53 protein-coding genes (2 of these 53 only partly in view) are annotated in these 57,671 nt (G+C 67.9%); 16 read left to right on the top strand and 37 right to left on the bottom strand.

Annotation, left to right across the window (positions count from 1 at the left end):
* Positions 1-464, top strand: the 3' portion of a protein-coding gene (locus WH85_RS04395) for a TetR/AcrR family transcriptional regulator (protein ID WP_045740339.1). The gene continues 157 nt to the left of window position 1, outside the view; 464 of the gene's 621 nt are visible here — the last part of the coding sequence; its start codon lies off the left edge, out of view; its stop codon occupies positions 462-464.
* 65 nt (positions 465-529) lie between these two features.
* On the opposite strand, the gene WH85_RS04390 is transcribed toward WH85_RS04395, so the two are convergent.
* The 8 genes from WH85_RS04390 to WH85_RS04355 form a co-directional block, all read right to left on the bottom strand.
* Positions 530-1,834, bottom strand: a complete 1,305-nt coding sequence (locus WH85_RS04390) for a YibE/F family protein (protein ID WP_063775458.1) — start codon at positions 1,832-1,834, stop codon at positions 530-532.
* A gap of 155 nt (positions 1,835-1,989) precedes the next feature.
* Positions 1,990-2,985: a C40 family peptidase gene (locus WH85_RS04385; RefSeq protein WP_245673813.1), complete on the bottom strand. Its 996-nt coding sequence runs from the start codon at positions 2,983-2,985 to the stop codon at positions 1,990-1,992.
* A 271-nt stretch (positions 2,986-3,256) separates the two neighbouring features.
* On the bottom strand, positions 3,257-3,697 hold the full coding sequence (locus WH85_RS04380) for a hypothetical protein (protein ID WP_045740338.1): 441 nt from the start codon (positions 3,695-3,697) through the stop codon (positions 3,257-3,259).
* A gap of 255 nt (positions 3,698-3,952) precedes the next feature.
* Positions 3,953-4,606, bottom strand: a complete 654-nt coding sequence (locus tag WH85_RS04375; RefSeq protein ID WP_045740337.1) for a DUF305 domain-containing protein — start codon at positions 4,604-4,606, stop codon at positions 3,953-3,955.
* Between the two features lie 92 nt (positions 4,607-4,698).
* Entirely contained in the window at positions 4,699-5,145 is a 447-nt protein-coding gene (locus WH85_RS04370; RefSeq protein WP_157410762.1) for a DUF6153 family protein, read from the bottom strand.
* A gap of 179 nt (positions 5,146-5,324) precedes the next feature.
* The gene (locus WH85_RS04365) at positions 5,325-7,367 is read right to left on the bottom strand and encodes a heavy metal translocating P-type ATPase (protein ID WP_045740425.1); all 2,043 of its coding nucleotides are present in this window, start codon (positions 7,365-7,367) and stop codon (positions 5,325-5,327) included.
* Between the two features lie 681 nt (positions 7,368-8,048).
* Positions 8,049-8,396, bottom strand: a complete 348-nt coding sequence (locus WH85_RS04360; protein ID WP_245673812.1) for a (2Fe-2S) ferredoxin domain-containing protein — start codon at positions 8,394-8,396, stop codon at positions 8,049-8,051.
* A 50-nt stretch (positions 8,397-8,446) separates the two neighbouring features.
* Positions 8,447-10,423, bottom strand: a complete 1,977-nt coding sequence (locus tag WH85_RS04355) for a heavy metal translocating P-type ATPase (protein WP_157410775.1) — start codon at positions 10,421-10,423, stop codon at positions 8,447-8,449.
* An 89-nt stretch (positions 10,424-10,512) separates the two neighbouring features.
* Between WH85_RS04355 and WH85_RS04350 the strand changes: the two genes are divergently transcribed.
* Positions 10,513-10,902, top strand: coding sequence for an ArsR/SmtB family transcription factor (locus WH85_RS04350; RefSeq protein WP_045740333.1), 390 nt, complete (start codon positions 10,513-10,515; stop codon positions 10,900-10,902).
* A gap of 162 nt (positions 10,903-11,064) precedes the next feature.
* Here WH85_RS04350 and WH85_RS04345 read toward each other — a convergent pair whose 3' ends face one another.
* The gene (locus WH85_RS04345; RefSeq protein WP_052720144.1) at positions 11,065-11,454 is read right to left on the bottom strand and encodes an ArsR/SmtB family transcription factor; all 390 of its coding nucleotides are present in this window, start codon (positions 11,452-11,454) and stop codon (positions 11,065-11,067) included.
* 56 nt (positions 11,455-11,510) lie between these two features.
* On the opposite strand from WH85_RS04345, the gene WH85_RS04340 reads away from it, so the two are divergent.
* The 4 genes from WH85_RS04340 to WH85_RS04325 all read left to right on the top strand — a co-directional run bounded on the left by WH85_RS04340 (position 11,511) and on the right by WH85_RS04325 (position 15,838).
* Positions 11,511-12,608: a cation diffusion facilitator family transporter gene (locus WH85_RS04340; RefSeq protein WP_045740332.1), complete on the top strand. Its 1,098-nt coding sequence runs from the start codon at positions 11,511-11,513 to the stop codon at positions 12,606-12,608.
* A gap of 36 nt (positions 12,609-12,644) precedes the next feature.
* A complete protein-coding gene (locus WH85_RS04335; RefSeq protein ID WP_157410761.1) occupies positions 12,645-13,061 on the top strand; it encodes a hypothetical protein in 417 nt (138 codons plus the stop codon).
* Positions 13,062-13,175: 114 nt separating this feature from the next.
* Positions 13,176-13,838, top strand: a complete 663-nt coding sequence (locus WH85_RS46665; RefSeq protein WP_052720143.1) for an alpha/beta fold hydrolase — start codon at positions 13,176-13,178, stop codon at positions 13,836-13,838.
* Positions 13,835-15,838, top strand: a complete 2,004-nt coding sequence (locus tag WH85_RS04325) for a glycoside hydrolase family 9 protein (RefSeq protein ID WP_281179038.1) — start codon at positions 13,835-13,837, stop codon at positions 15,836-15,838. The genes WH85_RS46665 and WH85_RS04325 overlap by 4 nt, the downstream gene beginning before the upstream one ends.
* A 340-nt stretch (positions 15,839-16,178) precedes the next feature.
* Here WH85_RS04325 and WH85_RS46660 read toward each other — a convergent pair whose 3' ends face one another.
* The 14 genes from WH85_RS46660 to WH85_RS04260 form a co-directional block, all read right to left on the bottom strand.
* Entirely contained in the window at positions 16,179-16,820 is a 642-nt protein-coding gene (locus tag WH85_RS46660) for a YdcF family protein (protein WP_169792412.1), read from the bottom strand.
* 76 nt (positions 16,821-16,896) lie between these two features.
* A complete protein-coding gene (locus tag WH85_RS04315) occupies positions 16,897-17,955 on the bottom strand; it encodes a protein-L-isoaspartate O-methyltransferase family protein (protein WP_045740330.1) in 1,059 nt (352 codons plus the stop codon).
* A gap of 112 nt (positions 17,956-18,067) precedes the next feature.
* Entirely contained in the window at positions 18,068-18,730 is a 663-nt protein-coding gene (locus WH85_RS04310) for a 3'-5' exonuclease (RefSeq protein ID WP_045740329.1), read from the bottom strand.
* Positions 18,730-19,245, bottom strand: coding sequence for a P-loop NTPase family protein (locus WH85_RS04305; protein ID WP_045740328.1), 516 nt, complete (start codon positions 19,243-19,245; stop codon positions 18,730-18,732). The genes WH85_RS04310 and WH85_RS04305 overlap by 1 nt, the downstream gene beginning before the upstream one ends.
* 82 nt (positions 19,246-19,327) lie before the next feature.
* Positions 19,328-19,792, bottom strand: coding sequence for an NUDIX domain-containing protein (locus WH85_RS04300; RefSeq protein ID WP_342669770.1), 465 nt, complete (start codon positions 19,790-19,792; stop codon positions 19,328-19,330).
* A gap of 54 nt (positions 19,793-19,846) precedes the next feature.
* A complete protein-coding gene (locus tag WH85_RS46655; RefSeq protein WP_052720140.1) occupies positions 19,847-20,359 on the bottom strand; it encodes a GNAT family N-acetyltransferase in 513 nt (170 codons plus the stop codon).
* Complete coding sequence (locus WH85_RS04290) at positions 20,356-21,729, bottom strand: MFS transporter (RefSeq protein WP_083448783.1); 1,374 nt, start codon at positions 21,727-21,729, stop codon at positions 20,356-20,358. The genes WH85_RS46655 and WH85_RS04290 overlap by 4 nt, the downstream gene beginning before the upstream one ends.
* Positions 21,726-22,730: an AAA family ATPase gene (locus tag WH85_RS52740; RefSeq protein ID WP_245673811.1), complete on the bottom strand. Its 1,005-nt coding sequence runs from the start codon at positions 22,728-22,730 to the stop codon at positions 21,726-21,728. Before WH85_RS52740 ends, WH85_RS04290 begins: the two co-directional genes overlap by 4 nt.
* A 26-nt stretch (positions 22,731-22,756) precedes the next feature.
* Positions 22,757-24,754, bottom strand: a complete 1,998-nt coding sequence (fxlM, locus tag WH85_RS04280; protein ID WP_157410760.1) for a methyltransferase, FxLD system — start codon at positions 24,752-24,754, stop codon at positions 22,757-22,759.
* Positions 24,751-26,739 (bottom strand): ABC transporter ATP-binding protein, encoded by a 1,989-nt coding sequence (locus tag WH85_RS04275; protein ID WP_052720139.1) that lies wholly within the window; start codon positions 26,737-26,739, stop codon positions 24,751-24,753. Before WH85_RS04275 ends, fxlM begins: the two co-directional genes overlap by 4 nt.
* Complete coding sequence (locus WH85_RS51495; RefSeq protein WP_169792411.1) at positions 26,740-27,030, bottom strand: hypothetical protein; 291 nt, start codon at positions 27,028-27,030, stop codon at positions 26,740-26,742.
* Positions 27,031-27,682: 652 nt separating this feature from the next.
* Positions 27,683-28,219, bottom strand: a complete 537-nt coding sequence (locus WH85_RS48435) for an HIT family protein (RefSeq protein WP_157410758.1) — start codon at positions 28,217-28,219, stop codon at positions 27,683-27,685.
* A 222-nt stretch (positions 28,220-28,441) separates the two neighbouring features.
* Entirely contained in the window at positions 28,442-29,341 is a 900-nt protein-coding gene (locus tag WH85_RS04265) for a phosphoribosyltransferase family protein (protein WP_045740325.1), read from the bottom strand.
* A 50-nt stretch (positions 29,342-29,391) separates the two neighbouring features.
* Positions 29,392-30,774, bottom strand: a complete 1,383-nt coding sequence (locus tag WH85_RS04260) for a B12-binding domain-containing radical SAM protein (RefSeq protein WP_045740324.1) — start codon at positions 30,772-30,774, stop codon at positions 29,392-29,394.
* Between the two features lie 367 nt (positions 30,775-31,141).
* Between WH85_RS04260 and WH85_RS04255 the strand changes: the two genes are divergently transcribed.
* Positions 31,142-31,627: a TSCPD domain-containing protein gene (locus WH85_RS04255; RefSeq protein ID WP_157410757.1), complete on the top strand. Its 486-nt coding sequence runs from the start codon at positions 31,142-31,144 to the stop codon at positions 31,625-31,627.
* A 26-nt stretch (positions 31,628-31,653) separates the two neighbouring features.
* Here the strand turns inward: WH85_RS04255 and WH85_RS46650 are convergent, their stop codons facing one another.
* The 11 genes from WH85_RS46650 to WH85_RS49975 all read right to left on the bottom strand — a co-directional run bounded on the left by WH85_RS46650 (position 31,654) and on the right by WH85_RS49975 (position 43,307).
* Positions 31,654-32,784 carry a DUF6624 domain-containing protein gene (locus WH85_RS46650; protein WP_052720138.1) on the bottom strand — a complete coding sequence of 377 codons (1,131 nt, stop codon included), beginning with the start codon at positions 32,782-32,784 and terminating at the stop codon, positions 31,654-31,656.
* A complete protein-coding gene (locus WH85_RS04245) occupies positions 32,781-34,349 on the bottom strand; it encodes an AMP-binding protein (RefSeq protein WP_045740322.1) in 1,569 nt (522 codons plus the stop codon). The genes WH85_RS46650 and WH85_RS04245 overlap by 4 nt, the downstream gene beginning before the upstream one ends.
* The gene (locus WH85_RS04240) at positions 34,346-35,026 is read right to left on the bottom strand and encodes an HIT domain-containing protein (protein ID WP_045740321.1); all 681 of its coding nucleotides are present in this window, start codon (positions 35,024-35,026) and stop codon (positions 34,346-34,348) included. Before WH85_RS04240 ends, WH85_RS04245 begins: the two co-directional genes overlap by 4 nt.
* The gene (locus WH85_RS04235) at positions 35,010-36,359 is read right to left on the bottom strand and encodes an AMP-binding protein (protein ID WP_157410756.1); all 1,350 of its coding nucleotides are present in this window, start codon (positions 36,357-36,359) and stop codon (positions 35,010-35,012) included. Before WH85_RS04235 ends, WH85_RS04240 begins: the two co-directional genes overlap by 17 nt.
* Positions 36,360-36,364: 5 nt before the next feature.
* Positions 36,365-37,357, bottom strand: a complete 993-nt coding sequence (locus tag WH85_RS04230) for a TauD/TfdA family dioxygenase (protein ID WP_211275275.1) — start codon at positions 37,355-37,357, stop codon at positions 36,365-36,367.
* A gap of 121 nt (positions 37,358-37,478) precedes the next feature.
* Positions 37,479-38,909 (bottom strand): NAD(P)/FAD-dependent oxidoreductase, encoded by a 1,431-nt coding sequence (locus WH85_RS04225; protein ID WP_211275274.1) that lies wholly within the window; start codon positions 38,907-38,909, stop codon positions 37,479-37,481.
* Between the two features lie 292 nt (positions 38,910-39,201).
* Entirely contained in the window at positions 39,202-39,867 is a 666-nt protein-coding gene (locus WH85_RS04220) for a hypothetical protein (RefSeq protein WP_045740317.1), read from the bottom strand.
* An 11-nt stretch (positions 39,868-39,878) separates the two neighbouring features.
* Entirely contained in the window at positions 39,879-40,775 is an 897-nt protein-coding gene (locus tag WH85_RS04215; protein ID WP_083448780.1) for a carbohydrate kinase family protein, read from the bottom strand.
* Positions 40,776-40,778: 3 nt separating this feature from the next.
* The gene (locus tag WH85_RS04210) at positions 40,779-41,222 is read right to left on the bottom strand and encodes an NUDIX hydrolase (protein WP_045740315.1); all 444 of its coding nucleotides are present in this window, start codon (positions 41,220-41,222) and stop codon (positions 40,779-40,781) included.
* 74 nt (positions 41,223-41,296) lie between these two features.
* Positions 41,297-42,499: a radical SAM protein gene (locus WH85_RS04205; RefSeq protein WP_083448779.1), complete on the bottom strand. Its 1,203-nt coding sequence runs from the start codon at positions 42,497-42,499 to the stop codon at positions 41,297-41,299.
* Between the two features lie 49 nt (positions 42,500-42,548).
* Entirely contained in the window at positions 42,549-43,307 is a 759-nt protein-coding gene (locus WH85_RS49975; RefSeq protein ID WP_157410755.1) for an adenylate kinase family protein, read from the bottom strand.
* 486 nt (positions 43,308-43,793) lie between these two features.
* Between WH85_RS49975 and WH85_RS49970 the strand changes: the two genes are divergently transcribed.
* The 3 genes from WH85_RS49970 to WH85_RS04200 all read left to right on the top strand — a co-directional run bounded on the left by WH85_RS49970 (position 43,794) and on the right by WH85_RS04200 (position 46,773).
* Positions 43,794-45,308, top strand: a complete 1,515-nt coding sequence (locus WH85_RS49970) for an NsdA family TPR-like regulatory protein (protein WP_157410754.1) — start codon at positions 43,794-43,796, stop codon at positions 45,306-45,308.
* Between the two features lie 11 nt (positions 45,309-45,319).
* Positions 45,320-45,829, top strand: coding sequence for a riboflavin biosynthesis intermediates N-glycosidase (locus WH85_RS48430; protein WP_083448778.1), 510 nt, complete (start codon positions 45,320-45,322; stop codon positions 45,827-45,829).
* 215 nt (positions 45,830-46,044) lie between these two features.
* A complete protein-coding gene (locus WH85_RS04200; protein WP_045740413.1) occupies positions 46,045-46,773 on the top strand; it encodes an HAD family hydrolase in 729 nt (242 codons plus the stop codon).
* A 7-nt stretch (positions 46,774-46,780) separates the two neighbouring features.
* On the opposite strand, the gene WH85_RS04195 is transcribed toward WH85_RS04200, so the two are convergent.
* From WH85_RS04195 to WH85_RS04185, 3 genes are read right to left on the bottom strand one after another with little or no spacing between them, the layout of a single operon-like run.
* Entirely contained in the window at positions 46,781-48,292 is a 1,512-nt protein-coding gene (locus WH85_RS04195) for an NsdA family TPR-like regulatory protein (RefSeq protein ID WP_157410753.1), read from the bottom strand.
* A gap of 48 nt (positions 48,293-48,340) precedes the next feature.
* Entirely contained in the window at positions 48,341-48,598 is a 258-nt protein-coding gene (locus WH85_RS04190; protein WP_083448777.1) for a DUF397 domain-containing protein, read from the bottom strand.
* A gap of 3 nt (positions 48,599-48,601) precedes the next feature.
* Complete coding sequence (locus WH85_RS04185) at positions 48,602-49,489, bottom strand: helix-turn-helix domain-containing protein (RefSeq protein WP_045740314.1); 888 nt, start codon at positions 49,487-49,489, stop codon at positions 48,602-48,604.
* 973 nt (positions 49,490-50,462) lie between these two features.
* Between WH85_RS04185 and WH85_RS04180 the strand changes: the two genes are divergently transcribed.
* The 6 genes from WH85_RS04180 to WH85_RS53655 form a co-directional block, all read left to right on the top strand.
* Positions 50,463-53,003, top strand: coding sequence for a sensor histidine kinase (locus tag WH85_RS04180; RefSeq protein WP_083448776.1), 2,541 nt, complete (start codon positions 50,463-50,465; stop codon positions 53,001-53,003).
* 45 nt (positions 53,004-53,048) lie between these two features.
* Entirely contained in the window at positions 53,049-53,510 is a 462-nt protein-coding gene (locus tag WH85_RS46645; RefSeq protein ID WP_052720136.1) for a roadblock/LC7 domain-containing protein, read from the top strand.
* A gap of 81 nt (positions 53,511-53,591) precedes the next feature.
* Complete coding sequence (locus WH85_RS04170; protein WP_045740312.1) at positions 53,592-54,812, top strand: ABC transporter substrate-binding protein; 1,221 nt, start codon at positions 53,592-53,594, stop codon at positions 54,810-54,812.
* An 11-nt stretch (positions 54,813-54,823) separates the two neighbouring features.
* Positions 54,824-55,642 (top strand): class I SAM-dependent methyltransferase, encoded by an 819-nt coding sequence (locus WH85_RS04165; RefSeq protein ID WP_045740311.1) that lies wholly within the window; start codon positions 54,824-54,826, stop codon positions 55,640-55,642.
* A gap of 34 nt (positions 55,643-55,676) precedes the next feature.
* Entirely contained in the window at positions 55,677-57,548 is a 1,872-nt protein-coding gene (locus WH85_RS04160) for an ABC transporter permease (RefSeq protein ID WP_045740310.1), read from the top strand.
* Positions 57,545-57,671: the 5' portion of an ATP-binding cassette domain-containing protein gene (locus tag WH85_RS53655; protein ID WP_045740309.1), read on the top strand. 1,352 nt of this gene lie beyond the right edge of the window; only the first 127 of its 1,479 coding nucleotides appear in the window; its start codon is at positions 57,545-57,547; the stop codon falls past the right edge of the window. The genes WH85_RS04160 and WH85_RS53655 overlap by 4 nt, the downstream gene beginning before the upstream one ends.

Here is a 57,671-nt window from a genome sequence, read left to right as displayed (position 1 = left end):
AGTACTTCCCGGATGTGGAAGCCATCATGGTCGCCTGGCACGAACGCCAGGTCGGCGAGCACCTGCGGCAGCTCACCGACACCGCTGCCCTCAGCGCTGAGCCCGGTGAGCGACTACGAACGGTCCTGGCGACTTACGCCGAACTGTCCAGCGGCGGCCGAGACGGCCACCAACCGTCCCCGCCGGCCGGGCACGGCATGGAGCTCGCGGCGCCGCTGCACCGCGCCGAACACATGCACCACGCCCGACAACGGCTGCACGAGCTCGTCACTGGAGTCATTGCCGCAGCTGTCAGTGCCGGTGTGGCCCGCACCGACGTACCGGCCGGTGAACTGGCCACCTTCTGCCTGCACGCGTTGACTGCGGCGGCTGCGCTGCCGAATCCGGCGGCCCGCCGGCGGCTGGTTACCGTCACCCTCGACGGCGTGCTGTCCCCCCGCATTGACGAGGTCAAGGGCACGTAGAGCGGGAGCACCGGGGACTGACTCCCGCAGGCCGACGCTAGCGTCCTTCATCGGCTCCGGCTGGTTTACCGCGTTCCACCGTCCGGGCCGTCCACGAACGCCATCCATGGATCTGCTGGCGCGCCCTGCTTTCCAGGCGACCTGTCGGCTTTGACCTTCTCCCGTGTCCCCCGGGGCCGGCCGGCGGTGGCTGCGGCCAGAGCGGTGGTGATGGATACGGCGGCGATGAGGCCGAGGGTGCCGACGATGCTGCGGACGAGTTCCTGCGCGATCAGCGGGGTGGTGAGGGTGGCTCCGATCGGCTCGTTGCCGGCGGCGAACAGCAGCATCAGCGGTAGTGACGCGCCTGCGTAGGCCAGCACGATGGTGTTGATGACCGAGGCGATGTGCGCGCGGCCGATGCGTTCGGCGGCGCGGTACAGCTGCCGGAAGCCGTAGGCCGGGTTGGCGCGGGCCAGTTCGCTGACGGCGGCGGACTGGGTGACGGTGACGTCGTCGAGCACGCCGAGCGAGCCGATGACGATTCCCGCGAGCAGCAGGCCCTGCATGTTGACGTCGGCGTGGGTGATGTTGAGGTAGTTCGAGGTTTCGTCGGAAATGCCGGTCAGGTGGGTGAATCCAGTGGACAGCGCCGACAGCACACCGGTGATGGTCAGAGCGGCCAGCGTGCCGGCGACCGCGACCGTGGTGCCCATGTGTAAACCGTGGGTCAGATACAGCACGGTGAGCATGATCGCGGCGGAGCCGACGATCGCGATCAACAGCGGCGATCGGCCTTCAAGGATGGCCGGGACGATGAACCACAGCAGTACAGCGAAGGTGACCGCGAGGCCGGCCAGGGCGCTCAGGCCGCGCCAGCGGCCGAAGGCGATGACCGCGGCGGCGAAGGCGGCGGCCAGGATCCACAGCTGGGTCGAGCGCTGGTGGTCGTAGATCGAGTACGCCTGCCCGGTCGGCGAGTCCGGCAGGTAGAGCAGTTCGATGTCGTCGCCGGCTTCGACGGTGACCGCGCCGGGTCCGGCGGGGATGTCGGTGGTGACAGTGCTGCCGGAACTCGCGCCGCTGGTCACCTTGACGGTGACACTGCCGCACACGCTGTCTTGGGTGTACGAGCCCTCTTCACCTGCCGGGCCTGGGATCTCGGGCTCGGTGGCGCAGTCGACCGGCTGGACCGCGGTGACGGTGCCGTTGACCCGGTCGTCGGGTGCGGCGGGGTCGCGTTCGATGCCGGCCGGCCACAGCAGGATCATTGCCACGGCGATGATGATGGCTGCCGGCACCAGCAACACGATGGTTAGCCGCCCGGCGTGTGGTCGCCCTAAATCGTTGTCGTCGGCGTCAGCGGTGGTGTGGGTGTGACCGGCACTCATGTGACCTCCTGGTCGGCCAGTGCGATCAAGCGCGGCGGGCGGCGGGCGGCGGGCGGCGAACACTGCCGTGACCGTGGTGCGTGGGGCTCGCCGCGGGTGCGGTTGGGCGGCGAGCCGCTTCCCGGGCTCGCCGCTATCGCGCCTGCTGTCAGTTGTCAGCTCGGTCGGCGGAAACCGGCGATCGGTCCGATGTCGTCCAGGCCGGCCATGCGGACGTAGTCGCCGGTGTGCGGGGCGTGCACGACGGTGTCGTTGCCGACGTAGATGCCCATGTGGTGCAGGTCGCTGAACCAGAACACCAGGTCGCCGGGTTTGATGTCGGCGCGACTCACCGGGGTGGTGTCGGACCACTGCCATTTGGTGTAGTGCCGCAGCGATACCCCGTTGACCGCCCACGCGGTCAGGGTCAGCCCGGAGCAGTCATATCCGCGTGGTCCGGCGGCCGCCCAGATGTAGGGCTTACCGATCAGACTGCACGCCTTGGCGGCGGCTTTACCGCCCGGGTCGTTGCTGTACTCGGCCGGGCAGGCCCCGGTCCGCAACGCGCCTCGGGCTCCCCCGGCGCTGCCGTAGGCCTTGATCCGCAGCTTCTGCAGGTCGTTGATCTTCTTCTCGATGTCCTTCTTCTTGCCGGCCAGATCGGCGTCGCGGGCGGCCAAGCCTGCGGTGACGGTATCGAGGGTCTTCTTGCTCGTGGCGTACTTGTCGCGCAAAGTGATGACATCGTTGACCTGCGCACGCTCGGATCGGGCCATCAGGTCGAGGTAGGTGAGCTTGTCGGTCAGGTCCGACGGCGAGCCGCTGACCAGCATGCTGGTCAGTCCGGACTGGCCGCCCTGCATGTAGGCCCGGGCTGCTAGGTCACCGACGTTCGACAGGGCGGCGTCGACCTTGCTCTGCAACGGTTTGAGTTGCTTGACCAGCTTTTTCTGCTGGTTGCGGTTGACCTGCAACTGGCTGTGGATGTGGTTGTACTGCTCGATGACCGGCTCGAGCTGGTTCCAGGCCTTGTCGATCTGCGCCTCGATCGCCGTGGGTGACGGGGCGGCGTACGCGGGGGTCGCGACACCGGCAGCGACCGCGAGCGCACTCGCGATGGCGCACACCAGAACGCGCAGCGATGATCGGCGGGGGGAGGTATTTGGCAACACGAAGACAGGGTCCTTTCTTCATGCGTCGAGGCAAGCAACGCACCGGACGGGCCGCAGCGGGTGGCAGCCTCTGGCGAAGCCAGCAGGCAGTTCGTCGTTGCGTCCTACGTGCCGGGCATGCCCAGCGGTTCAGCCCGCTCACGGCACGTGGCGCCACGCGGCGATCGGGTGATCGCAAGCCTCAAGGCATCAGGGGAATGTGTACGCCGTGCGGGGCGCGGTACGACACAGGTCGAACGGATCAGGCGATGGACGCCCAGCACCGGTCGACTCAGGTACGCATGACCGCGACGGCCGTCACCGCAAGACCCCAGGCCGGCCGCCGACTGGACCGGGATGTTCGCACCAACTGTCGGCCGTCGGCCGCAGATGCCCGGTCAGCCAGGCCCATCAGCAGCCGGGCTCCCAGCAGCACACCGATCGCTATGACACTGAGAATGGCGACGCAGACGTCTGACCGCGACGAGCCGCCGTACGCGTCGGCTGGCATCGCCACTGTATGAGTGCAGCCGTCACCGCCGCAGTCATCGTCGTCGACCGGTGAGGCAGCGGAGACGAAAGCCGGGCCGGACGCCGTCGTGGTGAAGGTGACGGTGTGGTGCTCGCTGACGGCGGCATGACCGACAGTGTGCAACGCAGCGAACCCGAACAGTGTGCAGAGCAGCAGGACGAGGCGAGCGAGGCGCTCCGTCGTCGCTGCAGCCGGTTTCACGCGGCATACGGTAGCCGCTACCACCGAGATCCGCGAGCCACTCTCGGTGAGTTCGGTAGCACTCAAGCCCACTCCGTGGGCGCTCACCTGCGCCGAGGAATCACAGTTACCGAGCTCCACACGCCCGACAACTTCGACCCCCTTTCGCGTTGAGGGCGCGGTCCGGCGACGTTTCTGTGTGCTGATGGTGTCGAGCTGTCAGGCGAGGCACGGCCGGGCACCTGTTGCCAGGCGCCCGGCGCGTGTCAACTGGGCCTAGAGGCGCCCGAGGATCGCCTTCATCGTGGTGATCTCTGCCTGCTGATCGGTGACGATCTTCTCGGCCAAAGCTTTGGCGTCGGCGTTGGAGCCCTGCGCCGTCTCCTGCTTGGCCATCTCGATGGCACCTTCGTGGTGGCTGATCATCATGGTGAGGAACTGCTTGTCGAACGCCGCGCCTTTGGCGCCCATCAACTTCTTCATGTCGGCGTCGCTCATCATGCCCGGCATCGACCCGTGGTCCATGCCGGACATGTCAGAGCCCATACTCGCCATCGGCGAGGGCTGGCCCCAGGCGGTCAGCCAGCCGTTCATCGCGTCGATCTCCGGCTGCTGCGCCGTCTTGATCTTGGCGGCCAGCTCCTTCACCTCAGCGTTCGACGCCCGCGTCTCGGCCATCGCCGCCATCTGCACGGCCTGCTGGTGATGCGGGATCATCGACTCGGCGAAGGTGACATCAGCGTCGGTGAACGCGGCCGCCGCGCTAGCCGGAGCGCTGGTAGCGGCCATGCCACCGTGGTCCATGCCGGAGCCCGACGACGAGTCGTCACCGCCGCCACAGGCGGACAGAACAAGCGTCGTCGTGACGGCAGCGCCAGCCAGAAGGCCGCGACGCAGTAGGGCAGCGGGCAGCGTGGAATTACGCATCATGGGAAACAGTGAACCTTTCACATCGACAACGGGAACGTGCGCACGAACGCCCCAGGCAGCGGACATGAGACCGCCTACCTGGATCCGTTGTTCTAAATGCGCAGCACCGCTGTCGATGCAATGGTCAGCCCAAACCACTTGTCCGGGGGCGCCCGGGAGGCGACCGCCGGAGACATTGCCTGACCAGCCGCTGAAGTCCCGGTGCGCCGACCGCCGATCAATACCGCCAACAGGAACGCGAAAACCGCCAAGCCGCCGAGCACTGCCAGGCAGACGCTCCACTGACTCATCGCACCGTCATCGCCCGGGCAGTGATCCCCGGTACACGACGGCGCTTCGCGCATCTGCGCCGTCGGCTCGAGATACGTCTGCACCGCACCCATGATCGACGTCATGACCGGTGTTTCGTGGTGGGCGGGCTGATCCATCTGCATGCCGGTATGGCCGAGCGTGTGCATCGCCGCCAGGCCGAACAGGGTGCCCATCAGCAACAGCCATCGGGCGCTACGCCTGATGTCTGTTGTCGGCCGATGGGTCATGACCTCCACGCTAGCGCGCCGATCCGCAAAGGCATCTTCGGCCCCCAGCGACATCGCCGACGTCCTCCACCCCTCATCAGCGACCGGCGACTTATGGTCTGGCCGGGCGGTGGATTGACCACCTGGCCGCTCGCACGTCGCAGGCCGGCGTTGGCCCCGAATCGAGGCCCCACTGGTCGTCACTGCTGGTGGGGGGCCAGGCGTACCCGGCGCAGCAGTTGGGCGTTGAGCGCGACCACGATGGTCGAGGCACTCATCAGCACCGCCCCGATCGCCGGGCTCAGCGTGATCCCCGCCCAGGCCAGCACCCCGGCGGCCAACGGGATCGCGATGACGTTGTAGCCGGCCGCCCACGCCAGGTTCTGGATCATCTTGCGGTAAGAGGCCTTTGACAGGCGGATCACGCTGCTGACCCCGCGCGGGTCCGAAGAGGCCAGCACCACCCCGGCGGACTCGATCGCGACGTCCGTTCCTGCCCCGATCGCCAGGCCAACGTCCGCGCGGGCCAGGGCCGGCGCGTCGTTGACGCCGTCGCCGACCATCGCCACGATCAGGCCACGCGCCTGCAGCTCAGCGACCGCCCGATCCTTGTCCGCGGGCAGCACCTCGGCGAACACCTCGTCCACCCCCGGCCTGAACCCCAGGTCGGCGGCGACCGCTTCGGCAACCGCCCGGGCGTCACCGGTGATCATGACGATCTTTTTGACGCCTTGGCGGCGGAGCTGCTCGATGGCTTGACGCGCCTCGGGCCGGATCTCGTCCTCCAGGGCGAACGCGCCGATGACCTGCGGACTGCCGGATTCCTCGAGCAGTAGCAGGTGCAGGACCGCAGCTCCCCGCTCGGACCAGCGCTGCGCGGCCTCGACAAGGTCGTCGGGCACCGTGGCGCTAAGTTCGCGCAGCAGTGCCGGCCCGCCTACCGCGTACGTCCGGTCGTCGACCACCGCCTGCACCCCGCGACCGGTCAGCGACCGGAAGCCAGTGGCAGAGGCGTGCAGGTTGCGGTCGTGGGCGACCGCGGTCAGGGCCCTGGCGAGCGGGTGCTCACTGTCGGCTTCGACGGCCCCGGCGATACGCAGCGCCTCGTCGTCGGTGAACCCGACAGCGGCGGCGATCCCGGCGACGGTGTGGGCGCCCTTGGTCAGGGTGCCGGTTTTATCGAACAACACCGCGTCGACGGTCCGCATCCGCTCCAGCGCGAGGCGGTCCTTCACCAGGATGCCGGCCTTGGCCGCCATCGCCGTCGACAACGCGATCACCAACGGGATCGCCAGACCCAGCGCGTGCGGGCAGGCGATGACCAGCACCGTCACGGTGCGCACCACCGACTGGTTCACATCACCGAGCGCCGACCAGGCAATAAACGTCAGCAGCGCCGCACCCGTAGCGACATAGAACAGCATGGCCGCGAACCGGTCCGCCAGCACCTGCGCGCGGCCGCTGGACGCCTGGGCCTGCGCCACGAGGCGCCCGATCCCGGCCAGTGCGGTGTCGTCGCCGACTGCGTCGATGCGGACCCGGATCGTCGAGTCGGTGGCGACCGTGCCGGCCACGACCCGCCCACCCACCGTCCGCGCCACCGGCCGTGACTCCCCGGTGATCATCGACTCGTCCAGCTCCGCGGTGCCGTCGATGATCCGACCGTCAGCCGGCACCCGGGCGCCGGAGCGCACCAGCACCGTGTCGCCCACCACCAGCTGAGCGACCGGCACCCGCTCTGTCGCGCCTTCGCCGGTCAGCCTCTCGGCGTCGTCGGGCAGCAACGCGGCAAGGGCGGCGAGAGCCCCCTGCGCCTGACCGATCGCCTTCATTTCCTGCCAGTGCCCGAGCAGCATGATGGTCACGAGCGCGGCCAGCTCCCACCAGAAGTCCAAATCGAACACACCAAGGCTGGTCAGCATCGACGCGGTATAGGCCACGGTGATGGCCATCGAGATCAGCAGCATCATGCCCGGCGCGCGGTCCCGCACCTCGCTGACCGCGCCGGCCAAAAACGGCCAGCCGCCGTAGAAGAACACCGCGGTCCCCAGCACCGGGCCGACCCAGGACATGCCAGGGAAGTCGAGCGAGTAGCCGAACCAGTCCATCACCATGTGACTGGTCAGCACGATCGGCACGGTCAGGATCAAGCTCAGCCAGAACTTGCGCCGGAACGCCTCCGGATCATGACCGGCGTGCTTGTCATGCCCTTGATGCCCGCCCGCATGACCGTGACCTGCCATGTCGTGGCCGGACCCCTGATGGCCGGCGGTCAGCGTGGACACCGAAACGTGGTGAGGGGCGTCGTCGTGCCCGCCGTGGCTCGCGTTGTCGCGCATGGGCTCACCTGTCGGGGTATGCGGCGACTCGGGCGTTTGCGAAACCTCATGATCATGCTCGCTTGCTGGCATATCGACCACCTCCACGCATCACCATATACCCCTAGGGGGTATCTGGCACACGGGTGGGAGAGATTCCGCAGTCACATCACTACGGGAGCGGGTGACGGTTCTAATCGAAGTCGCCGAAGCAACGGAGCCGGCCATGCCCGGCGGCAGACGACCGCACGACTTCAGCGCAGCCGGACAAGTCTGAGCGAGATGCAGCGGCTGCTGCCGGGCCTACTGCGCCTGCTCAGTGACTTGCAGGCGATCGGACCCAGCTCCGTGGAGTCCGGTACGACTGTGGCTGGTTTGCTTCTCGGTACCGATCGATGTGATCCCCTACTTCATCCCGGTCATCGGCTACGCCGTCATCATGGCGCTCGCACGGTGCGATCGGTAGGGCGGCGCCCTGGCTGTCTGCGCGCCGACGGCACTGGGCCCAGCAATCCGACCGGTCTCGCGGCGGTCCTGTGCGCGGCCGGCGTCGCTGATCCAGTCGGCCGTAGCCTCAGCGCCGTATATCGGAGTTGGCGATCCCGGTCAGCTCAGCGCGTGACGAACCCGGCGGGTGGCCGTGAAGACGTACAGGTCGAGCACGCCGGGTGGATCCGCGATGCCGGGTCCGCCTGCGCGAACCCAGGCGGTGATGTCGGCGCCGGCGTCGGCATCGTTGACCATGCCGAGCCAGGCCGGGCGGCCACCGGCGGCCCGGCCTGCGGCCGAGGGCTGGATGACGATCACATTGGCGTGTTCGCAGGCATTGAGGCAGCCGCTGACGCGGACCTGTGCCACCTCGGCCAGTGAGCGGCGCAGGTGAGCCAGTTGGGCGCCGTGGTCCAGGCCGGGGATCCTGGCGGTGCCGCACTGTCCGCCCCGGCAGATCGTCACGGTGCAACGTGAGTCGGCGCCGGCAGTCGCTGCGGGCCGGGCTCGGCGGCTCACCGCTGACGGCTCTGGGGTTGCGGCCAGGCCCGGTTGGCGAGCAGTCGCAGGCCGTTGAGTCCGACGATGACGGTGGACCCTTCGTGCCCGGCGACTCCCAGCGGTAGCGGGAGGTGGCCGAACAGGTCCCAGGCGACGAGCACGGTGATGAACGTGCCCGCGATGACCAAGTTCGCCACGACGATGCGGCGGGCCCGCCGGGACAGGGTGATGACGGCGGGCAGGGCGGTGAGGTCGTCGCGGACCAGGACCGCGTCTGCGCTCTGCAGCGCCAGGTCGGAGCCGCGCGAACCCATCGCCACGCCGAGGTCGGCGGTGGCCAGCGCAGGGGCGTCGTTCACTCCGTCACCGACCAGCAGCACCCGCGCCCCGTCGGCCTGCAACGCCTGGACCCGGTCGACCTTGTCCGCGGGGAGTAGCCCGGCGTGCACGTCGGTGATGCCCGCTTCGGTCGCGAGCCGGCCCGCGGCGCCGGGGTTGTCGCCGGTGAGCAGCACCGGTGTGGTGCCGGTCAACGCGGTCAGGGCGGTGACGGTGCCGGCGGCGGCCGGGCGGATCCGGTCGGCCAGCGCGAGGACCCCGGCCGGCAGGCCGTCCACCATGACCACAACGGCGGTGCGCCCGGCGGCTTGAGTCACCTGGACAACGCCACGCACCTCACCGGTGACTCCCCCGGCGCTGCCGGTCACGGTATCGAGCAGGGCCGGGCTGCCGACCTGCACCACGTGCCCGTCGACGATGGCGCGCACACCGCGGCCCGGGGTGGAGGTGAAGTCGTCGGCGGCCGGCAGGACGAGGCCACGGTCGCGGGCGGCTGCCAGCACTGCCGCGGCGATCGGGTGTTCACTGGGATGCTCGGCGGCCGCGGCCCAGCGCAGCAATTGCCCGGCGTCGAGAGCGCCGGTGGCATGGATCTCGGCGACGCGGGGGGTGCCCTCGGTCAGCGTGCCGGTCTTGTCGAACGCCACCACGGTGGTGTCGGCGAGTTGTTCCATGACCACGGCAGACTTGACCAGTACCCCGTTGCGCCCGGCGAGGGCGATCGCGGACAGCAGCGGCGGCATCGTCGCGAGGACGACGGCGCACGGCGACGCCACGATCATGAACGTCATCGCCCGTAGCAGCGTCGATCGCAGGTCCGCACCGACCAGCAGCGGCACCATGAACAACGCCAGGGTGGCAACCACGACACCGACCGAGTACCGCTGCTCGACCTTCTCGATGAACAGCTGCGTGCGGGCCTTGGTCGCCGAGGCCTGCTCGACCAGGGCCACGATGCGGGCGATCACCGACTCCCCGGCCGCCCGGTGCACCCGAGCCAGCAGGGCGCCGGTGCCGTTGAGAGCGCCGGCGAACACCTCATCGCCCGACTGCTTGACCACCGGCAGCGGCTCACCGGTGATCGTGGCCTGATCAACCTCACTGGCCCCGACGACCACAAGGGCGTCGGCACCGACGCGCTCACCCGGGCGGATCCGGATCAGTTCGCCGACCTGCAACTGCGCGGTGCCCACCGTCTGCTCGGCGCCATCGGTGTCGACCCGGGTGGCCTGTTCCGGGGCGAGGTCGAGCAACGCCCGCACACTGTCGGCGGTCCGCGCGGTCGCGAACGCCTCCAGCGCACCGGAGGTGGCGAAGATGACGATCAGCAGCGCCCCGTCGAAGACCTGCCCGATCCCGGCCGCACCGATCGCCGCCACGATCATCAGTAAATCCACGTCCAAGGTCCGACCGCGCAACGCGCGCAGCCCGGCCAGGGCCGGCTCCCAACCGCCCGCGGCGTAGCAGGCGAGGTACAGCGCCCACCACACCGGTGACGGAGCGCCGGCCAGCTGCGCCGCGCCGCCGGCAGCGAACAGCAGTGTGGCTACTGCCGCCCAGCGGATCTCGGTCAGCGCCAACAGCCGGGCGGCCAGCCGCCGCGGCACTACTGGTGGACCGGCGGTCGCGGCTCGGGGCGGGGTCGTTGTCAGAGTCACAGAGAATCACACTACCTGCGTATGCACGTAGGTAGCCAAACAGCTAGGCAGATGAGTGCCGTGATTCCCGCTACGCTGTTCGTGTGCATACCTCGCTGCCCGATTTCCGGATGCCCGACGACGAGCAGGTCCACCTCGCCGCCGAAGGCTTCCGGATGCTCGCCGACTCGACCCGCATCAAAATCCTGTGGGCACTGCTGCAAGGCGAGTCGTCGGTCGCCTGCCTTGCCGAACTCGTCGGCGCTGCTCCCACCGCGGTCAGCCAGCACCTGGCCAAGTTGCGCCTGGCCGGACTCGTCCGCGGCCGCCGTGAAGGCACGTTCGTGCACTACTCCGCCGCCGACACCCACGTGCGGGCACTGCTGTCCGAGGCGCTGTTCCACGCGGAGCACACCGATCAGAACCTGCCCGAGTCCGGCGGGGACAGCTCGCAGCCGCACGCCCACGCCCCCGCGCCCACCGCGGCGGGCTGACAGCACCGCTCTTCACGGTTGATCGTGAGCGAGGGATTTCCGCAGGCCACTCCCTCGTCACCGGTCGGCGGAGTCACGCTGCGCTCGCCGGCCGCCGCGAGTTCAGCCAGCTAAACGAGGGCCGCTGCCGGGAACGTGGACGATCGGGACCAGGTTCGGCGGTCAGCGCGGCGCCGGGACCGGAGGATCTGGCTCGTGATGAGCGGGCCAGTCGGTGAGCTGGTGTTCGGCGGCGTACAGCGCTTCGGTCACCAGGCGGCGCACGTGGGGGCCGGCCACCGCGTACAACGCTCGCCGGCCCTCGCGGCGCACGGTGACCAGCCCGGCCAGGCGCAGTTTGCCCAGGTGCTGCGAGACGGCCGGCCGAGCCGCGCCCACCGCCGCCGTCAGCGCCGTCACGTCCAGGTCCCCGTCCAGCAGCGCGGTCAGAAGACCCAGTCGGGTCGCGTCGGCGAGCATGCCGAACGTCATCGCGGCCCGCTGCAGCACCGGACCGCTCAACAGGCGCTGTTGCCCATTCTGGGCACCTGCAACGTTGTCGCGTGCGTACATGAGCACATACTATGCAGAGGACCGCCCGCACGCCAACGCCGTATGAAGGACCTCCGATGGCTGAGCACGACCACGATCAGGCCCACTGCCACGGATCAGGGCCCGTGCACACCCACGACGACGTCGCTCACGATCACAGCGACCACGATCACAGCAGCGGGTGGCAGCGGATTAAGCATCTGATCACCCCGCACTCGCACGACACCGCCGACAAGGTCGACTCCGCGCTCGAGTCGTCCCGCGAAGGCCTGCGGGCGCTGTGGATCTCCCTCGCCGTGCTCAGTGTCACCGCCGCCCTGCAAGCGGTCATCTTCGTGTTCTCCGGGTCGGTGGCGCTGCTCGGCGACACGCTGCACAACGTCGCCGACGCGCTGACCGCCGTCCCGCTCGGTATCGCGTTCCTGCTCGGCCGGCGCGCCGCCACCCGCGCTTACACCTACGGCTTCGGCCGGGCCGAAGACCTCGCCGGCATCGTCATCGTCGCGGTCATCGCCGCCTCGTCGATCGCCGCGGCCTGGACCGCCATCGACCGGCTGGCCAACCCGCAGGACATGACCCACATCCCCTGGGTGCTCGCCGCCGGCGTGATCGGCTTCATCGGCAACGAGATCGTCGCCCGCTACCGCATCACCGTCGGCCGGCGCATCGGCTCCGCCGCCCTGGTCGCCGACGGCCTGCACGCCCGCACCGACGGCTTCACCTCCCTGGCCGTCGTGCTCGCCGCCGGCGGAGCAGCGCTCGGGTGGCGCTGGGCCGACCCGATCGTCGGGCTGATCATCACCGTGGCCATCGCGTTCGTCCTCAAGGACGCCGCCCGGGAGGTGTACCGGCGGCTGATGGACCGCGTCGACCCGGAACTGGTCGATCAAGCTGAGCAGTCGCTGCGTACGGTGCCCGGCGTTCGCGATGTCTCGGGCATCAAGCTGCGCTGGATCGGGCACCGCATGCACGCCGAAGCCGCCGTCGTCGTCGACGCGAACCTGAGCCTGCTCGCCGCCCACGAGATCGCCGCGGACGCCGAGCACCAGCTCACCCACAACGTCGCGCGACTGACCGGCGCTACCGTGCATGTCGACCCGGACAGCCACCCCGGCGATCAACACCACAGCGACCTGTCCCACGAACGACGCGACCGGCTAGCCGCGGCCGCCTGACAGGCGACGATCACCGTGGCCACCTATCCTGACGCGATGACACGACCCGGCAACGCCGCGAGCGTCGCCGGGCTGCGTCGTGTCGTCCGGATCCCGGCGCTGCTGATGCTGCTGATCCTGCTCGGTGCCGCCGTGCTCGTCTCCGCCGGCAGTGCCCACCACCGCCCACAGCCGACCGTTGCGGGCGTCCTGAACGTCCACAACCTCGATCACCGGCTCGCCGGACCGGTCGCCGATACCGAGGCCAGCCTGCCCGGGCACGCTCATCATCACGGCAGCGACTGGACGCCCAGCCCGACTCAGCGCCTGCGACCGGCCACGGCCGCGGCCATCGCCACCGCCGCGCTGATTCACCGCGTCTCCGGCCTTGACAGCACCACCACGTCTTTAGCCAGTTTCGGTATCAGCACAGCAGGCGCGGACCTGAAACTGCTGGGCGTCCTGCGGGTGTGACAGCCGGCCGACCCACGTCGGCCAGGCACCACCCGCGCCCAGTGCACCGCAGCTCCCTTTCTGCGGCACGACTGGCGCGTTCCCGCGTCCGCCCGCCCCAGAAGGACCATCACCGTGTCACCGAACCCGCCGCGTCGCACCACCCACGCCTACGGAAGCCCCACAAACCTGCTCGTCTACGACCGCTGGGGCACCACCGGACGTCCCGTCCTGCTCCTACACGGCCTGCTCTTCGACCGCACCACGTGGTGGCCGCTCGCGGCCGAGCTCGCCACCGACGGCACGATCATCGCCCCAGACCTGCCCGGCCACGGCGAAACCCCCAGACGCAGGAACTGCTCACCGACGAATCTCGCGACCCAGCTGGCCGAGCTCATCCACAGCCTCGGGCTGCGCCGGGCACCCATCATCGTCGGTCACGCCACGTCCGCATGGCTCGCCACCGCATTCGCCCGCGACTTCGCCGTCCACGCCATCCTCACCATCGACGCACCCACCACGGCGATCGCCGCCACCGTGGACAGCGTGATCAACGCAGCCGGCATCGATCAGGTGACCGACCCGTACCGCCCCTTCGCGCAACCGCGCCGGGACCCCGCGTTGTTGGCTGCCTACCGGTCATGGTTCGACCAGCCCACCGCATCTTCCAAGCCCGCCCGCAGCCTCTCCACCGCAGCCACAGCGGCCAGCTGCAACCCCCCACCGTCGGCCGAGAGCCGCTTCGCGCACCTCAGCGACCCGCAAGGAGTCGCCGCAGCACTACGAACCCTGATGTGATCGCTACCCCCGTGTATCAGCACCGTCCAACGCCTCGCGCCCAGCGTCTTTTGCACACAACGAGTCCGTCACAGCGTGATCGCCGGCGAAGATACTTCAAACTCGTGACCCACAAGGCAGCAAGGCTTCGTCGCGTCCTCGTACCGTTGCTTGCCACAGGCCTGCTTTTCTCAGCAGCGTGCACCAACGATCCGCAGCGTAAGGCGGACGCATTCATCCGCCTCGACCAGGTGGGTTACGCCTCCGGCGAGGTCAAGATCGCTGCTCTGCTGGCGCCACGCGACGCTGCCGGGGCACGGGTCAGCGTGATCGACCCCTCCGGCAGAAAGGTCCTGTCGCCGACGCTCGGCGCCAGCCGGGGCGCCTGGAACACCACCCTGCGCGACGTACGTCCGATCGACCTGAGCGCGCTGACCCGGCCGGGTACCTACCGGCTGCGCGTCGACGGCCCGGTCACCGCCCAATCCCCGCCGTTTCACATCGAGACCGCGGAGCACCTGTTCGCGCCGTTGGCCCGCGACTCGATCACGTACTTCCAAGCCCACCGCGACGGTGCCGACCAGGTCGCCGGTGTGTGGCAGCGCCAAGCGGCACACCTGGCCGACCGCACCGCCACCGTCTACGACAGGCCACGCTTCGACGCCCAAGGCCGGATGACCGCTGCCCTCACCGAAGCCGGCGGCCCGGTCGATGTCGAAGGCGGCTGGTATGACGCCGGGGACTTCCTCAAGTTCACCCACACCACCGCCTACGCCCTCATCAGCATGCTCACCGTCCAACGCGACATGCCCGTGGAGGGCCTCGATACCGAAATCCGCCACGGCGTCGACTGGCTCGACAAAATGTGGGATCCCGATACCGAAACGCTCTACACCCAGGTCGGCATCGGTAGCGGTCTGCAATCCGCCGACCGCAGTTTCCTCGGCGATCACGACTCCTGGCGGCTACCCCAAACCGACGACCGGCTCGCGGTCGAGCCGGGCGACAAGAGGTACTTCCAGCGTTACCGGCCGGTCTTCCGCGCCGCCGACCCCGGACAGCCACTGAGCCCGAACCTGGCCGGCCGCGTCGCCGCGGCCTTCGCCCTGGCCGCTCAGACCGAGGCAGCCACCGAGCCCGGCCGGGCCAGAGCACACCTGGCCACCGCCGCGCAGATCTTCGACCTGGCCCGCACTGACGACGTCGGCGAACTGGTCACGGCCGAACCGCAGACGTTCTACCCGGAGAACAGCTGGACCGACGACCTCGCTCTCGGTGCCACTGAACTCGCCCTGGCCGCCCAAACGTTGCACGACCCCCAGGCCGCTGAGCGGCTGCGCCAGGCGACCTACTGGGCGAAGGTCAACGCCGACAACGGCGGCGACTCGGCGCTGAGCGTCTACAACGTCAGCGCCTTAGCCGACACCGAACTCGCCCGCACCCTGGCAGCCACACCGATCCCCGCAGCCCAGATCGACGCCGCAGGCCTGCGCCGTGACTTGCAGCGACGCCTCGACGCCGGCGTCAAGGCCGCCGCGGGCAACCCGATGGGCGCCGCCGCGGGCAACGGCGGATCCGACTACGCCGCCCGACAGCTCGGCTACACCGCCACCGCCGAACTCTACGAACACATCTTCAAAGACGGCCGGTACGCGGCCTTCGCCACCGCCCAGCGCAACATCGTGCTCGGCGCCAACGGCTGGGGCACCTCCCTGGTCATCGGAGTCGGCACCACCTACCCCCAATGCCCCCACGACCAGATCGCGACACTGGCGAAAATCCCCGGCACCGACGCAGGCATGGTCGGCGCCGTGGTCAACGGCCCGAACTCCGCCGACCGCGTCCACGAACTACTCACCGACCGCACTCCCAGCTCGTGCGCCGCCGCCTCACTCGAACAGTTCGACCGCGACGACGCCCACTACGTCGACGACATGCGCATCTCCGCCAACAACGAAGCATCGATCGACTTCACCGCCACCGGCCTACTCGCCTTCGCCCTCACCGCCAAACAACACTGACGCCCATTTCGGAACTGCAACAACACCGACGGTAGCCCTGATCGCAGTACCCCTCGCGGGCTCTTCGCGGACCGCCGAGACAGGCACGCCGCAACAGCGCTTTGAATGACGGCTATAAGGCTGGCGTTCCAGTGAAACGACAGCCTTTAGACTGCATCAGGCTGGAAGTGCTGATGTCTCATGAGACATCTGGATTCTGGAGAAGTCCCGCGACCAGATCAGGTCGTAGAAGGCCGGTTCCAGTGCCATCAAGACTCTGGTCGCCGGTCGCGTCGTCACTAGCGCCTCCTTCTGCCGCACAACGATCGCGCAGGAGGTACCCGCCGACCTCGGTTGTTGGTCAAGTGCGGATCATCGGCCGAGGAACGGCGGGATCCGACCTGCTGGGCGTCGCCGGGGTCCAGCCCGCATCCGTGCGGGATAGCGCAGGCAAATCACCGCTGTCGAGGAGTTTCCTTAGGTAACCGAACTCGTCTTCGATGCGCGGTCGGTCGGAACTGGACGCCCAGGTGGTCCGGTCGTAGGGTCGCCCGTCGGCTCTGGCGGGAGGGTTCCACGTTGCGGCGTAGATACGTTCGACGGACGGCAGGCCTGCCGCGACCAGGTGTATCTGTCGGCGTTGCCACCATTTCACGACGGCGATCACCGTTCGTGGCGCGTGAAGGCGTTCCTCGACGAGAGGACGGGCGAACGAGACATTCTCGTGGGAGGTGCGAGAACGTCGTTCGATGAGTATCTGATCCGGCGGAATCCCCCGTGCTTTGAGCAGCTGTGCGTGTGCGTCGCTCTCCACGATCGCGGGGTTGCGGCGGTTGGGACCTCCGGTCAGGACGATCAGCGGCGCCAGCCCGGCTCGGAACGCCCGCAGGGCGGGCGTGACGGCGTCCGGCAGGGTGGAGCCGAACACGAAGATCAGGTCGGCCTGGCCCAGCCCCGGTGCGGACGCGTCGACAAAGTCTGCGATGTCATCGGTCACTGCCATGTCGAGCGCCCTGCTCGTGTATGGCGGCATGGGCAGGTTGCGACGAGGTGTGCAGCTCTCGAGGAGCTTTGCGCAGTCATGGCCTGGCCGCCTGTTTCGTGTCTCCCGGCCGGATGCGGAGCCGTAGGTCCCAGCCGGGCGGATCGTTGTCCTCGGCCCGGGTCAGCATGGTCGTGTAAGCGTCGGGCCCCGGCCGGGCGGCCTGTTCCCATCGCCGTAGCCAGGTGTGCAGCGTCCGCAGTGAAACCGATTCGGGGTGGTCGGCGACGATGGTGCCGTCGGTAAGGATGATCGCGGCCGAGGTCGGGGTGGTGTGCCCGATGCCGCGGCCTTGACCGTGCAGCGAGACAGCGGTCAGGTTCGGGTCGGCGAGAGCTGCGGTGAACGCTGTAAAGGACCGCCAGTCCAGCGGTGTGCGCTCGTACCTACCGGTGTGACCGGGGCGCTGGAGCTGGTGGAGTGCGGCGCGGGCACCGTCACGGTGCGGGTCGCTGACGCGCCAGCTGATCGATATCCAGGACGGCTCGGGCTGGCCGATGATGGCGTCGACCCAGCGGGGCGGGATGGTGTGCACGTCGTCGATCGGGGTCAGGTGGCTTTGAGCGTAGCCGCCGAAGGTCAGCTGGTCGGCGTGCGGCCGGCCGGCGTGCACGGTGATCGTGGTGATGATGTTGGCCGAGGGTAGCGGCGCGACCGGCAGGCAGGTCACGATCCGGCCGTCGGGCGCCAGCTGGTGCACCCATGAGGACGGGAGCCGGGGCGGGCAAAGCCAGGCGACGATCCGGCCGTAGGGGGCACCGGGCGGGTGCCCGGCGAGGCCGTCACCGGTATGGCAGGTGACGACGGTGCCGATGCCGCGTTCACCGTGCAGCTGGTTCGCCGCTTGGACCAAGTGATCGTCGACGTCCATGCTGACGATGTGCCCGGCCGGGCCGGCGAGCTCGGCCAGCAGCGCGCTCGAGTAGCCGGTGCCGGTGCCGACTTCGAGCACGCGGGCGCCGTCGGGGACGTCTAACGCGGCCAGGTCCCGGTGGATCGCGGCCGGGTCGGAGTAGTGCAGCGTCGGCCCGCGCCGCGCGTCGTGCAGGTAGACGTCTTCAGGGACCCGGCTGATCGTGTCGTCGCTCAGGTTCATCGTTCTCCTGGTCACGGTGATGAGGAGGGGGCGTTTGCGCGGGCTTTCTCGCTCATGGCTGCCATCGCGGTTTCCCGCCTCGTGGGCCAGACCGCAAGCGCCGCTGCAACGGTCAGAACAAGAACTCCTGCGGGTGCGGGTTGGCGGGTGGTGGTTGGCCGGCGAGGTCTCGTAGCTGGTCCAGTCGGCACCAGCGGTGTGCTCGGGCGCCGTCGGCCAGCAGCCGGACCAGTAGGTGGCCGGTCACCTCGGCGTCGGCGAGCGCGCGATGCCGGCTGGCGGGGATGCCGATCCCGTGGAGGGTCAGTAGGGCATCGAGGGCGTACGACGCGAGGCCAGGCCGGCACCGTTTGGCCAGGGCGAGGGTGTCGAGCATCGGCGCGGCGGCGGCAGTCGGGCAGGCGTGCGCGTAGCGGCGCAAGATTCCGGCCTCGGTGCAGGCGTGATGCGCGACCAGCAGGTACGGCGGGTCGGTCAGCAGCGCGTCCAGGCCGGCGAGGACGGCCGGGGCGGCGGGCCGGCCGGCGAGCATCGGCGCGGTGATCCCGGTCTGCCGAGTGTCTGCCTCGGTCAACGGGGCATGCGCGGGCGGCCGGATCAGCGCCTCGAACCGGCTGACGCACTCCATGCCGCCCGGGGTGGGGCGCAGGATGACGGCGCCGACCTCGATCGGTTCGGCCGGGCATCCCGCAGGCGTGGTTCCCTCGAAGTCGATGACGACAAAGCGTGTGGCGGCGAAGGCAGGATCGTCGAGGTAGCGGTGCAGACCGGTCATCAAGAATTCCTGCCGACGGCGCGGACCTGGTCCACGTAGCGGGTGACGGCGCGACGGCTGCGTAGATGCACGAATGTCGCCCGGGTGGCGTGCTCGCGTAGGCAGTCCTGGACTCGGGGCAGATGCCGGGCGCGGTACGTGGCCGCGTATCTCAGGACTTCGAGGGTGACCCGGTCGTACACGCCGTCGGCGTGCTGGCCGCCGCGGTAGCGCAACCGCCGGGCGGCGATCCCGGTGAGGCAGACCAGCGGGTGCGGGTCGAGCACGATGACGGTGTCCGCCGCGGCAGCGCGCACCGGGAGGCTGGCCAGGCTGTTGCCGTCGACGATCCACCGCGCGTTGGCCACCAGCTGGTGTTGCGCCGCGACGAAGTCCGGTTCGGGGATCACGTTCCAGTCCGAGTCGTAGCGCAGCTGATCGAGGTGGGTGACCGGCAGATCAAGCAGGGCGCCCAGAGTGTGGGCCAAGACGGTCTTACCGGCGCCGCTGGCACCAAGGATCGCGATCCGCTGCATGCACATCACCTTTCGTCGTGCAGGACGCTGCGTCGGCGACAATCCTCGATTGGTCCGGCTCGCCGCGGCGTTCTCCTGCGCGTCAACGGTGGCCGTTTTCCAGGTAAACGGTCATCCCGCTGGTGCGGGCCTCGAGCGCGACGGCGATGCGGCGGGCGAGCAGGCCGGACAGGCGCTGCTCGGCCTGGGGCGGGTCGGACCAGGCCCAGTCGTGTAGTTCCTCGCCGGGCAGCCGGATCGCGCTGGTCTGCTCCGGGCTGAGGTGGCCGCCGTCGAACAGCAGCATGAGTCCTTCGGTGCGCCCATCCCGGGCGGGCACCCAGTCAACGACCAGGAGCCGACCGGGCGTGACGTCAAGCCCGAGTTCCTCCGCGACCTCGCGGACCGCGGCGGCCCGCGGTGATTCGTCAGCCTCGACCGCGCCACCGGGGATCTGCCAGCTCGGTTTATAGGTCGGCTCGACGAGCAGGGCGTGCCCGTCCTGGTTGGTGAACACGACGCCGGCGCCCATGCGTTTGCGCGGCAGCGTCGCGGTGTAGTCAGTCACGACGATCTCCTCCAGGGTCGGGGCCGTCAGGCCAGAACGTCACGGCGGCGGCGATCAGGGGGCGCGGCGGCCGGGTCGGTGAAAGTCGAACCGCAGCTGGGTCAGCCCGTACTGCTCGAAGCTGCCCGTCCGCACCGCGCCGAGACGCTCCAGCAGGCGCTGCGAGGCCAGGTTCGCCTGCTGAGTCGTGGCAATCAGCTCGTACTCCTCGGTGGTGTCGAAGAACCAGTCACGGACCAACGCCACGGCCTCACCGGCCAGCCCGCGCCGCCAGAACGGGTGACGCAGCTGGTAGGAGATCTCCCACGGCCCGCGTTTGCGGGCCACACTGCCGCTGCCGGCCACCACACCCGCGGCCCGGTCGACGATCACGAACTGACCCCACCGCGCTTCGCCGACTTTCCGGGCGGCATCGGCCTCAGCAGCCGCCTGATCCTTGGGGCCGCCCAGATAGCGGCGCACCCGCGGGTCGGTGGCCATCTCCACCAGCGCATGCTCGTCGCCAGGTGCAGGAGCGCGCACCACAACGCGCTCGCCGGTCAGGACCTCCAAGGGCGCCGTGGTCATCGCTGATCACTTCCGCTCTGTCCGGCACCGGAGCGGTGAGCCGGGGTCAGCAGATACTCCCGCGAGCCGACTTTTCCAGGGGCGGGCAGCGGTGCGGTGCGGCCCGCCGGGCGCAGTGCCGTCCAGGGCATCAGCACGGGGCACACCAGCAGCACCACTGCCAGCACGGCGATGGCCGTGCGAATGCCTGCGGCGGCGGCGAGCAGTCCGGCGGCGGCGATGCAGGCCGGTTGCACGAGTTTGCTGGACATCGCCCAAGCGCCGACGACGCGCGACAGGTGGGTGTCGGCGGTGACTTTCATCCGATAGGTGGCGAAGGCCGGGTTGAAGATCCCGGCGCACAGCAGCAGCGCACTGTCAGAGGCGATGATCAGCACAAGACCCGCCGTGGTGGGTGAGGCGAGCAGGATCGGCGCCATCCACAGGCAGCGGGCGAATCCTGCGTACAGCAGGGTCCGGCCCAGACCGGCGCGGCGAATCAGAGTCGGGGCGAGCAGTGAGCCGGCTACCCCGGCGGCGCAGGGCACGCCGAGCGCGATCCCGTACTGCAGCGGGCTGAAGTGCAGCTCACGCAGCAGGTACACGGCGATCAACGGGGAGGAAGCCATGATGACTCCGCCGAACAGCATCGCGTTGGCGAACAGTCGCCGCAAGCCTGGGTGGGCGTAGATGTATTGCCAGCCGGCGACGGTGTCGGCCCGCCACTGCCGCCGCCCGGCGCCCTGTGGTGGTGGCGGTTCGTGGTGGCGGATGCGCCGCCAGCCGCATGCGGCGAGCAGGTAGCTGACCGCGTCGATCCCGATGGAGGCGATCGGGCTGGTGGCGGACACGAGCAGCCCACCGACCGGCGGGCCCAGAGCGCCGGTGGTCCAGGTGGTGGTCTCCAGACGGCTGTTCACCCGTGCCCGCTCCCGCACGGGGACCAGGGTTTTGAGGTAGGGCTGGGCGGCAGCGTTCGCCGCGATCGTCGCGGCGGTCTGGAGCACGGCGACCACGCACAGCTGCCCGTAGCTCAGCATGCCCGCCCAGGCGGTGATCGGAACGCTGGCCAGGGCGGCGAACCGGATGAGGTCGGCACTGATCATCACGGGTCGCTTGTGGTGGAACTCGATGTACGGTCCCAACGGCACGGCCAGCGCCACCCCGGCGAGGCCGGCCAGCACCGCCAGCAGCGAAACCTGCCAGTCCGAGGCGCCGAGCACCAGGATGGCTACCAGCGGCAGGGCGCCCGCTCCGACGCCGCTGCCGAGCGCGCTGATCGCGTACGCCGACCAGAACCGGCGCTCGCTGGCTTTACCAGCCCGGACCCGGCTACCGGCGGGCTGCGACGCCTGGCCGGGTGAGGCCGGAGACGGGCCAACGGCGGTCATGGCGAGTCGACCGGCTTGTCGGCCGGCGGCGGACCGAGCCGGCCGACGACTTTCCCCGCTACCTGGGCCAGAACGGTGCGGGGATCGAAGCCGAGGCTGGCGGCGGCGACCAAAGCGGTGACCGCGACGTCACCGAGCTCGTCGGCCACGTCCTGCCGATCGTGGGTTACACCTTTGCGGGGGTTCTGGCCAACGGTGCCGATCCACGCTGCTGCGGCCTCGCCAGCTTCCTCGACGATCTTGAGGATCCGTAGACCCAGTTCCGGCTCGGCCGTGCCGTTGTGCTCGTCCAACCACGCCCGCGACGCCGCGATCGCCTCCCATATCCCCGCCTCCGGACCACCATTGTCCCCACCGGGTGACCCCTCGGGCGGACCGGCGCGGTCGACGAATGTCCCCACGCCGGGCCTCGTCCCCGGCCGCAGGTCATCGGCGGCGGGGCCACATTTCTCGGCGCAGCGCCGACACAACCGCGGGCACGGGGTCAGGGCAGCGGCCTCGGCCAGGCTGCTGCCGTGCAGGATCGCCGACACGCTGTCCTCAACGGTGGACTGCTGCGCGATTTGCTGCTCCCCGTCGACCCCGAGCAGGTCGTCTGCGGCGAACCATGACGCCATCGTCTCCGCGCTGATGTGGGCCATGCCGGGGCGGCCGGCGTGCCGGCGGACCGTCTCGTCGAACGACACGTCCATCCAGAACACCGCGGACCGCCCTGGATGCTCGGCGATCAGCTCCCGCAGCGGTGCCCCGTACTGGCCGGTGTGCAAAATTCCCTCCAGGACGACGTGATAGCCCGCCCCCAGAGCGGCACGCACCATCGCGGTGATGAACCCGGGCGCCACCGCCGGGGTGCTGTTGGCGCCGTGCTCACGCAGCACCACCCGGCGCAGATAGTCCTGCTCGATCAGCGCGCAGCCCCGACCGTAACGGCGGCGAACCTCGGCTGCGACGGTCGACTTCCCGGAGCCAGAATTCCCGCGAATGATTACCAGTGTCGGCACTGCCGCGGCCGTGTGGTCGATGGTCGTCATCGTGCGCGGCCGGACCAGGTGATTGCGGTAGTGGTGTGCCGACGCGGCACCAACAGCCGCAATCCGCCGCTGTCGGGCACGCGGCTACCGGTCGGGTGCAAGGTAATCCGAGGCCCGGACGAGACCCGGTGCTGCTCGTCCCAGACGGTCAGCAGGTCGATCAGTTCCGCGACCAGGGTGTCCGCGGCAGGTCCGTAGCCGTGGCCTCCGAACTGAAGGGTCTCGGCGTTCTGTCTGCGCAGGATGAGGTAGGCGAAGCTGTCGCCGGTCAGCAGGGTCGGGCAGAAGAACCGGTCCTGCGGGTCCAGCAGGCCGGCGGTCTTCTCCCGGTCGACGGTGAGGATTCCGTACGGGCGAGGCTGGCTGGCCAGCCACAGGTGCACCGACTCGAACGCGCTGCCGTCGTCGAGCGCGGCCGTCACCGGCGACCACTGCAGCACGCCCGGCGTGTCGAGCGCCGCCCGCAAAGCGTCCCCATCGACCTGAGTGGTGGTGTCGTCCAACACCAGGACGGCGTCCTCGCCACGCAATGGGATCCGGCGTACCGGGTCCCGGCCGTGGCCCTGCATCGACACGAACCCACACTGCACCGCCGCCGTCGCGACCAGGTGATCACCGTCGGGTCGCAGCGTGAGGCAGCGGGTGTGCCCGCGCATCCGCAACGGGATCACTAATACACCATCGGCCGTGAGCTGCCCGATCCACGCCGGTGGTACGTCGCTGGTCTCGACCGTGACGATCACCGCGTCATACGAGCCGCCGTCGGCGTATCCGTGCTCGCCGTCGCCGCAGATCACCTGAACCTGTGGGTAGCCGGCCCGGGCCAACCCGGTCCGGGCGTTGGCAACCACCTGGGCGTCGATGTCGACGGTGACCACCGTCCCGGCCGGGCCGACCACCTCAGCCAGCAGGGCGGCGTTGTAGCCACCTGAGCCAATTTCGAGCACACGCGATCCCGGGCTCAGCGCGGCGGCCTCGATCATGTACGCCTGAAGCCACGGCGCGGAGATCGAGCTGGTGGTCTTCCCGTCCGGGCCGCGCCGGGTGACCACGGTGTCGTCGGCGTACGCCGCCTCGATACTGGTGCCCTCCGGGGCGAACAGATGCCGCGGCACCGCGGCGAACGCCGCGGCCACCGCGGGCTGGGTGATCCACCCTCGGGCGGTGAGCTGGTCGACCAGCTCCTGCCGGGCCTGTTCGGGAGTGCGATCCTTCACGTCGGGGCTGGTGGACACGAGCACCTCTTTCAACAAGACGGATACGAGGTCGAGTAGCCGCCGAACCGCGGCCAGCGCCCGCCCCGGTGGCGGCCGCATAGCGGCCAGCCGGGTGTCGAGCAGCCTGCGCAGTTCGCTGGCATCGGTGATGTCGCTGATGTGCAGCTGGTGGCAGATCGCAGCCCGGCGACGCCGATCGCCGCGGGCGTGATACTTCGCGGCCAGCTGGACCAGCAGGAGCAGAGTGGCCGGATCATCCGGATCGGAGCCGGACGCGTCCTCCGGCGGGCAGGTAGCAAGCAGGTCCAGCAGGCCCAGCCCAGTGCGGGGCAGACGAGTCCGTTCGGTCAGCACTCGCCCGCCTGCCGGGACGGCCGCAGTCGTGGCCGGCCACAGGTACACGTCGAACAGGACCGGCAGACCGGCGAGCTCGACCGCCACGGCGAGATAGCCGCCGCCAGCCGGCGCGTTGCGCGGCTTCGGCCTGCGGTAGAGCGCGACGCCGGGCAACCCGAGGGCGGCGAACGGGTCGGTGAGCAGCATCTGCGGGATCGGCGGGTCGACTGCGACGATCAGGTCCACGTCGCTGAACGCGTCGCTGTCGCCGCGGGCGAGTGAACCGACCAGGACCATGCCTGCTACCCGCGGATCGGTTTGCAGGACCGCCGTGGCCTCGGCCACCCACGCGTCGCGGGCCGCGACGACCGCCGTCAGTACCCAGGCAGGGTCCAGCCTGTCCTGTGACCGCTCCACCATGACCTCGCCGGCGCCGGTCAAGCCTGATCCGCATCGACGGCTGCCGACTGCGACGAGGTGGCCTCGCGTGGTTGGTAGCCGGCGGCCTGTAATGCGTACAGGGTGGCGTACCGGCCGCCGGCGGTGATCAGCTCGGCGTGGGTGCCTTGTTCTTCCAGGACGCCGTCGTGCAGGACGAAGATCCGGTCGGCGTCGACGATGTTGGCGAGCCGGTGGGTGATCAGGATGGTGGTCCTGGTGCCCTGCCGGGAGCGGATTGATTGGAACAGGGCGTGTTCGGCGCGCGGGTCGAGTGCCGAGGACGGTTCGTCCATCACGAGGAGTTCGGCGTTGCGGTAGAAGCCTCGTCCGGCGGTGATCCGCTGCCACTGCCCGCCGGACAGTTCCTGCCCGTCTTTGAACGTGCGGTCCAGCAGGGTTTCGTAACCGTGCGGCAGGGCGGTGATCGGTTCATGGGCGGCGGCCTGCCGTGCGGCGGCTTCGATCCGGGCTTGCTCGGGGATCGTGGCGAGGTCACCCATGGCTATGTTCGTCGCCGCGGTGTACGGCCAGTGGTGATGTTCCTGCATGACCACCGCCATCCGTGCCCGCAACGCCTCGGTATCGAGGTCCGCGAACGGTTGGCCGTTCCACTCGATCATGCCACTGGTCGGGGTCCGCAGCCCGGCGATCATCGCGGCCAGGGTGGACTTGCCGGATCCGTTCTCCCCCACGAACGCCACCGTCTGCCCGGCCTCGATGGTCAGGCTGACACCGTCAACCGCCCGGTCCTTGCGGTCCGGGTATTGCAGGGTTACCCCGCGCACGGCCAACTGCTGCAGTGGCGCCGGCATGGGGCGGGTACCGGTCGCGGCGGCGGGCAGGTAGTCGCCGGCGCGGTGGAGGAACTCGACGTACTGCTTCAGGAACTGACCGTTGGTGAAGACCCGGTCCAGCTGGAACGTCACCGCCGCCAAAGCGCGCTGGGCGGCCTGCACCGCGACCACGCACGTCACCGACGCGGCGAGCGGGATCTTCCCGTCGGACAACAGCACCCCGAGCAACAGCCACACCCCGCCCAGGCCCAGACCGCTGATCGTGGCGCCGATGCTGGTCATCGTGGTTGTACGTCGCGCCAGATCCAGGTCCACGTCGGTCTGGGCGTGCATCACCCGGTCGAATTGGCCCAACACGAAACTACGCAGCCCGTAGACGCGTAGCTCCGGCGCCGAGTTGCGTTCGGCCATCTGCCGTTGCAGCACCCACATCCGGCGCCGACGCACCGAACCGGCCACGAACGTCGCATACCGCAGATGCCCGGCCCGCAAGGCCGCGTACGCATTCGGCACCGTCGCCACCAGCAACGCGCCCAACAACAGCGGGTTGATCACCGCGACGGCCACCGCGACCGCGCACAGGTTCACCAGACCGGCGAACATGTTGGAGGTCTCCTGCACCAAGGTGGCGGCGCTGTCCGGGCCGCGGGTCGCGCGTTCCATGTCGTCGGCGAACGCGTCCTGATCGAATGCCGCCAGCTCCACCGCCGACGTCACCTCGAACAGCCGCCGCTCGGCGGCCTGGGTCACCCGCGGCGTTAACCCGTTCTGCGCATACCCGACCACGATGCCGAGCCCGCCGCGGGCCGCGGTCACCGCCGCGAGCAGGAGCAGCGCCGGCAATGCTGCTTTCACCCGATCGGGTGTCGGGCCGCTCGAGAACAGGTGCACCAGGAATCGCTGGGTGGACAGCAGACCGAAGGTCGACATCACCCCGGCGACCACCGTCGCCAGGGCCACGACGAGCGTGCGGACCCGATCAGCGCGCCAGCTGATCACCACCGCCTCACGCACCAGGCCCGGCAGCTCGGCGAACACCCCGAACACCCCGGTCTCCGCCCGACGCCGGATCCCCATCTCCCAATCCGCCGCGCGTAACTCCGGCAACACCGACTCCACCTGAGCCGGCCCGGGTTGCTGAGGGATCCGATCCCTTAGCGGCGTCTTATCCGTCGTCGCGCTCACCGGCACTCACCTCTGAAAGATCCGCACGGGTCCGAAATTGACATCGATAGGAGAGGCCTGAAGCCACGGCGCCGACATCGAACTCGACGTCTTGCCGTCCGAGCCGCGCTGGGTGATCACCACGTCGTCGGCGTATGCGTCCTGAACGCTGGTGCCGGCTGGCACGAACTTGTGCCGCGGCACCGTGTTGAACGCGGCCGCCACCCGCTCGCTGGTGATCCGGCGAGCCGCTTGCAGCCGCTCGACCATATGACGCCGCGCGGCCTGCGGCGACAACACCTGCACCACATCGTTCACAGGCTGTTCCCTTCGGGTAGGACGTCGTCTGGCAGCCGGGACAGGGTGTACGCCCACCGGCGGAAACCGGAGTCCCGTCCGGGCTGCTCGTGCCTTATCGGTACCGACCGCCGGCAGTCGCGGGCCACTGGCCGCACCGATCGGGTAGCCGGGCCGGGCGGTTTCGTCGCCCGGGTGAGTGACCGACCCGTATCCGCACCACCACATACGAATATCGATGCGACTTTCACCGATGTGCCGTCCGTACCCGGAACCCCGGCCCGTTCGGCCGCCGGCCCACCAGCAGCGACACCTTCTGACCGGAAATCGACCAGTACACGTCGGCGGGCCGATGGGGGTTTGGAGGCGTCGTGGGGCTTGCATCGAGGATGGACCGGCGGGCGCGTGGTCTGCCGGACAGCCGGTGAGGGCCCAGTAAGTTCCCGAGCACAACGCTGCCGGTAGCAGGCGTCGCCGGATTACCGGTCTCGACTTCGGGGCACATGATGATGTCTGCACCGCTGCGCGAGCCGATCCGCCGTACGGTCGCCACGATCGTGCCCCGATCAGCGCGAGGCCGGCGAGCAGCAATCTGGGCTGTCGTGGATAGACAGCGATTTCCCGACGACTGATCGAACCGCTGCGCCGCGTGGCCGCATGAGCCTGGGAACGTTCAGACCGGTCTGGCCGGATCTGTGCCCGCTGCGGTCGAGTCGCCCGATCCCTCTTTGAGTCGTTGGCGGATTTCGGCGGCCAGATCCTGGGTTTTGCCGATGTCATGCCGACCATCGTCGAGGTAGGTCCACGGCAGCGCGCCGCGAGGAATGGGGTCTTTCTGCGGGCGGGGCAGAACGTGGGCATGCAAATGCGGGACGTTGTTGCCAAGAATTTCGTAATTCATCTTGGCGGGCTGCAAAATTTGTTCGACCGCGCTTCCAACCGTGAGCATATCGGCAAAAAATGCACGCGCATCGGCTGGCGACAGTTCGGTTGGTTCGCAGACATGTCCGTTGTTCCAGATGACCCAGGAGTAACCGAGAATCTGGCCACGGACGCTCAAGAAGCCGGTCGCGACCCGACCGGTGTAGATCCGTATGCCCCAATCGGGATCTTCTGTGGCAAGAAAAGAGCACAGCTTGCAGCCGACGCCTGCCTTCAGGTCCGGCCAGTCGGCGGCCCATGGCGTCCAACCTTGCCGTTCGACAGCCATCAACACCTCCGCTCGCCACTCCGCCCACCTGCTGCGTCGTGCTCGTTGCCGGGCGGCACGCCGAGGTCGCAGCGCGAGAGCGGTGTCGTCGGATCAGCGTCTCATAGCGACGACCCTCCTCGAGTCGACTTCGGGAGGCAGGGCACATCCATTTCCTCTCAGTGGGTAGGGGATCATCCGTGCGGCGAACGCCCTGAGCGAAGTAGATTGCCCTGCGGTGCGTCAACGCTGACCCGATCGCGCTACTGCGAGACACCAAGGATGCTGTCGCTCCTCCAGGATTCTCCACAGGCATTGAACAAGGTGACGGCTGAAGTCGTAGTATTGGAATCCTGTAGCGGATATCTCATTTAGAAGGACCTCCAAGAACAGGTCACCTTGGCTGACTAGAAGCGCATACACCTCATCTTCCTTAGGCCACGTCAATAGCAATCGCAAAGCCCGGTCGTTCAGCAGGAACTGGTCATGCTTCAGGAACTCGGCTAAGAGCGCGGGACAGGGCCTGCCTGCCGTGTTGATGCGGTCTTCGACCTCCGGATCCGTGGCGGCGAGGCTCGAGTGAACGCGGATCGCATAGAGGTAGTGAATTTCTGCTGGCCGCAGGAGCTCTAGTGTTTCAGCCATCTTTGCTTCTACGGCGCCGGTAACGATGAGGTCGTCGACGCAGATGACGCGCGCTCCTCGGACCACATTGGGATCGGCGTAGTCGATAGTGGCGGCCATCGCATCTCGCCGTTGATCGTGGTTGAGCGCTGAGTACGGCACAGCCGGCCCTTGGCGAACGTGCTTCATATCGTGCAGCAGGGCCGGCGGAAGCCGATGTTCCGCGCGCCAGTGGTTGAGGAGTTGGGCGAGGTAGAAGGCGATCGCCTGGGCCGGTTTGGGCGTGTGCCGGGTGGCGGGCCCGTAGATGACCACCGGCGTGTCCGCGTCGGCCAGCAGGGCAGGGTTGGCCTCTGTCAGCATCCTGGCGAGCCGGTAGCCGTAGTCGCGAGCGGGTACGGTGTGGCCATATTTCATCTTGCTGTAGGACGCGGCATCAAAGTCGCCGTACTGAGTGACCAACCGACCGTTCTCGGCGGCCTGAATCTCGTAGATGGCCAGGCGGGTGGTGCGCAGCACGGCGGCCTCCTCCTACGTCAAGTTCGCATTGGGGCGTCACGTGGCCAGCACTACCGTCGCGGGAGCGCCCGTTCAAGGGCGTGCGGGTAACGCCGCTTGAGTGCAGTGAGGCCGTCGAGGACCCGCGTCCGGAATTCGGGACGGCCGGCGTACAGAGCCGAACTGGCGTAGGTGTCGCTTGCGGCCCACTCGGCCTGGGTGCGGTTGTCGTCCTCGGTCTTGCCAAATAGCTGTTCGTAGAGCTCCGTGGCGGGAAATGGCGTGAAGAAGTGGTGCTTCTGCCGGTTGTGCGGCAAGGCAGCCAGATCAGTGACGAGTTCGAGCGTTTGCTGGCTGTCCTCGACCTCTTCGCCGGGAAGGTCGTGGATCCAGCTGCTGAGTTGGATGATGCCGGCCTCGTCCAACAACTGGCAGGCATTGCGGGTGTCGGCCACGGTCGCACTCTTGTGAAGGGCTTTGAGCATGCGGTCGGACCCGGACTCGCAGCCGAGGAAGATGGCCGAGAATCCCACCTTGCGCAGTCGCTTGAGGTCGATGACCTTGGCGAGGTTGACCACGTCGCGAGTGCGCATGTTGGCGCGCAGTTCGAGTCGCTGGTCTTGTTGCTCGAGCAGCGTGACGATGTCAACGACCCGCGGGATGTTGGTGGAGAAGTTCGGGTCGAGCAGGCTGATCTGGCTCGGCGCGTACCTGCGCCACAGCGCGGCCAGTTCCGAGGCGACCCGCTCCGGCGCTAGGGGTTTCCACTTGCGTGTGCTGGTCTGGGGTTCTGAGCAGAAGGCGCACCCGTAGGGGCAGCCATAGCTGGTGATGTAGGACAGGTCCTGGACGGTTTCGGTGTAGTACCTGGTCGGATCGATGAGCTGGTAGTTCATCGGGGGCAGGGCGTTCATGTCGCCCAGGAATTCATAGCTGGTTCTAACGATCCTCGACTCAGTGCCGCCACTGAGGGTGACGGCGGTACGGCCGTCGACCATGGCCAGGTTGGGTACGTCGGCGAAGGACTCGGGGCACAGCGGTGCGCCGTCGGCCAGCCGCAGCGCGATGGCCAGGACGGCGTGTTCACCTGGGCCGCGCACCACGATGTCGACAAGTCCTTCGCGCAGGATGCCGCGGTGGGCCAGGGTGGCGTGATAGCCGCCCCAGATCAGGGGGGTATGCGGGGCGACGTCGCGCGCGATCTCGATGGCCGCTAGAACGTTGCCGATGCTGGGGCCGGTCATGCAGGTGACGCCCATGAACAAGGCATCTGCTGCATGAGCGCGGATCATGTGACGCCAATTTGCGTCGACCTGGCAGTCGATGATCTGTACGTCGAAGCCGCGGTCTCGAAGGACCGAGCCGATCGACAGAACCGACAACGGGTGCCACGCATAGTCGGATTCACCGGTCGACAGCGGGTCGACACCGGCGAACAGGATGATCTTCTTCATCGAGCTGGTCCTTTCGTCACCGCAGGCACCGACCGCATGAGGCCACGGGGTTCGCTTCACTCGTCGGGGCGTGGTGGGCGGGTGCGGCCTTGAGTTGTCGATCGCAGACTGGGCTGGCTTCGAGACTGGACGTCGGCGAAGCATCGGGACTTCCCGTAACCGTCATGCCGACTCTGGGCGGGGCCTCCCTGCGATCGGCTGACGTCGTCCGAGGCTGGCGCAGCGAGTGAACTCCGGGTCGGCCAAGCCGAGTAGGAATCACGTTTCCCGCCCGCCGATTTTCCTGGCGCGCCCACAACATGTGGTGCCAGAAAGGCTGTATGGTGCCCACTGGTTGTGTTTGAGACGTCGCCACACGGGAGAGTGAATGTCCAATTCTTTGGTGCCGAGGCAAGCAAATCGTGCTGCGCCGCGGGTCAGTCGCGGAGAGACGACACGGTTCAGCGTTGACGACCAGAAGGGCTATCTGACGACCATGACGGCGCCGGACGGCTCGCTGCAGGATCTGACGATCCGCATGGCCAAACAGGGCTCGACCTTGGCGGGCATGATGGACGCCCTCGGGCAAGCCATCTCTCTGGCTCTGCGCGCAGGGGCACCGCCGGAGGTCTTCGTCGGGAAGTTCACGAATATGCGGTTTATGCCGGCAGGTCTCACCGACGATCCGGAGCTTCCGATCGCGACGTCGTTGATGGACTATGTGGCGCGCCGTGTGGCTGTGGATTACCTGCCGGCCTGGCAGCGAGCTGAGATGGGAATTCTGACCGCGGACGAGCGCCGGCAGCAGGCGGGCGTGGAGGACGTGTGGACTGATCTTCCCGGTCTCGCAATGTCCGCGCCGCAGGAGGCGTAGCGTCCCAGGTTCGCGCGGGGGCCGGCTCATGCCGGCTCCCGTCGTGCGGCGCAGGCGAGCATGGTCGCTGCGTGCACGGCGTCATCGACATCAGCGACGACGGTGACGTCGGGCAGCATGTCGAAGGAGCAGCGGGGTTCGCCGATGATGACGACCTGCTTGTGGTGGGCAAGAGCGATGCCGATCTCGACGCCAAGGCCGTGACTTCGCCGGTGCTCGGCGAAGGCGACGAGGACATCGCAGCGGGCAACATCCGCGAGGCACAGTCGAGCGGCGAGCTGGTTGAGCGCGAGCCCGGCGTCCAGCTGGCAGCTGGCCCGGGTCAGCGGATCGATGTCGAGCCACCGGCTGCTGGACACCAACGGAGCCGGGAGTGCGTCGCGGACGCGGCGCATCTGGTTGCGGTGGCGCAGGGTGGCTCCGAGGTAGACCTTGATCGCGTTGTCCGGCAGCGGGTCCGGGCGATCGGCGGGGACTGCGATGTGGTCTGCCTGCAGGCTGTCGAGGACCCGGGGCTGCCAGGGGTTGGTGGGGCACGTTCGGGCCGTGCCGTAGGGGGTCAACGGCGAGAACGCGAACTGGGCGTCGTCGGCGAGGTCCGGCAGGCCGATCGCGCGGCGGGCGGCGTCCGCGTCGGCGCTGGTGCCGGCCAGCGGATATAGCAGCGCTGGTTGGTCGTCGCGGATCAGCCGCAGGGTCCCGTACCGTTGGGTTTCGCCGCGGACGGCGCGTTCGCGATCGGTGAGCAGCGCGAGATGCCGGGGGTCGGCGTGTCCGCGCTCCACAGCGGCGGCGAGCATCGGGAGCAGCCCGCGGCGCTGTTCGTTGTCGGCGTCGGCGTGTTGCAGCAGGAGCCACGCGGCGTCCGCCGCCGCCGGGCTGTCGGGCCAGCCGTGGCTGGCGATCTCGGCGATCGTGGCGTGGCCCGCCGCGATAGCGAAAGCGAGATAGGCGGCGAGGTGCGGTGTTGCGGTCGTCAGCTCGGGTCCGAGGTCCGGTAGCAAGGTCAACGGCTGCGGCCACGCCGGATATCCCAGCGCCCGGCTGATGCGCGTGTCGAGGTCGCGATCACTGAAGACCGATGCCAGGGCTGCGGTGAGCAGGGCCTGTTCCCGGCGGGCTACGGCGACGAGGTCGACCCGGGTAGCGGTGATCACACCGACCTCCTGAGATGCGCGGGCACCGCAGACCGGGCTGCGGTGAGATCGGGCTTGCCGGCCGTGGTACGCGGAATCTCGGGCACCGCGAGCACGATGGCCGGGACTTTGAAGCCCGCCAGTTCATGGCGGGCATGAGCTGCCACGTCGCTGACGGTGATGCCGGGCCGGAGCTGAACGAGCGCGGTGACAGCGCTGCCCAGCCGCGGATGGGGGACGCCGAGGACGACGGCGTCGCGGACACCGGGATGGCGCAAGAGTGCGTCGGTCACTTCAGGGGCGAAGACCTTCTCGCCGCCGGTGTTGATGCAGTCGTCGGGGCGGCCGAGCAGCCTGAACCGGTTCTCGTCGATGGCCAGGACGCGGTCTCCGGACATCAGATAGCGGCGGCCGTCGTGGCTGACGAAACGTTCGTCCGGCAGTGCCCCGGCCAGGTGCAGGCCCGCCGGGTGCGGTGCGCTCACGCCGATCGACCCGGTCTCGCCGGGCTTGGCGGGCACGCCGTCGTCGGTGAAGATCCGGGCTGTGTGCCCGAGTGTGAACTCCCCGGTGGCCGGCACGGCGTCCGTGGTGGCGGTGCTGAAGCCGAGCCCCGTGGCTTCGGTGGCACCGAGAGATTCGCTCAGCCGTACGTGCGGAAGATGCGTCAGAAGCCGTTGTTTGACCGGCTGAGTCCACGCTGCCCCGGAGGAGGTAATGGTCGCTAACGCGGGCAGGCGCCAGCGGTGCGGTTCGGCGTCGAGGGCGTCGGCCAGCGCCGTGGCGTGGGCGTCACCGACGATGGCGAGCGCAGTCGCGCGTCGCTTCGCGGCGATGTCGAGCAGCTGGGCTGGGTCGAAGGACGAGCGGGGCAAGGTGATGACGGTGCCTGCGGCGCACAGCGCGCCGAGCGCCCGGTTCAGCCCGGAGCCATGCATGAGCGGACTGGCGACCAGCAGCCGTGGCCGGTCGCCGACCGTCGCGGGGACGAGGGTCGGCGTGGTCAGGTCGTGCCGATGCCAGGGGTTGTGCCGGTTGAGTTGTTCGAGGACGTCGCCGACGCGCCATCGCACCGCGACCGGAGCGCCCGTGGTACCGCCAGTGCACTTGAGCAGGACATCATCGGGGTGTGACTGAATCGGCTCGCTATCCCCGCCTGACTCCAGAAGCGGGTCCAGGGATCCTGCGGTGACCGGCCTGACGGCATGCCAGAGCCGCACCTCGGGTAGCTGCGCGACGGCGAGGTGCTCTGCGTCGCTGCCGGCCAGATGGCAGACCACGGCGGGGCGAAGCCTGGCCAGCAACGCGGACAACTCGTGCGGGAGGTAGCGGTAGTTGACGCCGCACGGACTTGCGCCGCATCGCAGGGCGCCCGCGAACAGCACCAGGTATTCCAGGACATTCGGCAGGCACATGGCCACCACGTCGCCGCGGCGGACACCGGCTTCTCGCAGGGTCGCGGCGAAGCTGGCGGCAGCGGCGTCGAACTGTCCCCACGTGAGGCTGCGGTCGCCGTGGATCAGCGCTAGCCGCTGGGGCTGGTCCGTAGCGACCGCGCTCCACAGGCGGGCTAGGTCCCAGCTCATCGCTGGCCCGCCCCGGCAAGAGGGCCACGATCGCGGACGGAGCCGCGGAGGTCGTCGACGGTCCGGCGCATTAGATCGGCGCAGGGATCGCTCTGCCAGTCCCAGCGGCGGGCGTCGACCTGGGGGTCGAGCATTGCCACGACTTCGCGCAGCCGGATTCGGGGCGCGGCGTCATTGGCGACTGGATAGAGGCTCAGCGGGTGTCCGGGCTCGAAGACGCTGATGTACGACTGGTCAGCTCCTCCGGGAAGGTGTTCCATTGAGTCGACCTGTGATGTGCGAAGGTGCCAGCCGAGGTATCGGCGTAGTGCGGGGCCCGCGGTCGACGGCAGGAGGTGCTGGTGGCCATGTTCGATCCGACGGCCACCGGGCAGGTTGAACCCATACTCGAAGCCGACCACCGGACTGGCGTAGACGTCGGCGATCCGTTCGGCGAGTTGTTCGGTGAGTTCGTGAACGGCTCGGCGTTCGGCGGAGGCCAGCATGCCGATCGAAGTGGTGTGCCGCGTCGGGACGACGAGGACGTAGCCGGCCACGAAGGCCCCGATGGTGGGGATAACCGTCGCATCTGGTGTGCGGACGATGGTGCGCGGCTGGTCAGCGTGCAGGTGGTGTTCTAACGGCCCGCCTGCGCCGGTGGGATCGATCGCGGTGCACAGGTCACACCGTGACGGCATGGTCTCGCTCCTCCGATAGTGGTTGGTCGGTGTGCGCGATGTGCAAGTGGCGTGGCCGCTCCGCGGGGCGCAGGTGGGCTTGGCAGTGGGCGAACAACGCTTCTAGGTCCAGCGGTGCTCGGGTGGTGACGCGAGCCGAGATGACCTGGCCGTAGGTGTCGTCCGAGGTGGCGGTGACCTGGCAGTCCCGCACCGCAGGGTGGGCGGCCACCACCGCGTGAACGTGGGCGAGCGCGACGTTGACGCCTCCGACGATCGCCCGGCCGGCGGTGGCGGTGACGGTGACGATGAGTCGGCCGCTGCGGTCGAGCAGCCCGCGGTCGCCGACGGTGCGCCACAGTCCATCCGTCCTGCATGGCTCGTCGCTGTAGTGGCTGAGGCAGCCGGCGGTGCTGCGGCCTTCGATGATGCCTACCGATCCGGTGGGCACCGGCTGGCCGCTCGTGTCGACAATTCGGAACTGCGCGCCGGGAATCGGCCGGGCTCCGGCTTGGCCCTCGGCCGCGCGGGCGAAGGTGCCGTCGTACTCAGCGGCGCCGTAGTAGTCCGCGACGACGTGCGGTTCGACTAGGCGCAGTAGTCGCTCCCGGACCGGGGCAGGGCATGGGGCGGCTGAGTGCAGCAGGGTTTGCAGACCAGCCAGCGCAGTGCGCAGCTCGCGGCGATTGGCCTGATCGAGTAGCCGGGCGATTTGGATGGGGGCGAGGAACGCCCACCGCGCTCCGACGCTGGCAGCGAATTCGGTCCAGACTGCGGCATCGAAGTGGTCCAGCACGGCCACGGTGCCGCCCAGGAGCAGGTGGCGGACTGCGAGTTCGAACGGGCCGTTGAGGTGCAGGGGGGCGGCGAACAACGCGACCTGAGCACCCGATGTGTTCCCTGGTATGTCGGCGCCCAGCCCAAGGGCGAACGCTTTACGTGCGTTGGTGGGCGGTTCTCCGCCGCTGACCAGGCGTCGGTAGCTGCCCTCGGCCACGCTGGTGACGGCCTTCCACGGTCGGCAATGGTGGACGCCATCGACGTCCATACGGCTCCCGTGCTGACGCGGGAGCGGTGGCGCCTTGGCATCGATGGGCAGCGGGACGGCGTCGTTCAACCACACCGCGGCGACACGAATGAAGAAGGCCGCCGTCGATGTGGACGCGATGGTCACAACCGTCCCTGGTGGTGACGCATGCTGGGTGGCCAGCATGCGGGCCTGGTGCCAGAGCTGCGCGAACGTCACGGCCCCGTGGCGGTCGATGATGGCGGGACGGCTTCCGTGCTGGCGGGCGCACTGTTGCAGCGTGAGCCGAATGGCAGCCGCAGTGGATGAGGTTGGCACCGAATCCACGCGTTCTACTCGCCGCGAGGGCCGGCGGCAGAGGGTGTGCGCGGGGCGGTCCGGGCTGCGGCGGCCTCGCGCTGCTGCTGATCAGTAAGCCAGCCAAATCGCAGCGCCTCATCCACCGGTCCGCGCCGGCGGCCAGAGTAGCCGGGCAAGGTGATCCAGCACCGCAGCAGGTGCCGGCCGCTTTCGTCGTCGTCGCGGTACGCGGTGCGAGAGTGAAGCACCGTGTGGTTGTTAACGACCTGCAGGTCACCAGGCCGCAGTTCCATGTCGAGGCAGAGCTTGGCCGCCACGTTCTCCAGCAGGTCGAAGGCCGCTAGGGCGTCTTCTCTCAGCGCGATACCGGTGACGGCTGGGGTTTCCAGCAGGGTGTGGCGAACGTAGCGGGTGCTGAACTTCGACTGATGGAGCGAGAAGATCGGGCTGATGAAGGTGGGTGGCAGGCCCTCGACGTTGCCGCCGGCCATGTGGAAGTGGAACGGCTCGTACAGCGCTGCCACCGCATCCGGGTTCATATGGAGCATGGCGTTGTGCACCGCGGCGGCCGACGCCAGCCGGCTCAGTCCGCCCTCGGCGGCACGGCGGCGGCACAGCAACACGGCGGCGTCGGCTCCATCGGTGTGAAACCACAGCCGGTTGCTGGTCTCGTGACCGCGCACGATGCCATCGCCCAAGGCCTGCCCGGTGGCGCGGACGTGCCGGATGAGGTGACCGGTGCGGCTCTGGGTCGCGATCGGCGCCAGATGTGCGGTCAGCCCCCGGATCAGGATCGCCGCGTCGTGCTCGCTGATCCCGTCGACCGGCAACCCGCGCAGTAGGGCGAAGCCACGTCCGGTGGCGACTTCGGCGGCCGCGTCGGACAGGGTCATGCTGGTGCGCGGCAGTGGGAAGTCGTGCGGGCCCAGCTCGCGGTCGAAGGTCAGGTCTCGTCCGGTCCAGCGGCGGCGTGCCGACGCGACGGCGTCAGCAACCTCCGTGATCTGCGCATCGTCGAGGGTCACGGTGAACGTGTCCGCGGTGAAGTCGGTCCCGGTCCACAACGGGCCGTTCGCGGCGCTCAACGTGCCGGGGGCGGTGGCGTACATGACATGGCCTCCAGGGGGGTGGTCGGCGGCTGGTGAGTTAGCTGCTGGTGGTGGCGTAACGGGCGGCAATGGCGTCGCCGGCCAGCCATCCCGAGTCGGCGGCGCCGATGATGCCGCCGGTCAGGCCGGGACCGTCACCGACCAGGAACAGGCCGGACTGTTCGGTTTCCATCTCGTCGGAGACCGCGAAGCGCGTTGCCCAACGTTCGACGGCAGGCCCGTAGAGCTGGTTGTCCGGGTGCAGGGCCTGCGGGCACAGCTCTGCCAGCTTGTGCAGGTATTCGCGGAGCAGCGCGACAATCGCAGCAGGAAATTCGGCGCCCAGGTCACCGCCGCCCGCATTCGGCATGCTCGGGGTGAACAGGCGAGCAGCGCTGGCCGGTGATCGTGTGGGCGAGGAGTCTTCGAGGAAGTCGCCCAGGCGCTGGGCGATCACGCCGCCGTGCCGTTCGTTGATGCCGGCGACGATGCCGCGCGCGTCAGCGGCGCTCAGCGGCAAAGCGGTGCCGGCGGTGGCGATCACCGCCGTGTTCGACCGGTTGGCGTCGTGAGCGGAGGTTGCGTGCCCGCCGACCAGCAGTAGGCCGTCATATTTCGCCGGGACGACATCACCGCCGAAACACACGCAGTGCGTGCGGACCTCGGCACCGCCACCAGCGTTCCAAATCAGCTTCGGGTCGCCGGCGACCGCCAGCAGCGGCTGGAGGAAATCCTTCGGTCCCTCGAGTCGGAACCCGAGTTTCGGCTGCGCGGCGATGCGGGACAGACCCAGCCGAGTACCGAGTAGGTCGAGCCAGGCCGCGCCCACCTTGCCGGGCGCCAATACGACATGATCGGTGGCTACCTCGTTGACGCCGCGATCCGACTGCAGGTGCAGCGTCCACCGCGCCCCGGGCCGGCCGCTCGGGCGAACGTCGACGACCCGGGTGCGGCATCGGATGTCTGCCCGGGCGGCCAGCGTCGCACGCAAGCGCCGCAGCATTCCGGGCAGCTGATCGCTGCCAACATGCCGGATCGGGTAGTGCAGATACTCCATCCCGGTACGGTTTGCCTTGCGCTGCAGGTCGGTGGCGGCGGCGTCGCTACCCAGCAGCGGTGCGGCATCGCCCGAGCGGATCTGCTCATCGATTGCCCGCTGCCGCTCGAGGACTTGAGTGGCCGGGAATCGATGGGCGATAGTCGATCCGATGCGGTGCGACAGGCACAGCTTGCCGTCAGAGAACAGCCCGGCGCCGCCGAAGCCCGTGGTGATGACCTGCGAGTCGTCCGGCCGGTCAAGGCGTGAGCGGAGCCGTTCGGCGACGTCGTCGCCGCCATCGACAATCAGGACCTTGCGGGAGCCACCGCTGAGCGCACGGAGCGCGGCGAATAATCCGCCCGGTCCGGCGCCCACCACGACGGCGTCGAAGGAGGCTGTGAGGTGATCTGTCGGTGGAGCAGCGTCACTGCCCGGGTTGTCGAGTCGCACCAGGTCTCCAAATTCTCAGGCTTAAGCGGGCGCGCCACACGTCGAGGCTGAAGGGGTTGTGAGCCGGGATCACGTTGCCTGCCGAATCGGCGTGGGCGGGCAGCGTGATGCAGCGGCGGGAGGCAAGCTGGGCCGCCTGTCCCGGCATCACATCTGGGGGCAGAACGCGTGTCAGCAGACGCCGGCCGCGGCCCGGCGTAAGCGCCGGCCCCTATCGGCTGTTGATGAGGTTGTAGTTCCGCGGGCCGGGGCTCGTTGGGTGGAGCGCAACTTCTGGTGGTACGGCAGCGGTCTAGCCGAAGATGCCGCGAGCGTGCAGTCCCTGCACGCTCGCGGTGACTTGAGCGGCGCTCATACGCTTGGCGGCTTGAGCCGCGGGGTCTTCCCGTGCCGCGCCGTACTGCCACCAGACGGTGCCGTTCTCTCGGTCGGAGACGACGAACCGGTCGGTGACAGCCGGGCCGCGCACGATCAGGGTCGTGGTCCAATCCGCCGCGACCACGGAGTGGATCATGCTGTGGTGCAGGGTGTAGGTGCTGCCTGCCGATTCGGTGCGCACCATGCGGGCGATCAAGGTCCGGGGGTCGATCCCGGAGAGATCGTCGGAGGCACCGAACTGGTCGGCGGTCCCGTACAGGGTGTGCTGGTAACTGCCGTCGAGGACGCGGCTGACGTAGTCCCAGCGGTGCGTGTGCGGCCGATCGAAGTAGCCGGGCAGGAAGACGTGCAGGCGGAGCCGCCAGCCGGTCGGGTCGTCGTGAATGACGATCTTGTCGAGGATGTCGTAGTTCTCGTGAAGCCGGGTCAGGTCGGGGTCGGTGACGGCCGCGTCGACGAGCTTCTGGAGGGCACCGCGGTCGTGGTCGAGCGCGTCGAGCACGGTGCGGCTGGCCGCCGCGACTGCGGGCAGGTCGGTCCAGTCAATGGTGCTCAGCGAGGTGAACAGGTCCTCAGTCATCCGTTGGCTCCTTATACGGGGACAGCAGCCGATGGCCGCACGGGGATGGGGGCTGCGGGGCTGGTGCAGTGTCGAGTGCCGGCGGCGCAACCGGCGGCGAGGGCTTCCGGCAGGTCGGCGCTGGACAGGATCGCGTGGGCGTAGCCGGCAGAGAACGCGGCTCCCGCACCGTGGGTATGCCGGATCTGTGCCCGTGGCGTCGGCGCCGGTACTCGCACGATGCCGTCGTCGGTGACCGCAACGGCACCGTGTCGCCCGACGGTGACGATGACCGTGGGAGTGGTGAAACGGCGTCGCAGAGTGGCGGCGACGTCGACGGCAGTGTCGACGGAGTCTTCGTCGATGCTGGTCTGGACGGCCAGCACGGTGCGCTCGTTCGCGGCATCGATCAGGTTCGGTGTGGGTGTGTCGCCGCCGAGGTTCAGCAGCAGCGGGGTGGTGCCTGCGTTGCGGATGGCGCGTTCGGCGGCGCCGGCGATGACCGTGTAACAGTCGATGTAGGCCAGGCGCGCCTGGCCGAGCAGGTCCAGGGGAACGTGTGCCAGGCCGGTGTAGGCGTCGTGCAGGGCGGCGAACCACGTCCTGGTCCGGGTATCGGAGATGATCGTCAGCTGGGGGCTGATCTTGTCGAAGGCCGGTCGCAGCTGGTGGGTGACCCGCGCTTCGTCGAGCCAGGCCAGGGCGAGTGTTCCGGACGGGTCGCCGCCGACGGTGTTACTGATGATCGCGGTGCGCAGGCCGAGGTTGGCGGCGGTCACGGCGGTCAGCGGACCGTCGCCGGCCAGGGATGCGGCGATCTCGGTGACGACGGCGCCACCGTTGGCACGCGGGTAGGCGTCCACGGTCAGCACGTTCGCGGCGGCGAGGTAGCTGAAGCACACCAGGTCCAACGGACGGTCCGCTGTCATCGTCTACTCCTGCCAGCCGCGCTCGGAGTACAGCTCGCCGGCGGCGTACTGCTCGAGCGCTTGACGTCCGTACGGGATCATCTGCTGAGGAAGCGCGTCCAGCGGGAACCACTCCCACGCGGCGCACTTGTCCGGTTCTGTGACGACCGGTTCCCCGGACCAAGAGGTGACCTCGAAGAACAGGGCCATGCGTCCTGATCCGGTCCAGTGGTGCAGGACGTGGACGAGCCGCGCGTGCTCCGGCTTGATGATGATGCTGGTCTCCTCCTCGGCCTCGCGGACGAGTCCGCCGAGCGACGATTCGTGGTCCTCGCCGTGTCCGGAGGGCATGTGCCAGCAGCCGTCCCCGAAGCCGGTATTGATGCGCTGACCCAGCAGAACATCGTCGCCGCGGCGCAGGATCAGGTGCACGTCGACCTGGGCGCGCTGGTTCTTCTCGTTCGCCATGGAGATCTGGATCCCTACTCTCGGTTTGCCTACGGGGCGGACTCTGATGCCCCGCCGGTATACACAACGGGCGGTCAGCCGACTGCGGCCCGGGGTACGACGTCGGCCTTCCACAGCCGGCACACCGACACCACCTCGGTGTCCTCGGCACACGCCGAGGTGTTCATGACGACCTGCTCGGCCGGGCACCCGCCACCGCAACCCGCGGTGCAAGACCCGCAGCTCGGGCGCGACAACGGCTGAGTGAACAGGTCGAACTCGTTGTCGCCGCTGTTCATACGTAGCTGCCCGTCGTCGAACTGGGCGTAGAACAGGTTGGTGTCGAACAGATACGAGCACACGTACATCCGGCCGTCCGGGAAGATCGACGCCCGGTCCAGCGTGCGGCCGATGCAGCCGTAATAGCCTTGGTCTGCGTAGCGGGGCAGGTCCTCGCGAAGAGCGAAGGTCGGCTGGTACCAGACCCGGGTCCGGTACTGGCCGGCAACGTGTTCGAGTCGCTTGTAGAAGTCGATCCACTCGCGCGGTGTCATAGCCATCTGCTGGCCGCCGTGACTTGAACCGGCGCCGATCGTGCTGAACACGTGGTATTTGACCAGCGATACCCCGAGTTCATCCGCGATGCCCAGTAGATCGAGGGCGTCGCCGGCGTTGACGTTGTTTACCGTGCAGATCAGACGCGTGTCGAAACCGGCCGCGGCCAGGCGTGCCACATTGGCCAGGGTTTCGGCGAAACGGCCGCTGCCGCGAATCTGGTCGTGGCTCGCTGCCGATCCTCCGTCGAGGCTGATCTGCACATATGCGAAGTCTTCCGGGGTCATTGTCGCGAACTTGCGCATCGCCGGGTCCAGACCGTTGCTGGTCGTGATGACCTGTTCGTAGCCCATCGCCTTCGCGGCACGGATGACCGTCACATAGTCGGGGTGCAGGGTCGGCTCTCCGCCGAGAATCGTCAGCTTCGAGCTGCCCATCTTTCTCATGTAGTGCAGCGTTCCCAGCGATTGGTCCAGGGACATACGTTGTGCCTCGTCCAGCCTTTCGCCCATGTAGCAGTGCTCGCAGCGCAGCTGGCACGCGTTCGTGATGTACAGGTACAGGTTGCGGAAACGGCCGTAGGCGATGCGGTCGACGTGGCCCGGGTCGGAGGCTCTGGCGCCGGCGGGCAGTCGCGCGTGACCGTATCGATCAGTTGCGCCTCGGCCAGTATGGGCAGCCAGTAGGGGTAGTGAGCCGGTAGCGCGGACCGTGCGGGGAAAACCGAGGGGGGTGGCAGTCATCGTGCTCCTTTCGAAGGAGGCTTCCAGGCGGCAAGACGCGGTGAGAACGTCACCGTGCCGGTGTTGGTGTTGGTGTGGCGCCCACGTTGTCGATGCCGTTGTTAACCCCAGCTAGACAGGCCGGAGAAAAGTCACGAAGTAAGAACAAGAGGTCGGCCGGGTCGTCATTCGTCGTGTCGATGTGGCGGTACGGGATGCCGAAGGAGTCGGCGGCGGCACGGATACCGGGCAGCCGGTTGCGGTATCGCTCCAAACGCCGCGAGAAGGCCTTCGGGTCGTCACTCTCACGCCGCGAAAGCATTTGCGCACAGCTACGACACCGGCCGGTGTTCTCCAGATCGGGCGTCGCAGGACGATGCGGCCGGCCGTCAAGATTAGGTTCGCATGTACCGCATACCCATCGATTGTTCACCCGTACTCGCAAAATATCGTCGTCGGCGTTAAGCTCAATAATGGACAGTGAAGCACCCAACCGTTGTGCCGTACGGCGCAGAATGTGTACCTGCTCGGCCGTTCCAGGAAAGTTCTCGCACACAACTAACGAACACAGCGGGAAACGTCCACGCAGGAACGCCTCACCGATTAACGCCTCGACGGTGTTGTCCGAGAACCAGCCTAGATGGTCATTGGTGAGAAATCTTTCTCGAGCGATCCAACCGGCGGAAAATGACAGCTGCGCGAACTCTCGCAACCGGAACACCCCAGCTTGGCCTGTCGCTTTCAGCCGGCCGGAAGCGGTGCTCTTACCCACCCCCGGCGGCCCTATCAAGGCGACGAACGCGAGCGGGCGAGCAATAGGCGTTGCCATCTGTCCTCCTTGAGCCGGATCTCAGAGGGTCGGTCCGCACATACTCCGACTTTGTGGATGGTTGGTGAGGCACCACCACATCCGACTTCCACAGTCACGCATCGCAAGACGCTGGAGAACGCCATACAGAGGGGAATTCTTAGGGAATCTAAGGGGGAATAAGCCCTCTCACCTGGGCGGATCCATCTGCATCCATGATCTAAACAGCAGGAGCAAACCTGGTTCGAAGACGGAGTTGCGGCGGCCCGTGAGGCTTGAGCGCCGATCACCTCCACGGCACCCGCGCTCAACCATGGTGACCCTGTGGACCGGGCTGGGGCTGGTGTTCGCGGCCCTGGACGATGACGTACCCAGGCCCCAGCGGGACTGCCTACACTCACCATCGAGCTTGGTGATCTGCGCGTGGCTCGATGTATGGGGCTCCACGCTAGACTCGCGCGGTGTGGCCGGCGAATCTTCGCGTGATGCGTCGTTCAGGAGGCGTTGATGGCCAAGGACTCCGTACCTAACCACCTGCTCAAGGGCTTTCGTGAACGCCTCTTCGGTACGCAGCAAGCTATGGCTGATGCGGCCAACGGACATCTTGCGCCCGCATACCTGTTGACCGCGAACGATATCGGCAAGCTCGAGCGCGGGGCTGTCGAGCAGCCCAGCGCTCCGCGGAGGGCAGCACTTCGCCGGATTTGCGCGGCGGAAACCGACGCCGAGATCGGGTTCGCTAGACGCTCCAAGGCTCGTGCCGGTGGCCATGACCCGGTGGCACAGCAACGCGAAGGCGTTACCTCGTCGCCTACCCGATTAGGCAGTGAGCTCCCGCATACAGGTCAGAAGCCTGCGGGGTCGATGACGTCTCGCGGTCTCCCTTCGTCGCAGAGCCTGCACGACCTCCGAACGCCTAGCGGCGGCCCAGGCACAGTGACGTTGTCTGTCAAGCTCGATGGCCGGGAACTGTCCGTGTCACTAAGTCGCCACGATCTCCTCCAAGTGGGCGTCGCGCCGTTCCTTGAGGCGTTCGCGTCCGGCCAACACTCCGACATGGTGCTTGAGGCCGTAAAGCGGCCGGACCCTAGTAGCCGTGTGACGGTGACCTCCCCTGCCCATCTCGACGAGATCCTCGTGCACCTACGGGATCAGTGGCACGCCCAGGTCAAGACCGATAATCTTCTCGGCCCTCGCTTCGCTCTGGCCAGCGTGCTGAGCCAAATCAGCGTAATCGATGCTTTACGTAAAGCACTACGCGACGAACAACGCCTGGCAGTCGTTCGACTCGGGGCGCAGTACGCCGAGTCTGCTGCTTGGTTATATGAAGACTCAGGTCGCATTGCCCAGGCACGTCATTGGACAAGCCAAGCACTAGAGTTAGCCTACGAGGCAGACGATAGGCAAATGTTGGCTTGGACGACCTTTCGCCGTTCCCAACAAGCTGCCGCCGTCAAAGATGCGGCGGCAGTAATCGGGCTCGCGCGGGCGGCACGTCGGGATGACGAACTCCTGGCCACGCCCATGCGAGCGGCGATCCGAGTCCAAGAAGCATACGGTCACGCGCTAGATGGCAACGAAAAAGGCTCTCAGCAGCTCTTGGATGAGGCACACACTTGGGCAGCCAGCGATACTGTAGGCGACGCCAGGGGCGGGCATGGTTCGTACTGCAATTCTGGACACATCGAGATTGAGCGTGCAACGTGTTGGCTCGCAACAGGTAGAGCGAAGAAGGCAATTCCGCTTTACGAGCAAGGCCTTCGTGACCTACCACCTGTTTTCCAACGAAACCGCGCAGCTGCACAGAGTCGGCTGGCGATGGCATACTTTGCCGACGGCCAGCTCGAACAGGCGGCTAGCACCGCTCATGAGGCACTGCCAGCGGCGCGAAGTACCGGCTCCGGCCGCATCCTTGAGGAGATCGAAAATCTGGGTTCCGCCTTAGCGTCACATCGCCAACTCGGATGCGTCGCCGCCCTATTGGATGGTCTAGGCCAGAGCGGTGAATCCCGTGATAGCTGAGCGCAAAAATCATGCTTCACGAGCAGCAGCCGCCCGGATACGCCTGGCAACTGGATTCCACAAGATTGCTGGTTGAGAAAATGCCAATTAATTTTTATACGCCGAAGTTCTACGCGCTCAACAACTTTTCTGCACACATAATTGAGTTCGATGGAAGCCTCTACCCGACTTCCGAGCACGCCTACCAAGCTGCAAAGTGCGTCGATTCAGACGGCCGTGAGGCGATTCGCGCTGCCCGCAGCCCGCTACAAGCAAAAAGATTGGCGAACGAAACTTACAAAGCGTTTAAAGATCCAGACTGGGGAAGTAAAAAAGTCGCGGTGGTTGAGGCTATTCTGCGAACTAAGCTTTCACAGCACCCCGAAGTTCGCGAAGCCTTAGAGGAAAGTGGCCAGGAAGAAATCGTAGAGAATTCGCCAACCGACTACTTTTGGGGTGAAGGAGCAGACGGATCAGGCCAGAATACTTTAGGCAAGCTCTGGATGAAAATTCGCGACGAAGGCATTTCTCGTCCCGAATGAATTTAAGAGCTCGATTCGCGGTAGACTTTCTACTTCCATGGTTCGGCACGTTACGTTTAGGCAGAAGGGACGCCTGGCCGCTTCGATGGCGGCTTCAGCGTCTCGCTCGGCTATGGCGACGACGAACGGAGCCCACAACGGCCCTCCAGCCGTTGCCGACGGAGCAGAACGCCTCACCGGCATGAGCGTCGTGGCCCCGGAAGCCGGTGAGTGTCATGATGCACGGCGTGACTAATCCAGATGCCGGGCTCGTGGTGTGGGACGTTGACGGTACGTTGATTCCCGCTGATCTCCGGTGGCTGCGGCGGGCCGTCGCCAGGACCTACGCTTTGGCGGAGTCGGCGGTGGTGTTCCCGACGGCGAAGGTGCACGGTTATACCGACGAGTCGATCGTGATCGACACGGCTATCGCCTCCGGGATTGATGAGCGAGCCGCCGAGGCCGGCGTCGCCTGTTTCCCCGATCACCTCGCCCACGTCATGGAACAGGGACGCGAGGAGCTCGCCCGCGACCAGCCGGCTTACCCGGGTGCGAAAGAGACGATCCGAGCGCTCCATGACGCCGGCTTCGTTCAAACGGTGCTGACCGGGAACCTGCGCTCGGCGGCGGAGATCAAACTCGCCACGACCGGCTTGGACGACTACATCGATTGGAGTATCGGCGGGTTCGGCTCCGACGCCCGCGACCGGTTCGACCTGCCCGACGTCATCCGGCGCCGGTACGCCGATGTCCTCGGACGTCCGCTGGACCCGGACAAGACCGTGGTCATCGGAGATGCCGCCAACGACATCGCCTGTGCCCGGCATGCCGGCTTCCGCGTCATCGCTGTGACTCATCGAGTAACGCGCGACGAGCTGGCCCAGCACGGGCCCGACGCGATCCTGGACCGCTTGTCCGCTCCGGATGTCGTCGCAGCAGTATCTCGGTTAACCGGGAAAGACTGACGGCCTGTTAGGCAGCCCGGCAGGCCACCATTCGCTCGTCCAAGTCCCGAACGACGCGCTCGGAATTCCACGGGTTGAGCCGTTCACGGGCCCGTTCGGCGCGATCGACGCCACGCTGGTTGCCGATGGCCACAAGCTTGCCGTACGCGTCGCCGAGGATGGCGCAGGATTTGTCCAGGTCCTCGGTCTGTGCGTATGCGCTGGCCAGGTCGACTTGAGCGGCTAGGCCGACGTTGACGTTGCTACTGTCGGAACTGAACTGCTCGACAGCCTGTTCGAGCAGTTGGGCGGCCCTCTTTGGTTCGCCGAGGAACAGCCGGCAGGTTCCTTCGTAGACGCCGAGTCGGGAGGCGTTCCAGTCGGAGAACAGGCCGGACCGGTCGCGTTCGGCGATGCCGGCGGCGGCGACCCGGGCTCGTTCGAGGGCGTCGTCGCACTCGCGGGTTAGCTTGAGGACCGCGAAGATTTGGGCCTGTTCTGCGGCAAGCCGGGCCTGGGCGGTAGGGCCGAGGTCGGCGGAGAGCGCTTGGGCCTCCTGCAGTAGTCGGAGTCCGTCGGCGATGTCACCGGAGCGTCCGATAAGGGTTGCTGCGTCTGAGCGCAGGTTGCTCTCGAAGATCCGCGCGGTTGCGGCTAGGGCATGGTTGCCGAGGTCGTCGCCGAGCTGTCGGGCGCGGGCGCAGTGGGCCAGCGCCATCGGCCGGTTGCCTTGGGCGCTCCAGAGGCGGCTGGCGACGATGGACGCCTCCGCCACCATCGCGCCGATGTGGCTGCGTAGCGGGTCGTACTCGGCTTGGCGAAACAGCATGGCGAGGCAGTCGCGGTGTGCCTCGACCAGGCTGAGCAGGGCGGCTGGCGCGACTGCTTGGCGCTGGCTGGCCAGCAAGCGGGTCACGGTGAGGAAGCTGTTCCATTCCCCACTCGGATAGTCGCCGAGGTCAGGGACCGGTGGCGAGGGCGGCGGGATGATCGTTTCGCCCGGCACTTGCTGTGCGGCGCTGGCCGCGACGATCGAGAGCTCTGCGGGCAGCTGCGCCTCGTCTCGAACGGCGAGGTAACCAACAATTCGCCACCCGGCAGGCATGGATGCGCTAGTCAGGTTGGGGTTCGGCTTGTCGGTGCTCACGGCGACGACGGCGGCTGGCCCGGTCGATGGCAGCGCTTCGGTGGCCAGGAATCGTGAAGGCAGAGGCACACCCGCCTGCCGTTTGTGCTTTTCGAACCCGATCTCGGCGTCGGTCTGAACACCGCAGATGGTTCGCAATGCCGACCGCCGTGGAGCACTGGGGCGGTCGACGACACCGCGTTCGAGTTTACCGATGTGGTTGGCGGTCAGCAGGTAGGTGGGCGCGAGGTGCTCATTGGCCGCCTCGGCCATCGCCGCTTGTGTCCCGAAAAGACGCTCACGGTAGCCGCGGAGTAAGTTGTTGGGATTTTTTGTTGCCAACGTCGCCTCCTCGGGCCGCCAATGACCAGTACCACCATCTGACCTCGTTACCGCAGTCAGGGCGATGCGCACCCAGCGTTGCTACGCCGCTTCCGCATCGCCCTCGACAACGCCGCATGGCTAACGGTCAAATTCGCCGTTCTTGGCGCCGCGCACGAACGCCGTGAATTCAGCGTCGGTGAAGGTCAGAACTGGACCGTCGGGGTTCTTGGAGTCGCGGACGTGCGCGCCCCCGTCGTCGAGGAGCATGACCTCGAGGCACTCGGCGCCACCGCCGGAGTCGCTGGACTTGAACCACCGTCCGATCGGCGGCCATGTCGCGTCGTCGTCCGGATGGGCGCCCTTGAAGGTTCCCTTCACCTGACGTGTGGTGTCCATGATTCATCTCCTACTCAGAAAAGCTTCAGCCGCTTGGGTAAGGCGTTCGATGGATTCGGCCGGGCTCAAGGCTGCTTCGCGCAGCTCGGACGCGAGACCGGTGAAGACGGTCAGTTTGTCCTTGTCGTTTGCGTCATGGCTCTGGTAGAGGTGGTCCTCTACGTTGGTGTCGACCATCGTTATGTCGAGTGCTTCCGGGTCGATGAACGCGTACTGCGTGAACGCGGTGCGTGCTTGCGCGTGTTCATTCGACACCGCCTCAAAGGGAAGAATGCGCACGGTGACCGAGCGTTTATTGAGTGCGGCACCAATGATGTGCTCGATTTGTTCGTGCATGACGTCGGCCGGCGCCGACCTGCGATGAAGAACCGCTTCGTCGATGATGACTTCGAAGCGCGGGGCGTCCGGACCATCGAGGATGGCTTGGCGTTTCTCGCGGGCTTCCAACATTCGCGCTTTGGAGAAACGGCGCGAATTTGCCGACCGATCCGCGACTGCCCGCACGGCAGCGAAGTTCCGGGTCTGAAGTAGTCCTGGCATCAGGAACGGCTGGAATTGGAAGATGCTACAGGTGCCCTGCTCGATAGCGGCGGCGAGGGCCTGACGAGGCCCCATCTCGTCGTCAAAGCGCTCCCACCAGCCGGGTTCGGCTGAGCCAGCCGCGAGTCTCATGACGCTATCGAGTTGGCTTGCTTGAACGTCCAGATGCGCTAGAAGCTGGTGAATAACTTCTGGATCCACTCGCTGCCTGGCGGTCTCAATATGGCTAATCTTCTGGCGCTGAATCCGCGAAACGCTGGACAGTTCCTCCGTCTTAAGGCCGGCTTGCTGACGCAGATCGAGCATGCGTTCGGCGAGGACCAGCCTGTACACGTAAGGACTGATCGCCATGATGACACCTCCGATGATCAGCCTGGCGTGCACCTCTCCAAATTTTTAGCAGACCACGGCCACCCACGAGTAGCCACCTTGCAGAAGACGATCTTCGCCTGACCTGGCATTTGAGTGTGTTGCCGCAGGTCAGGGGCTAAAACGCCTCATATTATTCCCTTTTAAATTCCCCCTAGATTCCCCCTTTTATGACCTTCCCCCTCCGTTCGCGATGCGTGATCGTGGAGCCACACGAGCGCACATGGTCGGCAAGAACACACTTCTCCGGCAGCTGCTGATTCTGGCTAGACCACGTACCTCGCCGTTCCCCAGCTGCTCCGGGGCGGGCGTGCTTCTCATCGCCGCCCGCCTCGGAGACATACGCACCATGACGTGAACTTGCTGCACGTCGCCCCGGCACATTTTCGCCCGCGATGCGACCCGAGCCGAAGGAGAAGGAGGCGATGCACCCGATGCAGCCAGCCGATCAGCTTCTCCACCGCCACATGCAGTCCCACGGCGGTGTGTCGATTGATGCTCCCTCCGCAGCCGGCCGGGACACCACCGCTCAGCATTTTTCCGTTCCCACGCAACGAGAGACGACTTCCTCCATGTCTTTCCCTCGGCCGGCGAGCAACCTCCCCGCGCCATCGCGTATCCGTGATCGGGCGCTGTGGGACCGCGCTCAGACGCTGTTGTCGCGGCATGTGCAGTCCCCCCTGGGCAAGGGCTGTGCCGTACCACGCTGTGCAGACGGGTATCCCTGCCTCCCAGCGCGGACCGCGGGCAGGTTGAGAGCAGCCAGCATCGCCCCCTTCCACCAGCGATTGACCGCTCTTATCGACGCGCGGTCCTGCGAGGTGCTCGCATCAAACTCCTTCGGACTCCTGGCACGCGCCCCAGCCGGTGTTCCAGGACAGGCGACGATGGACTTTCCATCCGGCGACGGCCACGTTGATACGGCGGCCGGCACGATGATGCTGGCGATTCACGCATGACGGCCGCAGATGGGGCCTTGTCGCGGGCCGGTGGACGTCAATGGCAACGGCTGGCGGACCGTCCAATCCGCAGCAAGCTAACGCTGTTGTTGACCATCCCGCTCATCGCCATCTTGACGTTGGCGCTGCTGATTGGGGTCACCGGAGCCTTGGCGGCGGGAAAGGCCGAACAGGCGCGCCGTCTGGTCAGCATCGGCGTTGTCGGTGGTGAGCTCACCTCACAGCTGCAGAGAGAACGCGTGGCAGCGGCGGCGGTCTTCGCCCAGCCCAGCCGGCCCGGGGTACTCGAGGCATACCGCCGGCAGGCGGAAGCCACCGATGCGGTCACTGCGCAGTTCGTGGCCGCACAGCAAGATCTTGAGGCTCCCGCCGGGCTTGCGGCACCGCTGCAACGCTTGGACACGCAGCTGACGGCGCTGCCGCTATTGCGGGAGCAGGTCCGCAGCGGGCAGGACACGGCCGGCAGTTTGACAGTTTTCCGGTACCGGGCGCTGACCGCGGAGCTCGGTGGTTACCGGACCGCGTTGAGCCAGCTCGGCGTCGACGCGGAAACCGCCAACGGGCTGCGGGCCACGGCCACCGTGTCGCAGGCCATCGAAGCGCTGGGGCTGATGCAGGTCGCGGTCCTGCCCGCAATCAGAAAGACCCCGTTGACGGCCGCCGAGCAGCAGCAGATCCTCAGCGCGCAGGGCACGTTCAACGAAGCGCTGGAGACGTTCCGGCAGATCGCGCCTGCCGGTTGGCAAGCGCTACTCGCGGGGCAGTCCAGTAGCAAGACCGCGTTGGCGGGTGAGCGGCTACAAGGCGTCGCAGCGCGGGCTCAGGCGAACGCACCGCTGAACTTGGACAGCAGCACTGGCAACTGGGTTACCGCGACCAACGCCCGCATGCAGCAACTACACGCCGCGGAGCACCAGTTCGACACCGAACTGCTCGCCTCGGTGACCAGTCAACGCGATCAACAGCGCCGCAACCTGCTGTGGCTGGGTGTCAGCGTGATAATCGTGCTGGCGGCACTGGGTGTGGTGGGGTGGTGGGTCACCGCGTCGATCACCCGCCCGCTGCGTGCCCTGCAGGCGCAGGCGAGCACGGTAGCCAACACCCATCTGCCGGCGGTGGTGGCGCGGCTGGCCAGCGGCGCTCGTGAGGCCATGTCCCCGGCCGCGTTGGTGGCCCAGGTCATGGATGCCCCCGCGGACGCCGCCACCGATGAAGTGTCCGCGGTGCGGCGGGCCTTCATCGAGGTGTCCGCAACCGCGTTGGACCTGGCCGGCCAGCAGGCCGCCGCCAGGCAGATCGCTGACCGGCTGGCCCGTCAGGAAGCTGAAGGACGCCGGATCGCCGATCAGGCCGCCGCTCAGGAAGCGCAGGCTCGTGCGGTGGTGTCGGAGATCGTCACCAACGTGGCGCGCCGGTTGCAGGGGCTGGTGGCGAAACTGATGAGCCTGATCGATGCGCTGGAACAGAACGAGGACGATCCGGCACGCCTGGAGAAGATCTTCCCGGTCGATCACCAGGCGAACCAGTCGCAGCGCTACATCCTAAATCTGCTCATCATCGCCGGGCAGTGGAATCCTGCGCCGGCCCCGGCGCCGGTGTCGCTGTTCGAGGTCATCCGGGGTGCGGCCGGGCGGCTGCAGGACTACCGGCAGATCGAGCCGATGGTCGACGCGGGCATCATGATCGCCCGCGAAGCGGTCGAGGAACTCGTGCACCTGCTGACCGAGCTGTTCGCCAACGCGGTCGATTTCTCCCCCCGCGGCTCGGCGGTCGAGGTCGTCGCCGACGTACTGCACGGCAGGCTCCGCGTCGCCATCATCGACAAGGGCCCCGGTGTACGAGCCGAGCTGATTCCCGGCCTGTTGCACCAGATGAGTGCCCCCGACCTTGACCCGCAAGCGGTCAAGCAGATGGGCCTGGTCGTCGTGGGTCGGCTGGCGACCCGTCTGGGTCTCGGCGTGGATATTCGTTCCGGGCACGAACTCGGAACGATCGTGGAGCTGAGTGTCCCGGACCGGCTGTTCACCCTCGAGGAACCGGTCTGGGTTCCTCATGCACCCGCCACTGCGAGCGGCCCCCCGCCTCCGGTAGTGCCCGGACCGGTCCCGGCCCAGCCGATGCCGGCTGATGCCACGCAGCTACTGCCCGCCCTCGCCACCACCGTGCACTACCCCACGGGCGGCTCCGCACCGGCCGGCGCCACGGCATCGCCGACCGTAGAAACGCTGATCTTCCAGCGGGTGTGCGACGAGAGCCCCTGGTTCAGCGCAGGGACCAACGCCACGCAGCCCCTGCCATCGTTCGTCCCCACTTGGCCGAATCCAGCCGCTGCCGCCACCACCAACGCCGCCGTTCAGGCGGCCGCTGAGCCGACGGCAGCAGGCAGGACGCGCAGTGGCCTACCGAAACGGGTGCGCAGCGCCCCGCCGCCGGGCTTCGCTGACCGGCCACTGATCAGCGACAAGGATCCGAAGACCACCAGCGGCACCCTCGCAGCCTTCGCGGCCGCCACTCGCGCCTCCCGCTCCGCTAGCTGACCGTTTCCCCTCTCCGACCCTTTGACCTCAAGACGGGTGTGTGCCATGACTCAACCCCTCCTGCTGCACCGCACCACCGCGCAGCAACAGGACCTGTTCAACCAGCTGCTCGACACGTTCGCCGACACCGTCCCCCACGTCATGCACGCTGCCGCGGCCACCGCCGACGGCATCCCGCTGGCCGCGACCCGCAGCGTCGACGAGGCCAACCGCGACCAACTGTGCGCCAGCATCTCCAGCACCATGGCGGTCCTGGAGAGCACCGCCCAGCTCCTCAAAGCCGGTCCGGTGATCAACCACCTGACCAACATGGACTCCGGCAGCACTATCTACCAGCGAGCCCGCAACGGCCTGGTCATCTTCATGGTCATGGTCGCCGAACAGTTCGACCCCGCCCAGGTGCAGTTCGAGCTGGAACGCCTCGGCGACCGCATCGGCGAAATCCTCAACCCCGGCCTGCGTGCCGTCCCCACCGGCACCCCGCACCAGCTGCCCTACCGCGCCTGACATCCCCGTGCACCACCCGGAGACACCAGGACGTCGGCGCAACCCGGCTGACCACCCCTTCCACCAGCATCAGGAGACCCCGTGACCTCCCCACCCCGCACCATCGGGCTTCGTGCCCGGCGTGGCCTCGCTGCGACACTGGCCGTAGCGCTGATCACCCTCGCCGGGTGCAGCAGTTCCAGCCTCGCCGACGACCAGAGAACCGACGGGACCATCCGCATCGGCCTGATCTGGCCGAAGACCGGCCCCTACCAGGCGCTCGGCGTGGACATGGAACGCGGCTGGCAGCTCTACCTCGACTCCCACGGCGGCACACTCGGCGGTCACACCGTCACCACCGCAACCGGGGACGAAGGCGTCAACCAGAACACTGCCCTGACCGCGGCGAAGAAACTCCTGGATGCTGACCGCGCCACCGTGTTGGTCGGCACCGCCAGCGCCGACCCCACCGTGGCCATCGCCCCGATCGCCAACCAACGCAAGGTGCCGTTCATCGGCACCGGCGGCCGCCCGGGCTCCCTCACACCGGCCGACCTGGGCTACGTGTGGCACACCTCGTGGCAGTCGCGCGAGACCGGCGCCGCGATCGCCGACCACATCCGCACCACCGTCAACGGCCCGGTTTATCTGATGGCCCCGGACTACCAGGGCGGCTGGGACCAGCTCGGCGGCTTCACCGACGCCTTCACCAAGGCCGGCGGCAAGGTTGCCAACCCCGACGGCAAGCCCGCCTGGACGCCGTGGGGCTCGACCAGTGTGAACTTCCTGCCCTACCTCAACAAGATCAAGGATTCCGGGGCGAAGGCCGTCTACTGCTTCTACGCCGGCACGATGGCCGTCGACTTCGTCAAGCAGTACAAGCAGTCCGGACTCACCATCCCACTGTACGGGGCCGGGTTCCTCACCGAAGGCGCCTTTCTCCTGAAGTCCGAAGGCGCCGCCGCCGACGGGGTGCAGACGGTCATGAACTACGTGCCGGACCTCGACAACCCCGACAACCGCACTTTCTCCACCGCCTACCAGCAGAAGTACCAGACGCCGCCGAGTATCTACTCCGTCACCGCGTGGGACGCCGCACTGCTGCTCGACCAGGCCATCGCCGCCGCGGGCGCCAACCCGACCAGCGAGTCGATCAACACCGCAATCGGCAAACTCGGCGCGATCGCCAGCCCCCGCGGCAGCTTCCGCCTCGGCACCGTCGGCCACTCCCCGGTGCAGGCCTGGTACCTGCGCAAAGTCGCCTTCGACGGCCGCACCCGCGCCAACGTCACCCAGCAGACCCTGACCACCCTCGGCAGCTGAAAGGCCCTTTCATGACCTCCACCGACACCACCGCAGCCGCCGCCGGCGAGTACACCTTCGACTCCGCCAGCACCGAAGGCGCCACCCAGGTTCGGCTGCTGGCCGACATCCTCGACGGCCACAGCATCGCCGTGCTCGAGCAGCTCGACCTCGCGCCCGACAGCACCTGCTTGGATCTTGGGGCCGGAGCCGGCAGCATCGCTGCCTGGCTCGCCGACCAAGGCGCCCCGCAAGGGCATGTCACGGCCGTCGACCAGACCACCGTGCGCATCCCCGCCCACGAGCGGATCACCGCGGTCGACGCCGACATCACCACCCACAAGTTCGGCACAGAGCGCTTCGACCTGATCCACGCCCGGCTGCTGTTCATGCACCTCACCGAACGCGAGCAGGTCCTGGCCCGAGCGGTGACCGCACTCAAGCCCGGCGGATTCCTGGTCGTCTCCGACTGGGACTGCACCCACCTCGACGAAATGATCGTCGCCGCCTCCGACGAGGTCGCCGACGCGTTCACGGCGTTCCAGCACGCGCTGATCAGCTTCGGCACCAGCAACGGCATGGACCCGGCCTGGGCCCGGCGCATCCCCGCCGCCATGGCCGACGCCGGACTGCGGGGGATCACCACCAGCGTGTTCAACAAGCTGTGGGCCGGCGGGGAAGCCGGGATGCTGCTGCACGCCAGCAACAGCCGCCAGCTCGAGGCCGGCCTGCTCGGCCACGGCGTCACCCGCGAGCAGCTCGACACGCTGCGCACCGCGATGACCAACCCGCAGGTGTGGGCCTACCACTGGCCCATGTACACCGCCGTCGGCGTGCGCCCCACCCACTGACCCACCCCTTCCGGAAGAAGCAGAGGAGCGTGCCGTGACAGCGGCAGAACTCGCGGCGACCAGCATTGACGGCGACGCCTACGGGCTGCTGCTGTTCACTGTTGCCGTCGGCCTGACCCTGATCCTCGGCGTCATGGGCGTGATGAACCTGGCCCACGGCACGCTCTATCTGCTCGGCGCCTACCTGGGCTATGCCCTGTCCGACGGCACCCTGCTCGGACTCGTCCTCGCTGCCGGCGCGGCGCTGGTCGTCGGTGCCGGCGGCGGGGTGCTGCTGGACGTGCTGCTGCGCCCGGTGCACGATCACCGCCGGCAAGCGATGGTCACCCTCGGCATCGCCTTTCTCGCCATGGCCGGGTTCAACGCCGCGTTCGGCGGCAGCCCTCTACCGGCCGAGCCACCGAGCGCTCTCTCCGGCAGCGTCGACTTGTTCGGGTACGGCTACCCCCTCTACCGCCTGGCGTTCATTGCCGTCGCCGCGCTGATCGCGGTCGCCCTGCACCTGGTACTGCGCCACACCCTGACCGGAGCCCGTTTACGCGCCGTGGTCGCCGACCCCGCCATGGCCGCCGCCACCGGTATCCGTACCCGAGGGGTGCGCGTCGGTGCGCTCGCCGTCGGCGCCGCCCTCGCCGTGACCGCCGGGGCCCTCGGCGCCCCGATCATCGGCCCGGCCCCGGGCACCGACACGCACGTACTGACGCTGTCGCTGATCGTCGTCGTGCTCGGCGGCGCCGGCAACATCAAGGCCACCCTCGCCGCCGCGCTGTTCGTTGGCCAGGTCCAAACCGTGGGCGTCGCGCTCGCCCCGGGCACCGCATCGTTCGCGCTGTTCGTGCCCGTGCTGATCATGCTGATCGTCAAAGCCCACCGCGGCCGAGCCGTCCTCGCCGCCCCCGCAGCTTCCACCCCCGACCAGCTCCCGTCACCGGCCCGCGCCCGGCCGGCCCGGCCGACGCGCGTCGCTGCCCTGGCGGGACTGCTCATCCTCGCCGCGGCATGGCCCGCCCTGGCCAACCGGTATCTGGTCGTGCTCGCGGCGACCGCCCTGATCTACGCGATCCTGGCCGTCAGCACCCAGCTCCTCGTCGGAGTTGCCGGGCTCCCCTCGTTCGGGCAGGTCGCCTACGCCGGTGTCGGCGCCTACACCGCAGCCCTACTCGCGATCCACGGGCACACCAACGCTCTGCTGCACATCGCTGCCGGCGCGCTGATGGCTGCCATAGCTGCGGCGCTGACCGCACCGTTTCTGCTGCAGGCCCGCGGTACCGCGTTCATGCTCATCACCCTCATGTTCGCCGGCACCGTCGCGCTGCTGGCGTCGCAGTGGACGAGCCTGACCGGCGGCGACGAAGGGCTCCAACTGCCGGCGGTCAGCGTCTGGCCCGGCACCGTGCCAGTGACGCAGCCGGCGTACCTGTACTGGTACGTCCTCGCTGTCACCACGGTCACCGTCGCCGCGGTGCTGCTGGTGGCACGGTCACGGCTCGCGCTGATCCTGCGCGGCCTGGCCGGGCACGAAGCCCGCATGGCCGCGCTCGGACACCGCAGCCTGCGGGCGCACACCGCCGGATACACCATCGCCGGCGCGGTCGCCGGGATCGGCGGCGCGTTGCTCGCTGCCCTCAACGCCTACGTGTCTCCCGCCGACCTCGGCTTCGATACCGCCACAGTGGTGTTCCTGGCTGCCGCGATCGGCGGCACCAGCATCACCGGCGCCATCGCCGGCGCGTTCACCGTCATCGCGGCCCGGGACTGGGCCGCCAACGCGTTCGGCGGCGGCCCGCTCTGGCTCGGCTTGCTGTTCCTCACCGCCGTCTACGGACCCCTGGCCTATCACCGCGTCCGGCACCGTACCCGGGCAGCGGCCGTGTCTCCGGCCCTCACCACAGGGAGCCCGGCATGAACGTCCCCCTGCTGCACCTGCACCAGCTCAGCCGCCGCTACGGCGCCGTGACCGCCCTGCACCCGATCAGTCTGCAGATACCGGCCGGGGCCCGGCACGCGATCATCGGCCCCAACGGCGCCG

It is taken from the genome of Actinoplanes rectilineatus (assembly GCF_000962825.1).
In the GTDB taxonomy this organism is placed as follows: Bacteria; Actinomycetota; Actinomycetes; order Mycobacteriales; family Micromonosporaceae; genus Actinoplanes; species Actinoplanes rectilineatus.
Note: the sequence above shows the minus strand (reverse complement) of the source record. Positions and strands in the feature narration are given on the sequence as shown.

Excerpts from the sequence above, each read along its gene's own strand:
- WH85_RS04260 (WP_045740324.1), bottom strand. The coding sequence starts at position 30,774 with ATGAAGAAGATCATCCTGTTCGCCGGTGTCGACCCGCTGTCGACCGGT.
- WH85_RS46655 (WP_052720140.1), bottom strand. The coding sequence starts at position 20,359 with ATGACCACGGCGCCCTTGGAGGTCCTGACCGGCGAGCGCGTTGTGGTG.
- WH85_RS04240 (WP_045740321.1), bottom strand. The coding sequence starts at position 35,026 with ATGCCGTCACGGTGTGACCTGTGCACCGCGATCGATCCCACCGGCGCA.
- WH85_RS46645 (WP_052720136.1), top strand. The coding sequence starts at position 53,049 with ATGACTCAACCCCTCCTGCTGCACCGCACCACCGCGCAGCAACAGGAC.
- WH85_RS04290 (WP_083448783.1), bottom strand. The coding sequence starts at position 21,729 with ATGACCGCCGTTGGCCCGTCTCCGGCCTCACCCGGCCAGGCGTCGCAG.
- WH85_RS04165 (WP_045740311.1), top strand. The coding sequence starts at position 54,824 with ATGACCTCCACCGACACCACCGCAGCCGCCGCCGGCGAGTACACCTTC.
- WH85_RS04180 (WP_083448776.1), top strand. The coding sequence starts at position 50,463 with ATGACGGCCGCAGATGGGGCCTTGTCGCGGGCCGGTGGACGTCAATGG.
- WH85_RS04185 (WP_045740314.1), bottom strand. The coding sequence starts at position 49,489 with ATGGCGATCAGTCCTTACGTGTACAGGCTGGTCCTCGCCGAACGCATG.
- WH85_RS04210 (WP_045740315.1), bottom strand. The coding sequence starts at position 41,222 with ATGGCGAACGAGAAGAACCAGCGCGCCCAGGTCGACGTGCACCTGATC.
- WH85_RS48435 (WP_157410758.1), bottom strand. The coding sequence starts at position 28,219 with ATGGCTGTCGAACGGCAAGGTTGGACGCCATGGGCCGCCGACTGGCCG.
- WH85_RS04245 (WP_045740322.1), bottom strand. The coding sequence starts at position 34,349 with ATGAGCTGGGACCTAGCCCGCCTGTGGAGCGCGGTCGCTACGGACCAG.
- WH85_RS04255 (WP_157410757.1), top strand. The coding sequence starts at position 31,142 with ATGTCCAATTCTTTGGTGCCGAGGCAAGCAAATCGTGCTGCGCCGCGG.
- WH85_RS46660 (WP_169792412.1), bottom strand. The coding sequence starts at position 16,820 with ATGGCAGTGACCGATGACATCGCAGACTTTGTCGACGCGTCCGCACCG.
- WH85_RS04315 (WP_045740330.1), bottom strand. The coding sequence starts at position 17,955 with ATGAACCTGAGCGACGACACGATCAGCCGGGTCCCTGAAGACGTCTAC.
- WH85_RS04220 (WP_045740317.1), bottom strand. The coding sequence starts at position 39,867 with ATGACTGAGGACCTGTTCACCTCGCTGAGCACCATTGACTGGACCGAC.
- WH85_RS04340 (WP_045740332.1), top strand. The coding sequence starts at position 11,511 with ATGGCTGAGCACGACCACGATCAGGCCCACTGCCACGGATCAGGGCCC.
- WH85_RS04200 (WP_045740413.1), top strand. The coding sequence starts at position 46,045 with ATGATGCACGGCGTGACTAATCCAGATGCCGGGCTCGTGGTGTGGGAC.
- WH85_RS04365 (WP_045740425.1), bottom strand. The coding sequence starts at position 7,367 with ATGGCAGGTCACGGTCATGCGGGCGGGCATCAAGGGCATGACAAGCAC.
- WH85_RS04375 (WP_045740337.1), bottom strand. The coding sequence starts at position 4,606 with ATGATGCGTAATTCCACGCTGCCCGCTGCCCTACTGCGTCGCGGCCTT.
- WH85_RS04205 (WP_083448779.1), bottom strand. The coding sequence starts at position 42,499 with ATGACTGCCACCCCCCTCGGTTTTCCCCGCACGGTCCGCGCTACCGGC.
- WH85_RS04335 (WP_157410761.1), top strand. The coding sequence starts at position 12,645 with ATGACACGACCCGGCAACGCCGCGAGCGTCGCCGGGCTGCGTCGTGTC.
- WH85_RS49975 (WP_157410755.1), bottom strand. The coding sequence starts at position 43,307 with ATGGCAACGCCTATTGCTCGCCCGCTCGCGTTCGTCGCCTTGATAGGG.
- WH85_RS49970 (WP_157410754.1), top strand. The coding sequence starts at position 43,794 with ATGGCCAAGGACTCCGTACCTAACCACCTGCTCAAGGGCTTTCGTGAA.
- WH85_RS04390 (WP_063775458.1), bottom strand. The coding sequence starts at position 1,834 with ATGAGTGCCGGTCACACCCACACCACCGCTGACGCCGACGACAACGAT.
- WH85_RS04310 (WP_045740329.1), bottom strand. The coding sequence starts at position 18,730 with ATGACCGGTCTGCACCGCTACCTCGACGATCCTGCCTTCGCCGCCACA.
- WH85_RS04215 (WP_083448780.1), bottom strand. The coding sequence starts at position 40,775 with ATGACAGCGGACCGTCCGTTGGACCTGGTGTGCTTCAGCTACCTCGCC.
- WH85_RS04345 (WP_052720144.1), bottom strand. The coding sequence starts at position 11,454 with ATGTACGCACGCGACAACGTTGCAGGTGCCCAGAATGGGCAACAGCGC.
- WH85_RS04190 (WP_083448777.1), bottom strand. The coding sequence starts at position 48,598 with ATGGACACCACACGTCAGGTGAAGGGAACCTTCAAGGGCGCCCATCCG.
- WH85_RS04305 (WP_045740328.1), bottom strand. The coding sequence starts at position 19,245 with ATGCAGCGGATCGCGATCCTTGGTGCCAGCGGCGCCGGTAAGACCGTC.
- WH85_RS04370 (WP_157410762.1), bottom strand. The coding sequence starts at position 5,145 with ATGACCCATCGGCCGACAACAGACATCAGGCGTAGCGCCCGATGGCTG.
- WH85_RS48430 (WP_083448778.1), top strand. The coding sequence starts at position 45,320 with ATGCTTCACGAGCAGCAGCCGCCCGGATACGCCTGGCAACTGGATTCC.